The organism is Arthrobacter sp. ERGS1:01 (assembly GCF_001281315.1).
GTDB lineage: Bacteria > Actinomycetota > Actinomycetes > Actinomycetales > Micrococcaceae > Specibacter.
In genome coordinates, this window is the sequence record NZ_CP012477.1 from 57,672 (window position 1) to 113,635 (window position 55,964).

60 protein-coding genes (2 of these 60 cut by a window edge) are annotated in these 55,964 nt (G+C 67.3%); 44 read left to right on the top strand and 16 right to left on the bottom strand.

All coding sequences use genetic code 11. From position 1 onward, the window contains the following. The 4 genes from AL755_RS00190 to AL755_RS00205 all read right to left on the bottom strand — a co-directional run. Positions 1–633, bottom strand: the 5' portion of a protein-coding gene (locus AL755_RS00190; protein WP_054009193.1) for a carbohydrate ABC transporter permease. Its footprint begins 288 nt before the window's first position; only the first 633 of its 921 coding nucleotides appear in the window; the start codon lies at positions 631–633; its stop codon lies beyond the left edge, outside the window. Next, a complete protein-coding gene (locus AL755_RS00195) occupies positions 630–1,571 on the bottom strand; it encodes a carbohydrate ABC transporter permease (RefSeq protein WP_237762431.1) in 942 nt (313 codons plus the stop codon). The genes AL755_RS00190 and AL755_RS00195 overlap by 4 nt, the downstream gene beginning before the upstream one ends. A 111-nt stretch (positions 1,572–1,682) precedes the next feature. Next, a complete protein-coding gene (locus tag AL755_RS00200) occupies positions 1,683–2,978 on the bottom strand; it encodes an ABC transporter substrate-binding protein (RefSeq protein WP_054009194.1) in 1,296 nt (431 codons plus the stop codon). Positions 2,979–3,083: 105 nt separating this feature from the next. After that, entirely contained in the window at positions 3,084–4,139 is a 1,056-nt protein-coding gene (locus tag AL755_RS00205; protein WP_054009195.1) for a substrate-binding domain-containing protein, read from the bottom strand. Positions 4,140–4,305: 166 nt separating this feature from the next. Between AL755_RS00205 and AL755_RS00210 the strand changes: the two genes are divergently transcribed. The 4 genes from AL755_RS00210 (at position 4,306) to AL755_RS00225 (ending at position 7,888) form a co-directional block, all read left to right on the top strand. Continuing rightward, a complete protein-coding gene (locus tag AL755_RS00210; RefSeq protein ID WP_054009196.1) occupies positions 4,306–5,103 on the top strand; it encodes a (Fe-S)-binding protein in 798 nt (265 codons plus the stop codon). After that, entirely contained in the window at positions 5,100–6,635 is a 1,536-nt protein-coding gene (locus tag AL755_RS00215; protein WP_054009197.1) for a LutB/LldF family L-lactate oxidation iron-sulfur protein, read from the top strand. Before AL755_RS00210 ends, AL755_RS00215 begins: the two co-directional genes overlap by 4 nt. Beyond that, complete coding sequence (locus tag AL755_RS00220; RefSeq protein ID WP_054009198.1) at positions 6,632–7,267, top strand: LutC/YkgG family protein; 636 nt, start codon at positions 6,632–6,634, stop codon at positions 7,265–7,267. Before AL755_RS00215 ends, AL755_RS00220 begins: the two co-directional genes overlap by 4 nt. 111 nt (positions 7,268–7,378) lie before the next feature. Further along, a complete protein-coding gene (locus AL755_RS00225) occupies positions 7,379–7,888 on the top strand; it encodes a mycothiol transferase (protein WP_054009199.1) in 510 nt (169 codons plus the stop codon). A gap of 140 nt (positions 7,889–8,028) precedes the next feature. On the opposite strand, the gene AL755_RS00230 is transcribed toward AL755_RS00225, so the two are convergent. Beyond that, a complete protein-coding gene (locus AL755_RS00230; RefSeq protein WP_237762450.1) occupies positions 8,029–9,399 on the bottom strand; it encodes an MFS transporter in 1,371 nt (456 codons plus the stop codon). Between the two features lie 170 nt (positions 9,400–9,569). Between AL755_RS00230 and AL755_RS00235 the strand changes: the two genes are divergently transcribed. Next, entirely contained in the window at positions 9,570–10,025 is a 456-nt protein-coding gene (locus AL755_RS00235; RefSeq protein WP_160318817.1) for a MarR family winged helix-turn-helix transcriptional regulator, read from the top strand. Here the strand turns inward: AL755_RS00235 and AL755_RS00240 are convergent. Further along, positions 10,022–10,873 carry a phytanoyl-CoA dioxygenase family protein gene (locus tag AL755_RS00240; protein ID WP_054009201.1) on the bottom strand — a complete coding sequence of 284 codons (852 nt, stop codon included), beginning with the start codon at positions 10,871–10,873 and terminating at the stop codon, positions 10,022–10,024. The genes AL755_RS00235 and AL755_RS00240 overlap by 4 nt on opposite strands. A gap of 85 nt (positions 10,874–10,958) precedes the next feature. Here AL755_RS00240 and AL755_RS00245 point away from each other — a divergent pair, with 85 nt between their 5' ends. Further along, positions 10,959–11,777 carry a helix-turn-helix transcriptional regulator gene (locus AL755_RS00245; RefSeq protein ID WP_054009202.1) on the top strand — a complete coding sequence of 273 codons (819 nt, stop codon included), beginning with the start codon at positions 10,959–10,961 and terminating at the stop codon, positions 11,775–11,777. Positions 11,778–11,813: 36 nt separating this feature from the next. Here the strand turns inward: AL755_RS00245 and AL755_RS00250 are convergent, their stop codons facing one another. From AL755_RS00250 to AL755_RS00265, 4 genes are read right to left on the bottom strand one after another with little or no spacing between them, the layout of a single operon-like run. Next, on the bottom strand, positions 11,814–12,200 hold the full coding sequence (locus AL755_RS00250; protein WP_054009203.1) for a flagellar assembly protein FliW: 387 nt from the start codon (positions 12,198–12,200) through the stop codon (positions 11,814–11,816). After that, a complete protein-coding gene (locus AL755_RS00255; RefSeq protein ID WP_054009204.1) occupies positions 12,197–13,084 on the bottom strand; it encodes a flagellin N-terminal helical domain-containing protein in 888 nt (295 codons plus the stop codon). The genes AL755_RS00250 and AL755_RS00255 overlap by 4 nt, the downstream gene beginning before the upstream one ends. Before the next feature lies 1 nt (position 13,085). Beyond that, positions 13,086–14,504, bottom strand: coding sequence for a flagellar hook-associated protein FlgK (gene flgK / locus AL755_RS00260; protein ID WP_054009205.1), 1,419 nt, complete (start codon positions 14,502–14,504; stop codon positions 13,086–13,088). Positions 14,505–14,513: 9 nt separating this feature from the next. After that, a complete protein-coding gene (locus AL755_RS00265) occupies positions 14,514–14,996 on the bottom strand; it encodes a flagellar protein FlgN (RefSeq protein ID WP_054009206.1) in 483 nt (160 codons plus the stop codon). Positions 14,997–15,268: 272 nt separating this feature from the next. Here AL755_RS00265 and AL755_RS00270 point away from each other — a divergent pair, with 272 nt between their 5' ends. From AL755_RS00270 to AL755_RS00415, 30 genes are all read left to right on the top strand, one after another. Beyond that, positions 15,269–16,072, top strand: coding sequence for a sigma-70 family RNA polymerase sigma factor (locus AL755_RS00270; protein ID WP_237762432.1), 804 nt, complete (start codon positions 15,269–15,271; stop codon positions 16,070–16,072). Between the two features lie 119 nt (positions 16,073–16,191). Continuing rightward, complete coding sequence (locus tag AL755_RS00275; RefSeq protein WP_054009208.1) at positions 16,192–17,361, top strand: flagellin N-terminal helical domain-containing protein; 1,170 nt, start codon at positions 16,192–16,194, stop codon at positions 17,359–17,361. A 167-nt stretch (positions 17,362–17,528) separates the two neighbouring features. After that, on the top strand, positions 17,529–18,920 hold the full coding sequence (fliD, locus tag AL755_RS00280) for a flagellar filament capping protein FliD (RefSeq protein WP_054009209.1): 1,392 nt from the start codon (positions 17,529–17,531) through the stop codon (positions 18,918–18,920). Positions 18,921–18,922: 2 nt separating this feature from the next. Then, entirely contained in the window at positions 18,923–19,324 is a 402-nt protein-coding gene (gene fliS, locus AL755_RS00285) for a flagellar export chaperone FliS (protein ID WP_054009210.1), read from the top strand. After that, positions 19,321–19,695, top strand: coding sequence for a hypothetical protein (locus AL755_RS00290; protein WP_054009211.1), 375 nt, complete (start codon positions 19,321–19,323; stop codon positions 19,693–19,695). The genes fliS and AL755_RS00290 overlap by 4 nt, the downstream gene beginning before the upstream one ends. 132 nt (positions 19,696–19,827) lie before the next feature. Further along, positions 19,828–20,169: a flagellar basal body rod protein FlgB gene (locus AL755_RS00295; RefSeq protein WP_054009212.1), complete on the top strand. Its 342-nt coding sequence runs from the start codon at positions 19,828–19,830 to the stop codon at positions 20,167–20,169. A 1-nt stretch (position 20,170) separates the two neighbouring features. Next, positions 20,171–20,557, top strand: a complete 387-nt coding sequence (locus AL755_RS00300; protein ID WP_054009213.1) for a flagellar basal body rod protein FlgC — start codon at positions 20,171–20,173, stop codon at positions 20,555–20,557. 3 nt (positions 20,558–20,560) lie between these two features. Further along, positions 20,561–20,869: a flagellar hook-basal body complex protein FliE gene (locus tag AL755_RS00305; protein ID WP_054009214.1), complete on the top strand. Its 309-nt coding sequence runs from the start codon at positions 20,561–20,563 to the stop codon at positions 20,867–20,869. Continuing rightward, positions 20,869–22,464, top strand: coding sequence for a flagellar basal-body MS-ring/collar protein FliF (gene fliF, locus AL755_RS00310; protein ID WP_054009215.1), 1,596 nt, complete (start codon positions 20,869–20,871; stop codon positions 22,462–22,464). The genes AL755_RS00305 and fliF overlap by 1 nt, the downstream gene beginning before the upstream one ends. Positions 22,465–22,478: 14 nt before the next feature. Further along, complete coding sequence (fliG, locus tag AL755_RS00315; RefSeq protein WP_054009700.1) at positions 22,479–23,477, top strand: flagellar motor switch protein FliG; 999 nt, start codon at positions 22,479–22,481, stop codon at positions 23,475–23,477. Continuing rightward, on the top strand, positions 23,467–24,135 hold the full coding sequence (locus AL755_RS00320) for a FliH/SctL family protein (RefSeq protein WP_160318818.1): 669 nt from the start codon (positions 23,467–23,469) through the stop codon (positions 24,133–24,135). The genes fliG and AL755_RS00320 overlap by 11 nt, the downstream gene beginning before the upstream one ends. After that, a complete protein-coding gene (locus AL755_RS00325; RefSeq protein WP_082368769.1) occupies positions 24,132–25,499 on the top strand; it encodes a FliI/YscN family ATPase in 1,368 nt (455 codons plus the stop codon). The genes AL755_RS00320 and AL755_RS00325 overlap by 4 nt, the downstream gene beginning before the upstream one ends. Beyond that, positions 25,500–25,982 carry a flagellar FliJ family protein gene (locus tag AL755_RS00330; protein WP_192841602.1) on the top strand — a complete coding sequence of 161 codons (483 nt, stop codon included), beginning with the start codon at positions 25,500–25,502 and terminating at the stop codon, positions 25,980–25,982. After that, the gene (locus tag AL755_RS24230; RefSeq protein WP_054009217.1) at positions 25,979–27,499 is read left to right on the top strand and encodes a flagellar hook-length control protein FliK; all 1,521 of its coding nucleotides are present in this window, start codon (positions 25,979–25,981) and stop codon (positions 27,497–27,499) included. Before AL755_RS00330 ends, AL755_RS24230 begins: the two co-directional genes overlap by 4 nt. A gap of 14 nt (positions 27,500–27,513) precedes the next feature. Beyond that, a complete protein-coding gene (locus tag AL755_RS00340) occupies positions 27,514–28,011 on the top strand; it encodes a flagellar hook capping FlgD N-terminal domain-containing protein (RefSeq protein ID WP_054009218.1) in 498 nt (165 codons plus the stop codon). Between the two features lie 34 nt (positions 28,012–28,045). Beyond that, on the top strand, positions 28,046–29,218 hold the full coding sequence (locus AL755_RS00345) for a flagellar hook protein FlgE (RefSeq protein ID WP_054009219.1): 1,173 nt from the start codon (positions 28,046–28,048) through the stop codon (positions 29,216–29,218). 110 nt (positions 29,219–29,328) lie between these two features. After that, positions 29,329–29,613 (top strand): flagellar FlbD family protein, encoded by a 285-nt coding sequence (locus tag AL755_RS00350; protein ID WP_054009220.1) that lies wholly within the window; start codon positions 29,329–29,331, stop codon positions 29,611–29,613. Positions 29,614–29,616: 3 nt separating this feature from the next. Next, positions 29,617–30,414 carry a motility protein A gene (locus AL755_RS00355; protein WP_054009221.1) on the top strand — a complete coding sequence of 266 codons (798 nt, stop codon included), beginning with the start codon at positions 29,617–29,619 and terminating at the stop codon, positions 30,412–30,414. Continuing rightward, a complete protein-coding gene (locus tag AL755_RS00360) occupies positions 30,411–31,223 on the top strand; it encodes an OmpA/MotB family protein (protein ID WP_054009222.1) in 813 nt (270 codons plus the stop codon). Before AL755_RS00355 ends, AL755_RS00360 begins: the two co-directional genes overlap by 4 nt. 201 nt (positions 31,224–31,424) lie before the next feature. Further along, the gene (locus tag AL755_RS00365; protein WP_054009223.1) at positions 31,425–32,342 is read left to right on the top strand and encodes a patatin-like phospholipase family protein; all 918 of its coding nucleotides are present in this window, start codon (positions 31,425–31,427) and stop codon (positions 32,340–32,342) included. Positions 32,343–32,535: 193 nt separating this feature from the next. Beyond that, positions 32,536–33,444, top strand: coding sequence for a flagellar motor switch protein FliM (locus AL755_RS00370; protein ID WP_054009224.1), 909 nt, complete (start codon positions 32,536–32,538; stop codon positions 33,442–33,444). Beyond that, the gene (fliN, locus tag AL755_RS00375; protein ID WP_054009225.1) at positions 33,441–34,139 is read left to right on the top strand and encodes a flagellar motor switch protein FliN; all 699 of its coding nucleotides are present in this window, start codon (positions 33,441–33,443) and stop codon (positions 34,137–34,139) included. Before AL755_RS00370 ends, fliN begins: the two co-directional genes overlap by 4 nt. Next, positions 34,140–34,604 carry a FliO/MopB family protein gene (locus tag AL755_RS00380; RefSeq protein WP_054009226.1) on the top strand — a complete coding sequence of 155 codons (465 nt, stop codon included), beginning with the start codon at positions 34,140–34,142 and terminating at the stop codon, positions 34,602–34,604. It abuts the gene before it with no gap. Continuing rightward, entirely contained in the window at positions 34,601–35,464 is an 864-nt protein-coding gene (gene fliP / locus AL755_RS00385; RefSeq protein WP_054009227.1) for a flagellar type III secretion system pore protein FliP, read from the top strand. Before AL755_RS00380 ends, fliP begins: the two co-directional genes overlap by 4 nt. Further along, positions 35,461–35,733: a flagellar biosynthesis protein FliQ gene (gene fliQ, locus AL755_RS00390; protein WP_054009228.1), complete on the top strand. Its 273-nt coding sequence runs from the start codon at positions 35,461–35,463 to the stop codon at positions 35,731–35,733. The genes fliP and fliQ overlap by 4 nt, the downstream gene beginning before the upstream one ends. A gap of 9 nt (positions 35,734–35,742) precedes the next feature. After that, a complete protein-coding gene (locus AL755_RS00395; protein WP_054009229.1) occupies positions 35,743–36,510 on the top strand; it encodes a flagellar biosynthetic protein FliR in 768 nt (255 codons plus the stop codon). After that, positions 36,503–37,618, top strand: a complete 1,116-nt coding sequence (locus AL755_RS00400) for an EscU/YscU/HrcU family type III secretion system export apparatus switch protein (RefSeq protein ID WP_082368770.1) — start codon at positions 36,503–36,505, stop codon at positions 37,616–37,618. Before AL755_RS00395 ends, AL755_RS00400 begins: the two co-directional genes overlap by 8 nt. A gap of 76 nt (positions 37,619–37,694) precedes the next feature. Continuing rightward, positions 37,695–39,719 carry a flagellar biosynthesis protein FlhA gene (locus AL755_RS00405; RefSeq protein WP_054009230.1) on the top strand — a complete coding sequence of 675 codons (2,025 nt, stop codon included), beginning with the start codon at positions 37,695–37,697 and terminating at the stop codon, positions 39,717–39,719. Continuing rightward, positions 39,697–40,680, top strand: coding sequence for a hypothetical protein (locus AL755_RS00410; RefSeq protein WP_054009231.1), 984 nt, complete (start codon positions 39,697–39,699; stop codon positions 40,678–40,680). Before AL755_RS00405 ends, AL755_RS00410 begins: the two co-directional genes overlap by 23 nt. A gap of 35 nt (positions 40,681–40,715) precedes the next feature. Then, a complete protein-coding gene (locus tag AL755_RS00415) occupies positions 40,716–40,970 on the top strand; it encodes a carbon storage regulator (RefSeq protein ID WP_054009232.1) in 255 nt (84 codons plus the stop codon). Here AL755_RS00415 and AL755_RS00420 read toward each other — a convergent pair. The 4 genes from AL755_RS00420 to AL755_RS00435 all read right to left on the bottom strand — a co-directional run bounded on the left by AL755_RS00420 (position 40,963) and on the right by AL755_RS00435 (position 44,374). After that, on the bottom strand, positions 40,963–41,502 hold the full coding sequence (locus tag AL755_RS00420; RefSeq protein ID WP_054009703.1) for a DinB family protein: 540 nt from the start codon (positions 41,500–41,502) through the stop codon (positions 40,963–40,965). The two genes, AL755_RS00415 and AL755_RS00420, sit on opposite strands and share 8 nt — an antisense overlap. Before the next feature lie 34 nt (positions 41,503–41,536). Beyond that, entirely contained in the window at positions 41,537–43,084 is a 1,548-nt protein-coding gene (locus tag AL755_RS00425; protein WP_237762433.1) for a stealth conserved region 3 domain-containing protein, read from the bottom strand. A 95-nt stretch (positions 43,085–43,179) separates the two neighbouring features. After that, the gene (locus AL755_RS00430) at positions 43,180–43,587 is read right to left on the bottom strand and encodes a hypothetical protein (RefSeq protein ID WP_054009233.1); all 408 of its coding nucleotides are present in this window, start codon (positions 43,585–43,587) and stop codon (positions 43,180–43,182) included. Positions 43,588–43,705: 118 nt separating this feature from the next. Beyond that, positions 43,706–44,374, bottom strand: a complete 669-nt coding sequence (locus AL755_RS00435; protein ID WP_237762434.1) for a TetR/AcrR family transcriptional regulator — start codon at positions 44,372–44,374, stop codon at positions 43,706–43,708. 153 nt (positions 44,375–44,527) lie between these two features. On the opposite strand from AL755_RS00435, the gene AL755_RS00440 reads away from it, so the two are divergent. The 3 genes from AL755_RS00440 to AL755_RS00450 all read left to right on the top strand — a co-directional run bounded on the left by AL755_RS00440 (position 44,528) and on the right by AL755_RS00450 (position 48,466). Beyond that, entirely contained in the window at positions 44,528–45,895 is a 1,368-nt protein-coding gene (locus AL755_RS00440) for a flavin monoamine oxidase family protein (protein ID WP_054009234.1), read from the top strand. A 109-nt stretch (positions 45,896–46,004) separates the two neighbouring features. Further along, a complete protein-coding gene (locus AL755_RS00445) occupies positions 46,005–46,937 on the top strand; it encodes a universal stress protein (protein ID WP_082368771.1) in 933 nt (310 codons plus the stop codon). Then, positions 46,934–48,466, top strand: coding sequence for an APC family permease (locus AL755_RS00450; RefSeq protein ID WP_054009235.1), 1,533 nt, complete (start codon positions 46,934–46,936; stop codon positions 48,464–48,466). The genes AL755_RS00445 and AL755_RS00450 overlap by 4 nt, the downstream gene beginning before the upstream one ends. Positions 48,467–48,550: 84 nt before the next feature. On the opposite strand, the gene AL755_RS00455 is transcribed toward AL755_RS00450, so the two are convergent. Beyond that, on the bottom strand, positions 48,551–48,913 hold the full coding sequence (locus AL755_RS00455) for a DUF5997 family protein (RefSeq protein WP_445290300.1): 363 nt from the start codon (positions 48,911–48,913) through the stop codon (positions 48,551–48,553). Between the two features lie 71 nt (positions 48,914–48,984). On the opposite strand from AL755_RS00455, the gene AL755_RS00460 reads away from it, so the two are divergent. After that, positions 48,985–49,788 carry a substrate-binding domain-containing protein gene (locus AL755_RS00460; protein WP_054009237.1) on the top strand — a complete coding sequence of 268 codons (804 nt, stop codon included), beginning with the start codon at positions 48,985–48,987 and terminating at the stop codon, positions 49,786–49,788. A 168-nt stretch (positions 49,789–49,956) separates the two neighbouring features. On the opposite strand, the gene AL755_RS00465 is transcribed toward AL755_RS00460, so the two are convergent. Then, positions 49,957–50,430 carry a MarR family winged helix-turn-helix transcriptional regulator gene (locus AL755_RS00465; RefSeq protein WP_237762435.1) on the bottom strand — a complete coding sequence of 158 codons (474 nt, stop codon included), beginning with the start codon at positions 50,428–50,430 and terminating at the stop codon, positions 49,957–49,959. Between the two features lie 89 nt (positions 50,431–50,519). Between AL755_RS00465 and AL755_RS00470 the strand changes: the two genes are divergently transcribed. From AL755_RS00470 to AL755_RS00485, 4 genes are all read left to right on the top strand, one after another. After that, a complete protein-coding gene (locus AL755_RS00470) occupies positions 50,520–52,697 on the top strand; it encodes an MMPL family transporter (protein WP_054009239.1) in 2,178 nt (725 codons plus the stop codon). Between the two features lie 121 nt (positions 52,698–52,818). Further along, on the top strand, positions 52,819–53,829 hold the full coding sequence (locus AL755_RS00475; RefSeq protein WP_054009240.1) for a proline racemase family protein: 1,011 nt from the start codon (positions 52,819–52,821) through the stop codon (positions 53,827–53,829). 60 nt (positions 53,830–53,889) lie between these two features. Further along, positions 53,890–55,188: an alpha/beta fold hydrolase gene (locus tag AL755_RS00480; protein ID WP_054009241.1), complete on the top strand. Its 1,299-nt coding sequence runs from the start codon at positions 53,890–53,892 to the stop codon at positions 55,186–55,188. Next, positions 55,185–55,964, top strand: the 5' portion of a protein-coding gene (locus tag AL755_RS00485; protein ID WP_237762436.1) for an aminopeptidase P family protein. Its footprint extends 687 nt past the window's final position; the window shows 780 of its 1,467 coding nt (coding positions 1–780); the start codon lies at positions 55,185–55,187; its stop codon lies beyond the right edge, outside the window. The genes AL755_RS00480 and AL755_RS00485 overlap by 4 nt, the downstream gene beginning before the upstream one ends.

Genomic DNA, 55,964 nt, shown 5'->3' on the forward strand with positions numbered 1-55,964 from the left:
GAAGATCCGCAGCTCGCCGGCCCCGTCCAGCCGGGCCGCCTCGATCAACTCGGCGGGGACGTATCCGTGGCAGAAGACGCGGGCCAGGTAGACGCCGAAGGGGCTCGCGATGCTGGGCAGGAAGACTCCCCAGAAGGTGTTGACCAGGCCGATGTTTGCAGCCAGCAGGTACAGCGGCATGGTGGTCACGGCGGCCGGGATCAGGACGCCGACCAGGATGAAGCCGAACCAGCGTTCCTTGCCGGGGAAGTCGAACTTGTCGAACGCGTAACCGGCCAGGAAGGAGACAAACACCGAGCAGACCGAACCGAAGACGGCGTAGCCAACCGTGTTGAGCAACCAGCGCAGGTACGTGCCGTTTTCCCAGGTGAAGAGTTCTGTGAGGTTCGTGAGGAAATTGTTCTCCGCGAACGAGAATCCGGGGGTGCCGAAAAGATCGGTGGTGTCCTTCGTGGAGGCGACGATCAGCCAGGTCAGCGGCAGCAGGGTGTACAGGCAGAACAGGACCAGCATGATGTTGACGGCGGCCTTGGACGACCAGGCCGGCGCGGATTTCCGGATGCGGCGGTTTGCCGGTGCCGGGGCGCCGGGCGCTGGTGCCGTATTTCGGCGGGAGAGGGTTGTTGAACTCATGCCTGTGCCTTGTTTCCGATCTTTGTCACGGCCCAGGAGAGCAGGCCGATGAGGGAGGCGAATATGAGCGCCGTGGCCGCCGCATAGCCAAAGTCGTGCTTTTCGAAGGCCGTTTGGTAGATGAACATATTGGGCGTCCAGGTGCTGTTGATGGCGGTGGCCTTGCCCTGCAGGAGCAGCGGTTCGGCGAACAGCTGCATGGCGCCGACCACGGTGAACAGGACGGCGAGCCCCACCGCGCCGGAGATCATCCGGGCCTTGATCGCGAAGGCCGTGCGAATGGCGCCGGCTCCGTCCACGGTGGCCGCCTCAAGCACTTCGCGGGGGACCGCCTGGAGGGCCGCATAGAACAAGATCACGTTGTAGCCGGTGTGCAGCCAGATGGTGATGTTCGACAGCGAGAACAAGGCGGCAAGCTGGCCGCCCATGTTCCAGGTGGAGCCGGTCATTTCAAAGAGGTCCACCACCGGGCTGACGCCGGGTGTGTACAGGTACGTCCAAATGATGGCGGCAATCAGGCCGGGAACGATGGTCGGCATGTAGTAGACCACCCGGAACACCGACTTGGCGCGGGCCGCGGCCGAATCCAGCAGCAGCGCAATGACCAGGGCCAGGACGATCATGACCGGAATGTAGATGAGGCAATACACGGCGACGTTGCCAAAGCCGCTCAGGAATACCGGGTCCGCAAAGGCGCGGGCGTAGTTCTCCAGGCCAACGAAGGTCTTCTTGATGCCGCCAAAACCCAAACCGCTGGACTTTTCGGTGAAGAAGCTCAAATACGCCGAGTAGGCGATGGGTGCGATCGTAAACGCCAGGAACAGCACGAAGAACGGCGCAATAAAGGCCCAGGCGATGCGGCTTTGCCGGCGGCTGTGGACCCGTCCGGCGGGTTTGCGGGTCTTCGCAGGTGTTCTGGTCCCGGTGGCGACAACCATGGGGTTCCCTTCGTTGAGGAGCACGACGGCGGATGGCCAGCCGGTGCCCCGGGCCTGCCGCCGGGAAGCTGCGCGAAGCGCACACCCCACCCGGCGGCAGTGGAGGATTGGTTACTTGACGGAGATCCCGCGGTTTTTCAGATCGGCCACGGTGGCCTTCTGGGCGATCGGCAAGCCGTCCTGCAAGGTGGATGTGCCCGCCTTGACCTTGGCGGAATCGTCAACCAGCGACGTGAAAGTCGTGACGGTGGCCGGTCCCCACACCCAGCCTTCCGGGATGGCAGCCAGGCCCTTGGCCGCAACATCGTAAATGTCCTGGCCGCCAAAGAACGAGGTGTCGAAGGCTGCGATGGCGGCGGCGCGGGCAGTCTCGTTGACCGGGAACACCGTCGACTTGCCGGAGATCCGGGCCTTGATGCCCTCGGGGGTGGTGGTCATCCACTTGATGAACTTCAGGCCGGCGTCGGCCTTCTCGCTGGTGCTTGAGATGCCAAAGGAGGAGCCGCCGTACATGGCGGCCGCGGGCGCGTCCGTGGGTGCGGGCAGCTGGGCAACACGCCACTTGCCGCTCTGGTCCGCGAAGGTGGTGGTCAGGCTGGCCCCATACCAGGAGCCGCTGATGACAGACAGCAGCTGGCCGTCGGCCTGCTTTTGCTGAAGCACGGGTGCGTCCTCGGTCCACAGCAGCTTGGCGTCCACGAGGTCTTGCTGGACCTTCAGGGCTTCGACGGAGGCGGCGCTGTCGATGTCGACCTTCCAGGAATCGCCGTCGAGGGCGCCCCACTTGGCGCCGTTCTGCCAGGCCAGGGCCGCGTACAGGGCGGGGTCGCCCACGGGGCTGGAGGCCAGGCGGACCTTGGGATCGGCCGCGGCCACCTTCTTGGCGGCTGCCGCGTATTCGGCCCACGTCTTGGGCACTTCAATGCCGTATTTCTTGAAGAGGTCGGCGCGGTAGTACATCTGCAGGACCCCGGCATCCAACGGGACGCCCCAGGTGGCGCCGCCAAAGTTCACGAGCGAGGTGATCGAAGAGGGGAAGTTCTTTGAAACCAGGTCCCCGGCTTCCTTCGAAATGTCCTTCAAAACGCCTTGCGTGGCCATCTCGGAGACGCGCGGGTATTCCACGGTGATCACGTCGGGGGCGGTCTTGGCCTTGATCTGGTTGGTCAGCTGCGGGTAGTTGTCGCTGGCCGTGGGTACTTCCTTGAACGTGACGTGGACTTCGCTCTGCGCGGCGTTGTAGGCGTCAACGACGTTCTTGGAACCCTTCAGCCATGAGGAGAAGGTGATCTCGACTGGGCCCTTCGGGGCGCTGGAGACCGGGCCTCCGCCGCAGCCGGTCAGGACGGCGATGGCGAGCATGCCGGCGGCCCCGCCCAGGAATGTGGACCTGCTGATGGTGCGCATTGATGACTCCCTTGTCTGTGTGTCTGTAGTCACATCCTGCAAGGGGGTTTGATGGGCCGTCAAGTTAAACGAAAGTATTCCAAAGGATACGAAAGAAGTGAAAGATCAAACGAGTCTGATGGACGAATTCCGGGGGATCAATTGCGGCACCAGGGCAATGTGCTCAGCTGCCTTGGCGGCGGTGCCGGAGTCGTAGATCCGCTCAAGGAGCAGCTGGACCGAGCGGTGCCCCACGCTCGACCTGAAGGGTGAGACCGAGGTGAGGGGGATCGAGGCGAACTCGGCGATGACGTCGTCGTAGCCGACGATCGAGACGTCCTGCGGAACCCTGATCCCCGCGTCCTGGAGCCACGTCAATGCCCGCGTTGCCAGCTGGTCGTTGTGGATGAACAGGGCCGTGGCGCCGTCCGCAATGAGCCCGCGCAGCGCCTGCGCGGAATCGTCGGAGCCCTGCCGACCCTCGCTGATGACGCCCACCGACGTCAAGCCAAGGGCCGCAACTGTCTCCTCGTAACCGGTCTGGATCACGGTTGAATTGGGGCCCGTGATCAGGAGCGCGGCGATACTTGCGTGGCCCAAGTCGGCCAGGTGGCGAACCGCGACGGCGGCGCCGACCCGGTGCGAGGACGTGACCGAATCGAGCATGGCTGCCGGTCCCGTGGGGGACGCCGGCCGTTCCATGAGTACCGTCGGCACGGTGAGCGCGGCCAGCCACTGCTCCTGGGTCTCGGTGAGCTTGCCTGTCTCCTGGTTGGGGGTGGGGGCAATGACCAGCCCGTCGACGCCGTTGGCAACCAGCCGCTGCGCCTGCTGGAGCTCGGTGGCCTGGTTGTAGGCCGAAACGCCCAGGACAAGGCGGGCCCCGGCCTCGATGCATGCGCGTTTGGCGCCGGAGATGATGCCGTCGTAGTAGTAGTCGCTGTGCGGGACCACCAGGCCCACAGTGGCCTGGCTGCGGGGTGCGGCGGCGGCCGGTTCTAGCGGGCAGGCCAGGCCGTGCTTGCGCAAAATCCTGCCCTGTACGGCAAGTTCCTCGATGTCGCGCCGCAGCGTCACGGCGGAAACGTTGAGCGCGCCGGCCAGCTCACGCACCTTTTGCGGGCCGCCGGTGCGGACCAATTCGAGGATGGCCGCACGCCGCTCCGCCACGCTTCTGCTCATGTTCAAAGTTCCTTTGCCGCAGGGGGACCGCCGTTGCTGTCCATAAACATGATCATATGATCGTTTGCCGGATAATGTGGCTGTTTATGGCCCATTTTTACGAGCGGAAAGCGACTTAGGGTGTGGTCAGTCCACATCAAAAGTGATTTGCCCTACAGTGGGGTCTATGAAAATTGCGCTCTTTGCCACGTGCATCGTGGATGCCATGTATCCACGCACGGCACGCGCCACGGTGGCCATCCTGGAACGGTTGGGACACGAGGTGGTCTTCCCCTCCGGACAGGCCTGCTGCGGGCAGATGCACGTCAATTCCGGCTACTTCAAAGAGGCCCTGCCGGTGGTGGCAAACCACGTGAAGGCGTTCGACACCGAGGACTACGACGTCGCCGTGGCACCCTCCGGATCCTGCGTCGCCAGCGTCAAGCACCAGCATGAGATGGTGGCCCGGCGCTGCGGTGACGCCGCGCTGGAAGCCCGGGCCGCCGTCGTCGGCGCCAAAACCTACGAACTCTCCCAACTCCTGACCGACGTCCTGGGCGTTACGGATGCCGCGGAGCAGCTGGGATCGCACTTCCCGCACAAGGTCACCTACCACCCCAGCTGCCACGGCATGCGGCTGCTCAAACTGGGGGACCGGCAGCTGGACCTCCTCAAATCCGTGGGCGGCATCGAGATGGTGGAGCTGCCCGAGGCTGAGCAGTGCTGCGGCTTTGGCGGCACGTTCTCCATGAAGAACGCGGACGTTTCAAGCGCCATGATGGCTGACAAGGCCGCCAATATTTGCGGCACGGGCGCCGAACTGTGCGCGGGCGGCGACGCCAGCTGCCTCATGCACATTGGCGGCGGACTCTCCCGGCAGGGCAGCGGGGTGGGCACCATGCACTTTGCCGAGATCCTGGCCAGCACGCTCGAAAACCCGGCCACTGTCCCCGGTAACGTCCAACTGGCGGGGAGCAAACGATGAGCAACACGTTCCTGGGCATGCCCACACTGCCCGTTTTTGGCCACGGAAACCTGAACGCCACGGAGAAATTCCCGAAGGCCGCGCACCGCGAACTCGGCGATGCGCAGCTGCGCGCCAACCTGGGCCACGCCACGCACACCATCCGCGACAAACGCTTGAAGGTGGTGGCCGAACTTCCCGACTGGGAGGACATGCGTGACGCCGGCAGCGCCATCAAGAACGCCACGATGGCCCGGCTGCCCGCACTGTTGGAGCAGTTCGAGGCCAACTTCACGGCCCGCGGCGGGATCATCCACTGGGCCCGCGACGCGCAGGAAGCCAACGAGATCGTCACCGGACTGATCCGGGCGACCGGCGAAACCGAGGTGGTCAAGGTCAAGTCCATGGCCACCCAGGAGATCGGCCTGAACGAATACCTTGAGGAACAAGGGATCGCGGCCTTTGAAACGGACCTGGCCGAGCTCATCGTCCAGCTTGACCACGACAAGCCCAGCCACATCCTGGTCCCCGCGATCCACAAGAACCGCCGCCAGATCCGGGAGATCTTCCTGCGCGAGATGGCCGACGTGGACCCCGCCCTGACCGACGAACCCGCCCGGTTGGCCGAGGCCGCCCGCAAGCACCTGCGCAAGAAGTTCCTGACCGCCAAGGTGGCCGTCTCCGGCGCCAACTTTGGCCTGGCCGACACCGGCACGCTGACGGTGGTGGAATCCGAGGGCAACGGCCGCATGTGCCTGACCCTGCCGGAAACCCTCATCACGGTCATGGGCATTGAAAAACTGTTGCCGTCTTTTGCGGACCTGGAGGTGTTCATGCAACTTCTGCCGCGCTCGTCCACGGGCGAGCGGATGAACCCGTACACGTCCCTGTGGACCGGCGTGACCCCCGGCGACGGGCCGCAGAACGTGCACCTGGTGCTGCTGGACAACGGCCGCAGCGCCGCCCTCGCGGACGAGATGGGCCGCACCGCACTGAACTGCATCCGCTGCAGCGCCTGCATGAACGTCTGCCCCGTCTACGAGCGCACTGGCGGCCACGCCTACGGCTCCACCTACCCGGGCCCCATCGGCGCCATCCTGTCCCCGCTGCTGACGGGCATCAAGAGCGAGGAAAACAGTTCCCTGCCGTACGCCTCGTCGCTGTGCGGGGCCTGCTACGACGCCTGCCCCGTCAAGATCAACATCCCCGAAATCCTGGTGCACCTGCGCGGGGAGGACGTCGACTCCAAGCGCGCCAAGATCAAGGTGCCCTCGCAGATGGACCTCATGATGAAGGGGGCGCAGTGGGCATTCTCCGACGGCGCCCACCTGAACCTGTTGGAGAAGGGCCTGCCGCTGGGCAAGCTCGCCGCCGGCCGGGACAAGGTCATCAAGAAACTGCCCGGGATCGCCGCCGGCTGGACGCAATCCCGGGACATTCCGGCCCCGCCCACCCAGTCGTTCCGCCAATGGTGGGACAAGGAGCATGTGGCCCCGGCTGCCGTCGAGCGTTCACAAGACGGGTCACGAAACACTGAAGGAGAACAGGCATGAGCGCCCGCGACGACGTGCTGAACCGGATCAAGTCGGCCCTGCGCGACTCCCCGGCCGCCCCGGAGATTCCGCGCAACTACCGGCTCGTTTCGACCATGACGGCTGCACAACGCCTGGAACAGCTCGTGGACCGGCTGGTGGACTACAAGGCGAACGTGTTTGTGGTGCCGGCCGCCGAGGCGCCCGCCAAACTGGCCGAACTGCTGGACGGTGCGGCCTCGATTGTGGTGCCGCACGGACTGCCCGCCGAGTATCTGCAGCTGTTGAAGAACGACGCCGGGTCCCCTGCCGTCCAGGTCGACTCGCCCGAGCGGCGCCTCACCGTCGACGAACTCGACGCCGTGGACGCCGTGGTGACGGGCGCCGCCGTCGCCGTGGCCGAAACCGGCACGATCATGCTCGACGGCAGCCCGTCGCAGGGCCGGCGCGTGATCTCCTTGGTTCCCGACCGGCATGTGTGCCTGCTGCGCGCCGCGGACATCGTGGAGGTTCTGCCCGAGGCGATCGCACGGCTTGATCCGGCCAGCCCGCAGACCTGGATCAGCGGACCCAGCGCTACGAGCGACATCGAGCTGGAACGCGTTGAAGGCGTCCACGGCCCGCGCACCCTGGACGTGCTGATCCTGAGCTAGCCTCCGTCCGTTGAGGGGCCAGATAATCCCCAACCCCAGGTTGAGGATTATCTGGCCCCTCAACGGCCTGGCGGGGTTCCCAAGCGGAGGCTGCGGTGGAAGCATGGCGGCATGAAGTCTTCAGAGCTGTTGATCGACGCTTTTGGCCGGATCGAGCACATCGTGGGCGGTGTGCTCGACGGAATAGAGCCGGACAAACTCAATTGGCGCCCCGGCGGCACGGGCAACTCGATCGCCTGGCTGCTGTGGCACCTGTGCCGGGCCCAGGACGAGCAAATCGCCCAGGCGGCCGGCGTCGAATCCATCTGGACGGCCGGCGCCTACGCCGAAAAGTTCGGCTTTGCCCTGGACGCCGCCGACACCGGCTACGGCCACGACTCCGGGCAGGTGGACGCCGTGCACCTTGACTCGACCGGGGTGCTGGGCGATTACCACCGCGCCGTCATGGCCGCGAGCCTCGCCTATGTGGGCGGGCTGGTCGACGCGGACCTGGACAGGATCGTGGACCGCCGCTGGAACCCGCCCGTCACGCTGGGCGTGCGGCTCATCAGCATCCTGGATGACTGCGTCCAGCACGCCGGGCAGGCCGCGTACATCAAGGGCCTGCCGCTGCCGGCCTGACCGCGGGGGGCCGTTGTGGTGATCCGAGCCCGGCCGGCCGGCGTCGGATCACCACAACAGCCCCCGGAGCGCCGAATCCCGTCCGGATCGGCGTCTAGTGACCACGTCGGCCCCCGATTGTCTGCCCGGAAGGGGCAAGACTAGACGCGGGCAGCTTCCTGGGCGCCCGCCGTCGTGCCGGCCGGCGCGGCACCGGCTTGGGTTCCCCGGACCGGGATCAACGCGGCCAGCACGGCGGACAACACCGCCGCGGCGATGGCGATCGTGAACGTGACGCGGAAGGCGCCGATGGTGGGCAGTGCGACCGGTCCCAGCTGCATGGTCATCGAGGCCAGCACTACGCTCATGACGGCGGCCGAGGTGGACGTGCCGATGGCGCGCATCAGCGAGTTGAGTCCGTTGGCGGCCGCGGTTTCCGTGATCGGCACGGCGCCCATGATGAGCGCCGGCATGGCCGCAAAGGCCAGGCCGACGCCGGCGCTGATCACCATGGAGGAGACCACCAGCTGCCACACCTGGTTGTTGAGCAGCAGCGCCACCACATAGCCGGCCGCGATCACCAGGGCGCCGGAAATCAAGGTGACCTTGGGGCCCTTGCGGGCGGAAAGCCGTGCGGAGACGGGGGAGAGCGCCATCATGACCAGACCGCCGGGTGCCAGCGCCAGGCCGGCGTGGAGCATGGACTGGTTGAGGCCGTAGCCGGTGGCGGCGGGGGCCATGAGCAGCTGCGGGAAGATCAGCGACATCCCGTACATGGCGAAACCGATCATGATGGAGGCCAGGTTCGTGAACAGCACCCGCGGACGGGCTGAGACGCGCAGATCGACCAGCGGCGACTTCACCCGAAGCTCATACGCGCCCCATGCCAGCAGCGTGATCACGGACAGGGCAAACAAGCCGATGGTCAGCGGGCTGTCCCAACCCCAGGCCGAGCCCTTCGTGATGGGCAGCAGCAAGGCCACCAGGCCCACGGCCAAGCCCGCAGCACCGACGCCGTCGAACTTGGCGGGCGTGCGGACGGCGGATTCGGGCAGTGCCACCGACACCAGCACGGCGCACAGCACGCCCAGGGCCGCGGACGCCCAAAACAGCATGTGCCAGTTGAAGTTCTGGGCGATGAAAGCGGCCAGCGGCAGGCCCACGGCTCCGCCAACGCCCATCGTGGCGCTCATGGTCGCAACGGCCGTGCCAACCTGCTTGGGCGGGAGCAGGTCGCGCATGATGCTGATGCCCAGCGGGATGGCGCCCATGGCCAGGCCCTGCATGGCCCGGCCGACGACGACGATTCCCAGGCTCTCGCCGACGGCGCACAGCACGGAGCCGGCCACGAGTGCGGCCAGGCTCAGCAGCAGGATGCGGCGCTTGCCGAACATGTCGCCCAACCGTCCGCCGATGGGCGTGATGACGGCGCCGGCCAGGAGGGTTGCCGTGATGGCCCAGGAGGCGTCGGCGGCGGAGGCGTTGAGCAGCTTGGGCAGTTCCGGGATGAGCGGAATGATCAGCGTCTGCATGAGTGAGACCACGATCCCGCAGAACGCCAGGGTGGTGATCACCAGCTTCGCCGAGGGTGTGCGGGCGGGCGTGGCGGTGGGGGACACGATGCTCCTAAAGACTTGCCAGTGAAAGTTTATGTATGATGCAACTAATATGCATCATACATAAAGGCGGGGAAGCGAAGATCGTGCTACACAACAATTCGGTGGTCGGCCAGCTCGAATATGAGCTGATGCTGCTCTCCCGCTATCACTTGCGCCCGCACCACAGCAAGGAGATCGTGCTTGACCGCTCGGCCGTGGTGATGCTGAGCCGGCTGGAAAACGTGCCGCCCATGACGTTGAAGGAGCTCTCCGCGGCATTGCGCCTCGACGCCTCGACCGTGCACCGCCAGGTCGCGGCCCTGCTGCGCCACGAATACGTTTGCTATGCGCCGGGCGACGGCGGCGAGGTGGCGCGCCGCGTCACGCCCACCGCCGCCGGAAGAGCCGCCCTCCTGGATACCCGCGCAATCTTTGAAGAGGGGATCGGACGCGTCGTGGCGGACTGGCCCGCCACTCAACAAGGGCAGCTGCGCGATTTGCTGCGGGCCTTCAACGAGGACATTGAGCGGCTTGAGGGCAACGCCTGGCCCCGCCCCTAGAGGCCGTCGTCGAAGTTCCAGTGTTCCTGCCAGCGCCAGTCGATGGGCTCGCTCTGGCGTTGGTACCGGATGTCCGTGGACAGGCGCACCCTGTTGGCGGGGTCCACGTTGTCCGTTGAGGCATGGACGATGTGCGCCGAGTGCACCATGACGTCGCCCGCCTCGTAGTCGGTGACTAGCCAGCGTGTGTCGTGCTGCTCGGCCAAGCCGGGGAGATCGGCCGTAATGGAGGCTGCGGGCCGGGCCAGGGTGCCTTCGCGTTCCTGCGCCATGACCCAGTGGTGGCTGTTTTCCAGGTAGGCCAGGCCGCCGCGGTCCAGGGGGCAGTCGCCGAGCGGGATCCACATGGACAGCACGCGGTCGCTGCCCCCGCGCAGGTACACGAGGTCGTAGTGGGCCTGCGTGGCCGTGCCGATGCCGGCCTCGCCGGGCTTGGTGTGCCGGATGATCTTGCGCCGGTGCAGGTGGACGTCATCCTGCAGGAACCAGGCGAACCAGCCGGCGATGGCCGGATGCGCGCACAGTTGTTGGTACTCCGCACCGGGGACGATTTCACCAAACAGGGCCTCCCGCATCACCGCCCGGTCCACGGGCCCGGGGGAGCCGATGCCGTCACGCGGATCCGTGCCCGGGGCAGTGACGTTCGCGTCCTTGAGCCGGTCAAAGTAGTAGCCGCGGAAGTCGTTGACGGTGTCCGGGTTCAAGTGTCCCTTCAAATACAGGTAGCCGTCCCGGCGCAGGCGGTCCCACAGGGCGTCGCGGTCCTGGCGTTCGTGCTCCGGCACCGCTGCCAACGCCCCGAGCCGGCGTTCGGATTCGTCAAGCACATACCCGTTTGAGGTGATCATGGCACCAGTCTGCCGAAACCGTGGCGCAATTCCCATGGACTTCGCTATCCTGTACTTGGACTTTTCTATGCCGTGAGGAGCGTCGATGGAAGCCTGGGCCAAATACCGCGGGGCGGCGCATCCCCTGAGCAGCCTCGGCATGGCCTGCGTGGGCGCAGGCGAACAGGAGGGGCCGCTCCCACCCTTCTCCCGGCGGGTCCTGGACGTGCACGCACTGGTGCTGGTCTCCCGCGGAAACGGACGCCTCCACTATGGCGGCAAGCCCTACGCGGTGCGGGCGCCGGCCCTGATTTGGATTTTTCCCGGCATGGAGCACGGCTATGGTCCGGACGCGGGTGGGTGGCGTGAGCACTGGGTGCTGTTCACCGGGACGGGGGCCCGGGCCTTTGAGGAAATGGGCGCCTTCAGCCGTGACACGCCCCTGGTACAGGCTGCTGGGCGGCTCCCCCTGGAGCACTTTGCGCCGTTGCGTGCGGCCCTGGCGGAAGCCGGGCCGCACGGCGATCTTGCCGCCTCCGCGATCGTGCAACAGCTCCTGGTCGATGCGGGCCGGCACGGAAACCGGCCGCCGCAGGACGGTGCGGACGACGTCGTCGCCCGGCTGCGCGAAATTGCCTGCCTGCCGCTGAGCCTGAGCGGCCAGGCCGCGCGGCTGGGGCACACGGCGTCGTCCCTGCGCCAGCTTGTCCAGGGGGTGGCTGGGCAGGGGCCCAAGGAACTGGTCCTGGCGATCCGGCTGTCCCGGGCGCAAGACCTGCTGGCCGGCACCGACCACCCCGTGGAAAGGGTGGCGCGCATGGTGGGCTACGACGACGCCGCCTACTTCAGCCGGTTGTTTAGGGCGAAAGTGGGTCTGGCCCCGTCGAAATTCCGGCTGGCACACCGGCGCACGGGCCCCGCCTAGCTCGACCGCCGGTGGTCGAGCTGGTCGGGACCCGGCTTAGGCGGCGCGGGCCAGGGGGTGGCGCAGCGGCCAGTCGGTGCCCTCCAGAATGACCTGCGCGCAGGCGCCGGTGGCGGCATTGACCACGATCGGCGCCGCAAGGTTCACGGTGCTCTGCACGCCCGGGCTTACGACCACCAGAACCACCGCCGACTCGGCGTCGGCACCAATCCCGGCAAACACGCCGGAGGGAATCCGTGGCGTGTAGTGCGGAAGGTACAGCGCGGCGTCAAGGACATACAACCGTGCGGCCCCGTTGGCCGCCGTCAGCGAAAACAGTCCGGCCGTGGCGTCGACGCCGGCCAGCGCAAAGTCCACCTCGGGTTCCAGCCCGGGGGGAGCGGCCGTGAAGCGCAGCGCGCCGGATTCCAGTGCCGCGCTCATCGCAGGAAGTCCATCAGCGTGGATGAGAGGACCTTGGCCGTCACACTCAGGGAGGCCTGGTAGGCCAGTTCCTGGGTCTTCAGGTCAAGGATCGCGCTGCCCAGGTCGAGGTCCTCGACGCCGGCACGCTGGTTTTCCAGGTCGACGACGGCGGTGGTGTTGGTGTCCTTGGCACGCAGCAGTTCGGCGTGCCGAGCACCCACCACGGAGCGTTGGCCAATCACATTGTCCAAAGCCGCATTGACGGAATCGATCGAATCCCGCACAGGGGCGCCCGAACGCAGATCGGCGGAGATCTTGTCGATCAGCCCAAAGACGGAGTCCGCTCCCGTGCCAAAGATGGCCGCACCATCGGCATCCACCCGGATGGTTGCGTCGGGGCCGATCCGGCGCTGCACGGTGCTGCCCGGCGCGCCGGTAAACGTGGGCGGGGCGCCGTCCGCGAACGCGTTCTTTTCATCGGAGTTGCCGGCAAAAACGCTCCGGCCCAAATACTTGGTGTTGGCCTGGCCCAAAAGGTCCGTCCGGATGGAGTCCAGCTCGGCCGCAATGGCCTCCTTGGCCACGGCGGGCAGGCCGTCGCTGGAGGCCTGGAGGGTCAGGTATTGCACGCGCTGGAGCAACGTCACCGACGTGTCCAGTGCGCCGTTGGCCGTGGTCATCCAGTCGTTGCCGTTGTCGATGTTCCTCCCGTACTGTGCGGCCTGGGCCTGTGCGGCGCGCACTGCCAGCGAGTCGGCGGCCGCCGAGGGGTCGTCGGAAAGCCGGGGGTTCTTTTGCAGGTTGCCGGCATTGAGCTGGGCCTGCGCCAGCTTGGCGGAGTTGGACTGCATGCCGCGCTGGGCGGAGGCCGCGCTGGTTTGCATGGTGACTCGGGTCAGCATGTCAGCGGCCCACCCTTCCGGTTTGGTTGATGAGGACGTCAAGGGATTCGTCGATGGCCGTCATGACGCGGGCCGCAGCCTGGTAGGCATGTTGGAAGGAGAGCAGGTTGACGTTTTCCTCGTCAAGGTCCACCGTCGCGTTGGCCTGTTGGGCTGAGACCGCGTTGTTGAGCGTCAGGTCCGCCAGGACGGCCTGCCGGAGCCCGGTCTGGATGTCAACGCCCAGCCGCACCACGGTGTCGGACCACTGCGCATCGGGGGAGCCGCTGCCCTTGCCCAGTTGCGAAATGGCGTCTGCCACCGAGCCGTCCTTGCCGCCCGCACCAACCGCGCCGGCGGCAATGCCGGAGGCATCCTTGGGTGCGACGGCAAGGCCCAGTGCCGCCGGAACGCCCGCGGTGAAGGTGAAGAAGTCGTGGCCGGTGGTGCCGTCGGGGGTGGCTCCGCCCTGGTGGACGGTGTTGACGGTATCGGCCAGCTTTTGCGCCAGCGCGTTGTAGGAGGCGGCTGTTTGGGTGATCATGCCGCCCGTTCCGTCAAGGGCGGCTGGCTTGAGCACCGACAGCATGCCGGCGAGTTTTCCGCCGTCGAGGTCCACGCTTGAGCCGGGGCGGTGTGCCCATTCCAACTGGACGGTGCCGCCGTCGCCCATCCGTGCCGCACCGGTGACCTTCACGGCGTTGGCGGTGTCACCGGAGACCAGGGCGTTCCCGCCCAGGAGGACCTCATTGCCGCCACCGGGCAGATCGCGCACGGTGCCGCCGGCCAGCTGGGCAAGCCGGGCGCTGAGCGTATCCCGCTGGTCGATGAGCTCGTTGGCGGGCGTGCCCGCGGCGTTGGCGCTGCGGATTGCCTTGTTCAGGCCGGCCACCTGCGTGGCGGTGGTGTTGATGTCGGCAACCACGGTGTCCGCATTGGCCCGGGTTTGCGACCACTGCGTGTCCAGCTCCGAGTACCCTGACGCGATGCTCTTGACCAGGGATGCGGACTTTTCCAGCAGGACGGCCGACGGCGCGGCCTCACCGGCGTGGTTCGTGACGCCCTCCCAGGCCGTCCAGAAACCCTGCAACTGTGAGGAGATGCCGTTGGCCCCGGGCTCGTTGAGCGTGTTTTCAATGTTGGTCAGGGCATCGGCCCGCACGCTCGTATAACCGGCTGCCGAGAAGCTGGTGCGCACGCGGCCGTCCAGGAACGAATCTCCCAACCGGGTGATGCCCGTGACGCCCACGCCCTGGCCGGTTTTGACGCCAAGATCGTTCAGCGTGCTGCGGGCGGGGGCACCCAGCCCGGCAAACTCGGCACGCTGGCGCGTGTAGCCGGGCGTGTTGACGTTGGTCAGGTTCTGGCCAACGGTGTTCAAGCCGGTGCGGGCCGCATTGAGCCCCGACAGGGCCGTATTCAGCCCACTAAAAGTACTCACTTGTGTCCTCTAAACGCTTTCGTCCAGAAGCCGGGAGCCGGCATCCTGGCTGGTGTGCCCGTGATGGTCGTAGGTGCCGGCCTCGGGGGCCAGGTTTGCCGCGGAATCCTGGGTCGACCGCAACCCGGCCCGCAGGAAGTGCAGGTTGGTGTCGCGCAGGCTGCGCACCTGCTCCACCTGGGCCATCATGGCGCGGTGGTGGTCGGCCAGGATTTCCGCCCACGGCCCGGCGGGTGCGGCGTCGGCCAAATCCAGCAGGCCGGCGTCGTCGGCAAGGCCCCACGCGGTGGCGACGGCGGAGGCGACGGCGGTCCGCTCCAGGGAGGTGGCACGCAACCGTTCCATCACATGTCCCACTTCGCGGGTGGCGCTGTCGAGCCAACGGGTCTTTCCGGAGGTGAGCACCAGGTGCTCCTCCTCCAACTTAAAGACCAAAAGATCGAGCAATTCACGTTCACGCCACAGCAAGGTCGTCAATTCCTCTGGGCCCATGGATAAAGTCCTTTCATCGGGCCGAAGCAGGTTCTTGGATAACTATCGGCAGCTATTGATTCCCGGTTAGCGCCGGATTGCCGGCGGGGTGAAAACGCCACGCCCGTTGCGGGCCGGACGTGGGTCGAATGCGGGTGCGGTGATTTACAGTTAGGTGGTTACACGCGCGATCGACGTTCACCGGTTTCTGGGGGTGTACGGCGTCGAAGCACTTTTATGAATTGCCTTAGGGGGGCAAACAATTGAATCGCGTTGAGCGCGACGCTTTAGTCGTGCAAAATTTGCCACTGGTGGGGTACCTTGTGGCGGAGATCTGCATGCGCGCGGACCACCTTAGCCGGGAGGATCTGACGCAGGTGGGGGCCATTGCGCTCATCCAGTGTGCCGAGTCATTCGACGAGGCGCTGGGGGTGCCTTTTGGCGCCTACGCGCGCCGCCGCATCAAGGGCGCCTTCGCCGACGAGCTGCGCCGCGACGACTGGGCCACCCGGGGCGCACGCACCCGCATGGGCGAGCTGGCAGCCGTCAAGGAGACCCTGACGAGCGCGCTGGGCCGCATTCCGCGGGTCGAGGAGCTGGCCGTTGCCATGGGCGTTGACCGGGCCGCGGTGGAAGCCTCCCAGCTGGATGCCGCCCGCAGCGTCACACCCCTGACCGACGTGATCGCCGACCTGGTCGCGGCCACGTCCCTGAGCCCCGAAGAAGCGGTGGTGGCGGCCGAACACGAGGATTTCCTGGCGCAGGCCGTCGCGGCATTGCCCGCGAAGATGCGCTACATCGTTGAACAGGTCTACTACCACGACCGCACGGTCAAAGACCTTGCCGAGGAGCTTGGTTCGAGCCATTCGGCGGTGTCCCAGCAGCGCACCGAGGGCATGCGGCTGCTGCGTGACGGTTTGGAACGGCACTACCTGGCGACGTCGGACGCGGCCTCGCCGGCGCACGCCCGCATTGCGGCGGCGCGCCGCGAGGACTACCTGGCCGAGTTGGGCACCCGCACCCTGGGCGGGGCCACCCGGGCACGGCAGGGCCGGTCATTGGGCGCCCCGGGCGAGGCGCTGCCCGCGGTGGGATAGGCGGCAGCGGCAACTTCCGTGAAGTTGCTTACGGGGTTCGCCCGGTTGCCGACAGTGGGGGTTAGCTGCCCACGGACGGGCGGCTTCGGTAATACCCAAATCTCACGGAGGATTTACTCATGGGCATGCAAGTCAACACCAACCTCGCGGCAAACAACGCTTACCGCAACCTGAGCACCACCCAGAATGCGCTGGGCAAGTCGATGGAGAAGCTCTCCAGCGGCCTGCGCATCAACCGTGCGTCCGATGACGCAGCCGGCATGGCGATCTCCGAGGGCCTGAAGTCACAGGTCAACGGTTACACGGTTGCCGCCCGCAACGCCCAGGACGGCATTTCCGTCGTCCAGACCGCTGAAGGCGCGCTGACCCAGGTGCACTCCATGCTGCAGCGCATGCGCGACCTGGCAGTCCAGGGCGGCAACGACTCCAACAATGACGATTCCCGCAAGGCGATCAAGAAGGAAACGGATCAGCTGACGCAGGAGCTGACCCGCATGTCCGAGGCCACGAAGTTCAACGGCAAGTCGCTGCTGGACGGTTCGACGGCCAAAATGGATTTCCAGGTCGGTGCCGACGGCAACGCGAGCAACCAGATTTCCGTCAACCTTTCCATGGCGAACGTGAAGTCCATTGCCGCCGAGCTCAACGGTGGCGACTTGGCCGCTGCTGGCACGAAGTTCGATATTGCCGCCATCGGTGCGGTTGGAGGTGCGTCAACCTTCACATCAACCAAGGGTGGCGTTGCAACCACCATCACCACGGCTAACCTCGGTGCTCCCGGCGCGTTCACCAGTGTAGAAGGTTACGCTGATGCCCTGCGCAAGGACGCCGCGTTCTCGGCCAACTTCACGGTGACCGTGGAGAAGGACGCCAACGGCGCCGGAACGGGCATTTCTGTCAATGCCAAGGATGGTGGCACGCTTGGCACCACCTCGGCAGGAACGGGCATCAGTGCCGGAACTGCGGGAACTGCCCTGACGGGTACGGGGCTGGACTTCTCCACGGCTGCCAACGCCCAGGCTTCCCTGAACCTGATCGACACGCAGATCAAGACGGTTTCCGATGCCCGCGCAGACCTCGGTGCCGTGCAGAACCGTTTGGAGTCGGCCGTCAACAACCTGAACGTCGGCAAGGAAAACCTGACCGCTGCCACCTCGCGCATCACCGATGTCGACATGGCCTCGGAAATGGTCTCCTTCACGCGTTCCAACATCCTCTCCCAGGCAGGCACGGCCATGCTGGCCCAGGCCAACCAGTCCAACCAGGGTGTCCTGAAGCTCCTCGGCTAAATCGAGAAACTTCTTCGGGGCAACACGACCCGATCTGCGATGCCTGGCGGCCGTTTTCGCGGTCGCCAGGCATCGCGGGCTTGGGCATGGCCTTGCGGGAAACCGCCGGGCCGTGCCTTCGCCTGAGGTAACCGCACCACCACGGCACTGCGAAAAGGAACCGCCTCATGGGCATGGGAATCGACGGACTGACGTCCGGGCTGGACACCACGGCCATCATCAACGCGCTCATCGCGGCAGAGTCCCGGCCGCAGACGCTGATGAAGGGCAAGGTCACCTCGGACACCGCCCTCGTGACGGCCATGCAGGCCCTGAACACCAAGTTTGCGTCCCTGACCACACAGGCGGCTGCCCTGGCCAAGCCCGGCGGGCTGGACATGTACCAGGCAACGTCGTCGTCCGACGCCATCACCGCGAAACTTGGCTCCGGTGCCCAGTCCACGAGCCTTGATTTGAGCGTGAACAAACTGGCACAGGCCCACTCGGTGGTCAGTGCCCCCATGACGGAATGGCCCGCGACGCCCGCCGTCATGACGTTCGTCAAGACTGACGGCAGCAAAACCGAGGTCACCGCCGAAACCGGCTCCCTCGACGACATGGCCTACGCCATCAACCACTCCGCTGCCGGGATTTCCGCCGTCAAGATCGCCTCCGGCAAGGACGCCGTCACGGGCGCCACCCAGTACCGGCTCCAACTCACCGCCAAGGACACCGGCGAGGCCAACGCCTTTACCGCCCACCAGGGCAGCATTGCCGACGTCGACGCCGGCACCTCCACCAAACTGACGGACGCGGCGGGGTCGGCCGTGTTGCGCACCGGCCAGGACGCCAAGGTGACGCTGTGGGCCGGTACCGCCGCGGAACAGTCCATCACCTCCGCCTCCAACACCTTTGCCGCCATTGCCCCCGGCATCGACATCACCGTCAACAAACTTTCCGCGGACCCCGTCGCTGTCTCCGTCTCGCGGGATGCAGGAAAGGTCACGGCGGCTGCTAAGGACCTGGCCAGTGCCGTCAACGTCATTCTGGGCTCCATCTTCACCCAGTCCACGGTGACGGCCGGATCGGGGACGGACGGCTCCGCCAGCGCCAAGGGCGGGCTGTTTACCGGCGAAAGCACCATCTCCGACGCCAAGACAAAGCTGTTCAGCTCCGTCACCACGCCCGTGAACGGGCTTTCCCCGGCTAGCATCGGCATCAACACCACCAAAAACGGCGACCTGGCCTTTGATGCGGATGCCTTTGCCGCCGCCTATGCCAAGGATCCGGTTGCCACGGAGAAGATGCTCCAAACCATCGCCTCCCGTGTTGCAGACACGGCCAAGGCGATCTCCGACCCGTACGACGGCGCTCTCTCGCAACGGGTCAAGGGGCAGCAGTCGGTCATTGATGACCTCAATACCCAAATTGTCGACTGGGACACCCGCCTGACAAACCGGCGGGCCTCCCTGCAGGCCGTCTACACGAACCTTGAGGTCCAATTGAGCAAAATGCAGTCTCAACAATCCTGGCTGTCCGCGCAGATCAGCTCCTTCGACGCAGCGGCCAGCAAGAAGTGACCATGAACGCGAGCCGCGCCCTGAACGCGTACCAACGCGAAGCCATCCTTTCCGCGTCCCCGGCGCGATTGCTGACCATGCTGTACGACAGGCTCCTCCTTGACCTGGGCCGGGCCGAAGCGGCGCAGCTCGCCGAAGAGTGGCCGACGGCCCACGAAAACCTGTTGCACGCCCAGGACATCCTCGCCGAGCTGTCCGCTTCCCTGCAGCCCGAACTCTGGACCGGCGCCGACCAACTCCTGGGAATCTACAACTACGCCGGTGCCGCGCTGATGAATGCGAACATCCACCGCAACGTCGAGCTCACGCGCGAATGCGTCGCACTGCTCGAACCACTCCGGGCCACCTGGCATGAGGCGGCGGGACTGCCGGCCGCTGCGGCCGGAGTCGGGCAGGCTTCATGATCTGGCCGGCCGCGGTCCAGGATTACCTGCCCGATGCCCGGTACGCCCATGCCTATTACCTAGCAGTGGAGGAAACCATCGCGGAATCAGCAGCAGACGAGGCAGCCAACGAGCTGTGGATGTCGGTGATCGAGGACCTGGAGGCACAGCTGGCAGCGGCAGGGCCGGTCCCCACCGCCGGTTGGGTCCCGCCCGCCCTTCCGGGCCCCCTTCCCGAGGACCTGGTTGAGCGGGCCGTCCGGCTTGCACAGGCACAGGCCGAGGTGGTTGAGGCACTGCGGACGTCCCTCGAGGCCACCGCCGGTGAACTGGCCGCCCTGGCACCCGCCCGCGCAACGGCGTCGGCCGTCTACCTGGATGTCATGGGTTAGACGAGCGGCTAAAAATAATTGGCGAAACCGGCTTACCCCGTTCCCGCGGTAGCCGATAGTCACTGTTGAGCATGGATCGCTCGACCCTTTTGGCCATGGACAGGCCGCACCGTATCGTCAAGAGAGTTCGCAGTGCTTGATTCCGTGGTCACTGTGGCGCTGACCAGCGCCCTCAACGGCTTGTCCCTGCGCCAGCGCGCCATTGCCGACAACATCGCCAACGTCAACACCCCCGGCTACACGGCCCAGCGGGTGAAATTCGAGGACGCGCTGGCCGAATCGGTGAGCCGCCGCGACGGCAACGTCACCGCCACCACGGAACGCTCGCTGGAACCGACCCAGCTCAACGGCAATAACGTCAACCTTGACACCGAGACCCTCTCAAACATTGAAACCGTGCTGCGCTACCAATTTGCCGCGCAGGCCGTCAATGGCGAATTCACCGCCATGCGCACCGTGCTGAAGGGCCAGTAGCATGAGCGACGCGATCGGCATCGCCTCCACCGGCCTGACCCTGCACCGCAAGTGGCTCGACGCCGTCTCGGACAACCTTGCCAACGTCAACACCGCCACGGCCACCAGCGGTGACGCCTTCCGGGCCCGCTACGTGGTGGCCCAGGCCGGTGCCGGAGACAGCGGCGTCTACGTGGCCGGCGCCGCCTACGGCAAGGCCGAGGGCCGCATGGTGTACGAACCCGACCACCCGCTGGCCGACGCCAAAGGCTACGTGCGCTACCCGGACATGGACCTGGCCTCCCAGATGGGGCAGCTGATCATGGCCCAGCGCGGCTACGAGGCGAACGCCTCGGTGGTGGACCGCGCCAAGACCATGTACGAAGCCGGATTGCAGATTGGAAAGTAAGCCATGAGTGTTTCGGGTATCGAGGGCGTACAGGCCACCGCGGCGACCGGTTACCTGCCAACGGAGGACGCCGGAACCGCCGGAAGCGGCGGGGAGGCGTTTGGCACCTCACTGACCGGCGCCCTGACGAACCTGCAGGCGCTGCAGTCGGAGTCCGGCGTGTTGAGCGTCAAGGCCGCCACGGGCAACCTTGACGACATCCACCAGGCAACCATTGCCGCCACGCGGGCCCAGGTCACCCTGGAACTGGTCTCCACGCTGCGCAGCAAGGGCGTTGACGCGTTCAATGAAATCATGAGGATGCAGGCCTGATGCCCCCGTTTCTTACCACCATGGCCGGCCGCATGTCCGGTGTGGCCAGGGGCTTTTCGACGGCCCAGAAAACCCTTGTCGTCATTGGCCTTGCCGTGCTCGTTTTGGGTGGCGTGGCCTTGGTGAGCTGGCTGGGCAAACCCACCTATTCGCCGCTCTTTTCCGCGCTGGCCCCCGCCGACGCGAATGCGATCGTCACCCAGCTGAAGACGGACAACGTCCCGTACCAGCTGGCCAACGGCGGATCCACGATCATGGTGCCCGACGCCAACGTCTACGACGAACGGCTCAAGGCCGCCTCCGCCGGACTTCCCGCCGCCAAGACGGCCGGCTACTCGCTGCTGGACACCATGGGCGTCACGTCCTCGGAGTTCCAGCAAAGCGTCACGTACAAGCGGGCCATGGAGGGCGAACTAGCCCAGACCATCATGGCCATGGACGGTGTCAGCACCGCCTCGGTCAAGCTGGCCGTGCCCGAAAAGACCGTCTTCACCTCCACCAAGGAGGACCCCACGGCCTCGGTGTTCGTGGAAACCACGCCCGGAACCACGCTGACGGACGACCAAGTCAACGCAATTGTGCACCTGACCTCCTCCGCCGTGCCCGGCCTGAAACCGGCCAACGTATCCGTGGTGGACTCCGCCGGAGCCGTGCTCTCCAGCGCCGGCGCGGGTTCCGCGAGCGGCGACAAGGCGGCCCAGGCCTACGAACAACGCGTCAGCGCCAGCGTGCAGGCCATGCTCGACAAAGTGGTGGGCCCCGGCAATGCCACGGTTTCCCTGCAGGCCACCATGGACAACTCCACGACCGACAGGGTGAAGGAATCCTTTGCGTCGCCGTCGGGCGCCCCCGCGCTGAATGAATCGACCTCGAGCGAAAAGTCCACGGGCGGCACGGGCAGCGGCACCGGCGTCCTCGGCCCGGACAACATTGCCGTGCCCACCGGCGCGGCCGGCGCGGGCAACTCCTCCGAGGCCACCAAAACCACCAAGAACAACGCCGTGGACAAGACCACCGAGAACACCGTGATCCCCGCCGGCACGGTGCAGCGCCAGTCGCTGTCGGTCGCTGTCGATACGGCCGCAGCCGCCAAGGTCGACGCCGCAACCCTGCGGGACATGGTCTCCACCGCCGCCGGCATCAACGCCCGGCGCGGGGACACCGTCAGCATGAAGGTGGTGCCGTTCTCCACAGCCCAGGCCGACGCCGCCAAGGCCGCCATCGACGCGGCCAAGGCCGAGGCGGGGGCCGCGGCTACAGCGAAGACGTGGCGCAACATCATGTTTGGCGCCCTGGCCCTGCTGGTCCTTCTGGTGGGCGTGGTGCTGTACGCCCGCAAGAACCGCCGCCAGGTGCGCGAGCTCGTGGACCTGGGCGAACAAAACCCGCCCATGGTCACCAGCAGTCCCCTGCCGGTGGCCCCTGCTCCGGAAACCACCGCACTGCCGGCCATCCCCGCCCCCGTGGCCCTGCCCATGGCCGAAACCAGCGATTCGGACACCAAGCGCGCCTCCCTGGAGGCGTTGGCCGGAGCCGATCCGGAAAAGACCGCCGGCTTGCTCCGCTCCCTCATGGATGATCGGGCCGGCGTCTAGTGCCCGAGACAACCATGACGGGAACGCAAAAGGCCGCGGCCGTCCTCATGCAGTTCTCCCAAACCTCCGCGGCCGCCGTGATGTCGCACCTCAGCGATGCCGAGGCGGAGGCCATCGCCTCGGAAATCGTCAAGATGCGCCGCGTGCAGCCGGACGTTGCCGACGCCGTTATCGACGAATTCCACTCGATCGCCGTCAAGGGCCGGCACGGCGCCCAGGGCGGGCGGGACTTTGCCGCGGGCCTGTTGGAGGCCTCCTTCGGCAGTGCGCGGGCCGCCGGGGTCATGGACCGGCTGGCCTCCAGCATGGCCGGCAAGCCGTTTGAATTCCTCGATGAGGCGGAGGCCGGGCAACTGCTGTCCCTGCTGGAGGACGAGCTGCCCGCCACGATTGCCCTGGTGCTTGCCCACCTGCGCCCCGACCGGGCCTCCGCCGCCCTGGCCGGCCTGCCGGGGGAGCTGCGCACCGACGTCGCCCAGGCCATCGCCACGATGGGTGCGGCCACACCGGAAGCCGTGGGCATTGTTGCCGCAACACTCAAGCAGCGGGCCCTAGCCGTGGTGGCCCCCCGCGAGCAGATGGCGGTCATCGGCGGCGTCCAGCCCCTCGTCGACATCATCAACCGCTCCGACGTGGCCACCGAGCGGGCCCTCCTTGAGGACCTGGAATTGCGGGACCCCGAACTGGCCGAGGAGGTCCGTTCCCGCATGCTCACGTTCGCGGACCTGGTCAAGCTGGACAACCAGGACGTCCAGCTGGTGCTGCGCGGCATCGACGCCGGCACCCTGGCGCTGGCCATGAAGGGCGCCCCCGCCAACGTACTCGAGGCAATCCGGACCAATATCTCCGAGCGCAACCGCGAACTGCTCGAATTCGAGCTCGAGGCGCTCGGCCCGGTCCGCGCCTCCGAGGTGGAACAGGCACGCGCGGACATTGTCCGGATCATTCGCGAACTTGAGGCGGGTGCGGAAATCACCGTCCGCCGCGGGGACGAGGACGACATTGTCTACTAGCAGTGCCGGCGCGCGCCCGGCGGTCTTCCCCGTGGTCGCCACCTCGGCGCAGTCCCGCGTGCACGCCGACGCCAAGGCCAGCGGCTACACCCAGGGCCACGCCGCCGGGTACGCGGCCGGCCTGCAGCTGGCGGCCCTGGACGCCGCAGACGAACGCGCCCGGACGGCTGCCGAGCACGCCCGGGTGCTCGCCGCGCTCAACGCCCGCACGAATGCCGAACTTGCCGCCCTGCGCACGGCCGGCCAGGCGCTTGGCCTGCGTACCGCGCCCGTCCTGGCGGACGCCGAACAAACCTTGTTCGCCTGCGCCCTTGAGCTGGCGCAGGCTCTGCTGGGCAGCGAACTGCGCGACGGCGAGACCTCGGCCCGGGCGGCCCTGGCCCGCGCCCTTGACCACGACGGCGCCGACGTGCCGCTGCGGATCCGGATGAACCCCAGCGACATCGCCACGTTGACCGGGCTTGACGCCGGCACCGCCGCGGGCGTGGACCTGGCCCCGGACCCGGCCCTGAACCCCGGTGACGCCATCGCCGAGTTCCCGCATGGCTACCTGGATGCGACGATCGCCGCGGCCGTGGCCCGCGCCAGGACGGCGCTGTTGGGCGACGCCCTGCCCGGACACGCCCTGCCCGGCGCCATTCCGGCGGGCACGCCATGACGGCCACCGCGACGGCCCGCCGCCTGTCCGGAGAACTGTCCGGCCGGCTTTCCGGACACGGAGCCGAACGCCTGGCCTCGGCCCTGCGCGCCGCGGCACCCGACCGGGTCGGCGTGGTGACCGGCGTCGTCGGCCTGGCCGTCCATGCCTCCGGCCTGCGCTGCGCCGTGGGCGACATGGTCACGATCGGCAGTGACGCACCCGTGGAGGCCGAGGTGGTGGCCGTCAGCGCTGGGGGCGTGAAGATCATGCCGTTGGGCCCCATGACGGGCCTGGGCGAAGGCGACCCGGTCCGGGCCATGCCCGGCCCCGCCCTGGTGCCCACCGGCGACGGCCTGCTGGGCCGCGTGATCGACGGAATGGGCCGGCCCATCGACGGGAAGGGGCCGCTGACCGGGGTCACCGGCGTGCCGTTGGAAAACCGTGCCCCAAACTCCATGGAACGGGCCAGGATCGCCACCCCGCTGCAAACCGGCGTGCGCGTGCTGGACACGCTGACCACGGTTGGCCGCGGCCAACGCCTGGGCCTGTTTGCCGGTTCCGGCGTGGGCAAGTCCTCGCTGCTGTCCATGATTGCCCGCGGCACCGAGGCCGACGTCTCCGTCATCGCCCTCGTGGGCGAACGGGGACGCGAGGTGCGCGAGTTCCTCGAGGACGACCTTGGCCCCGAGGGCCTGGCCCGCTCCATCGTGGTGGTTGCCACGAGCGACGAACCGGCACTGCTGCGCCTCCGGGCGGCCTTCACCGCCACCCGGATCGCCGAATCCTTCCGTGAGCGGGGCGTGGACGCCATGCTCATGATGGACTCGCTGACCCGCGTGGCCATGGCGCAGCGCGAAATCGGGCTCTCCGTGGGCGAGCCGCCCGCAACCCGTGGCTACCCGCCGTCGACCTTTTCCGTGCTGGCCCGGCTGCTGGAACGTGCCGGGACGGACAAGATCGGCTCCGTCACGGGGCTCTACACCGTGCTGGTGGACGGCGACGACCACAACGAGCCCATCGCTGACGCAGTGCGATCTATCCTCGACGGCCACGTGGTGCTGGAGCGGAAACTTGCCGTGGCAGGGCACTTTCCCGCGATCGACGTGCTCGGCTCCATCTCCCGGGTGGCCTCCAAGGTCTGCAGCCGGGCGCAAAAGGCCGACGCCGCAACCCTGCGCAAGGTGTTGGCGGCCCGGGCCGCGGCCCAGGACCTGGTCGACGTCGGCGCCTACCACCCGGGCAGCAACCCCCTCGTGGATGCCGCCCTGGCCCATGCCGGGGACATCACCAACTTTCTTCACCAAAGCATGGACGAGCAAATTCCCGCACCACGGTCGTGGCAGGAACTCAACACCCTGGCCGCATTGATTTCAGGAGCATAGATGGGGCGTTCATTTCGACTGGCCGGGCTGTTGCGGTTCCGCCAGGCACAGGAAGAGCAGGCTGCCGCGGCCCTGGCCCGCGCCAATGCCCGGCGCCGGGACCAGGCAGCACGGGTCAGTAACGTCCGGGCCGCCCTGGACGGTGCCGCGGTCGACGCCGGTTCCTCCACCGCCCTGCGCGCCAGTGCGGCGGCCCGCGCCTCCTCCCGCAGCATGCTCGTTGAGCTGACAGCGCTGAGCGCCACAGCCGACGACGCCGCACAAGCCGCCGCGCAGGAGCTGGTGGCCGCCAAGAAGAAGGCTGTGTCCCTGGAAAAACTCGCCGAGCGGCACCGCCACGAACACCAGGGCGAGCTGCTCCGTGAGGACCAGCTGTTCCTTGACGAACTGGCCACCACCAGGGCTGGCACGGCCGTGACCGGAGAGCACTCGCGCGCAGCTTTTGTGGCCGGAAACGCCACCAAGGACCGGGGGCTCGGATGAAATTTCCCAGCATGCCCTCGACGCCCGCTGCCCAGAAGCCCGCCTCGCGTCCAGCCACGGCCCAGGGGACAGGCGCCGCGACCTCCGGCGCGCCGTTTGACGCCCCCGCCACCGGCGCCGCGGCAACGACCTTTGGCGCCCAGCTGCGCGACGCACTGAACCGCCGCCCGGACGGCCACGGAACTGAAACGCGCACCGGAACCGCCACTCCCGGACGCCCCACGGCGCCCGCCTCGCCGCGACCCTTGGGCGGGCCCGACGCCGGCTCAGCCACGGACTCCGCTACCGATTCCGCGGTGAACCCCGCGACGGACGGCGCCGCCGGCCTCGCCGTGGCACAGCCGAACCCGGCGGGGATCGTTGCCGATCCGGCGACGCTGCAATTTTGGGCCGCAACCGGCCAGACGGCCGGGCAACGACAGGACGGCACGGTCGCCGCCGGGACCGAAGCACCCGAGCCGGCGCCCCAGCGGGCCGTGCTGGATTCAGTGCAGTCGGCGACGTCCGTTGTTCCGGCCCCGGCGGTTGCCGCCGGCGTTGCCGAGCCGGCCGCCTTGGGCGTGGCCGCACAAGATTCCGCGGCGCCCGGCGCGCCCGACGCCGGGCAGCACACACCGAAGGCAGCGGGGCATCCGCACCCGGCCGCTGCCGATCCCGCAGAGGCAATGCCAGCGGCTCCGGCGCCGGGCATTGTGCAAAGTTTGACCACTTCGGACGCTTCCCAGCCACCGGCCTTGACCGGTGGCATGCCCCGAGTCACGGCGGATGACACGGCCGCGGCTGGCGTCGTCGTTTCGGAGGCCGCCGGCACCACGGCTCCGGCAGCAGCCGTCGCACCCGCGATTCCCGCAGCGGCCCGGGAATCCGGGGCATTGGCCCCGCCGGTCACGGGTGTCGAGGGCGCGACCCGGGCATCGGAGCAGCCTGCCCGGGGCGCCGGGGGAGGGCCCGGGGAAGCCGCCGCCGGCAAGCCAACTCCGGTGGACCCCGCGATTACAGCCACCCCGGCAACGCCGCCCGCTGCGGCTCCCGCCGTACAGCCGGCACCGGCGCCGCTTGCGGCAGGACCCGTCACGGCCGCGGCTCCGGTACCGGCACCGCCATTGGCAGAGCAACTGGCCCGGCCCCTGTTTTCGCTGGCCGGCGCCCCGCTGGGTGAACATGTCATGACCGTCAATGTGGTGCCCGAGGGCCTGGGACCGGTCACGGTGCGCGCCCATCTGGCAGCCGACGGCATCCGGATTGAGCTCCTCTCCGCCACCGACGCCGGGCGGGACAGCCTGCGCACCCTGCTGCCGGACCTCAAACGGGACCTTGCCGCCGGCGGGCTGGCGACTTCCCTGAGCCTTGGCGCCGGCAGCGGCGGGCAGGACCACGGGCCCGGTCAGCAGCGAAGCCCCGCAGGACAGGCCTTCCCCTGGGCGGCCGCCACGGGAAGCGAGGCAGTCCCCGCAGCGGAGCAGCGCAGGGCTCCGGCACCCGTCGGCGCCAACAGTTCACTGGACATCACGGTATAGAAAGGCACGCGAGAATGAGCAACGATTCAATCCCCCCGCTGACCGCGGGCAGCAACACCCTGGCACCGCCCACGGCGGTCACGGGGCTCAGTACCGTTCCCGGCGCGCGCAAGCCCAAGCAGGAGATGGACTCCGAGGTGTTCATGTCGCTCCTGGTGGCCCAGCTGCGCCACCAGGACCCGTCCTCACCCATGGACACCAACCAGATGATCAGCCAGACCACGCAGCTGGCCACCATGGAAAAGCTGACCAACATGGACGCCACATCCACCGAGAACTTCTCCCTGCAAATGCGCACCTCGGCCGCAGCGCTGATCGGCCAGCAGGTGTCCTGGCAGGACCCGGACGGCACCAAGCACAGCGGCACGGCAACCTCGGTGTCCTTCGCAGGATCGGTCCCGCAGGTCGCCGTCGGCGAGAAGCACATTGCCCTTGACTCCATCTCCGGCGTCACCGCCGCCATCCCCGACGCCGGGAAACCCGACGCGCAAGCCGCAACCTCCCAGAACTAGTCACCACCCAACAGGCACAGAAAGGCTTCACACCATGCTTCGTTCCCTGTACTCCGGGATTTCCGGGCTTCGATCCCACCAGACCATGCTTGACGTCACGGGCAACAACATTGCCAACGTCAACACGGCGGGGTTCAAGTCCTCCACCGTCCAATTCCAGGACACGCTCTCCCAGGTGACTCGTTCCGGCTCGGCAGCCCAGGCGGGCGCCGGCGGAACCAACCCGGCCCAGGTCGGCCTGGGTGTCCAGGTGGCGGGCATTTCGACGAACTTCGCCCAAGGTTCCGCCCAGGCCACGGGCCGGTCCTCGGACATGATGATTTCCGGCGACGGCTTCTTCGTCACCTCCAAGGGCGGCCAGCAGCTGTATGCCCGCGCCGGCTCCTTCGACTTCGACTCCGCCGGCCGGCTCGTCTCGCCCGACGGCGCCCTGCTGCAGGGCTGGAGCGCCGTCAACGGCCAGGTCAACGCCGGGGCCGGGCTGGGCAACATCGCCATCTCCAAGCAGATGGTCGCCCCGGCCGCCGCGACAACCACCACAACCCTGGGCGGAAACCTGCCCGACGACGCCGCCGTCGGCACCGCGCTGACCCGCGACGTGAAGGTCTTCGACGCAAGCGGCAAGGAAAGCAACATGTCCCTGACCTTCACCCGTACGGGCGCCGGCTGGGATGTGGCCGGTGCCGACGGCAAGGGCGGGGTCGGCGCCGGTGCGCTGACGTTCACCAACGGGGCCCTGGCCACCGGCGGTGCCATGACTGTGGGCGGCATCGCCGTTGACCTGACGGCCGTCACCGGTTACGCCGCACTGTCCACCGTGTCCGTGACGGGCAAGAACGGCAACGCGGCCGGCACCCTGGAATCCTTCAGCATGGGCGCCGACGGCACCCTGACCGGCACGTTCAGCAACGGCGAAAACGCCGTGATCGGCCGCGTGGCACTGGCCAACTTCACGAACTCCGGCGGCCTCGAAAAAGCCGGCTCCTCCAGCTACCGCGCCACGGCATCCTCGGGCGCGGCGACCATCGGCACGGCCGGCGAGAACGGCCTGGGATCCCTGGTGGGCGGCTATGTGGAAATGTCCAACGTCGACCTGTCCCAGGAGTTCACCAACCTGATTGTGGCCCAGCGCGGCTTCCAGTCGAACGCCCGCATCATCACCACCTCCGACGAGGTGCTGCAGGAACTGACGCAGCTCAAGCGCTAATAGCGATCGGATCCTTCACGCAACGGCTGCCCCGCACCTAACGAACCGGGCGGGGCAGCCGACAGTGACTGGTGTGGGCGGTGACGTCCCAGCGACCGAAGGATGATCCAATGATCGTTGTCACCCGCCTGGACGGCCGGAGATTTGCGTTAAACCCGGACCTGATTGAACGGATCTTTGAATCCCCCGACACAACCCTTGTCATGGCCGACGGGGCAAAGTACATCGTCACCGAGTCGATGGCTGCCATCATTGAAAAGATCGCGCGCTTCCGCGCCCACATCATCTCCCTGGCCCGGGACTACTCCGGGTACGAGGACGACGACGATGTGCCGCAGCGTCCGAAACTGAGCCTCATCGACGCCCCGGACCGTTCCCCCAAGGCAGGTAAGTAACCCATGGATCCAGCAACAATAGCGGGCCTGGTCATTGCCTTTGGCGCCTTGTTCGGCATGATCACCCTTGAGGGATCCTCGATTGCCAGCATCACCTTGCCCGCACCCATGCTCCTGGTCCTGGTGGGCACCGTGGCGGTCGGCATGGCGGGGTCAACGCTGAAGGACTTCGTGCACGCCGTGAAGGCGCTGCCCAAGGCGTTCACGGGCAAGCCGCCCAAGCCGGCCGAAAGCATCGAGGCCGTGGTGGCGCTGGCCGACAAGGCCCGCCGCGAGGGCCTGCTGTCGCTGGAGGCCTCCGCCATGGAAACCAAGGACCCCTTCCTGCGGAACGCGCTGCAAAACATTGCCGACGGCACCGACGGCGAGGACCTCCGGGACCTGCTCGACGACGCCGTCGAGGCCAAGATCAAAAGCGACCATACGGCGTCGAAGTTCTTCATGGCGCTGGGCGGCTACGCACCCACCGTGGGGATCATCGGCACCGTCGTGTCGCTGACCCACGTGCTGGAAAACCTCTCCAACCCGGACAAGCTGGGCCCCATGATCGCTGCCGCCTTCGTGGCTACCCTGTGGGGCCTGCTGTCCGCAAACTTCATCTGGCTGCCCATCGGCTCGCGCCTGGCCCGGCTGTCCGAACTGGAAGTTGACGCCATGACGCTGGTCATGGAGGGTGTGCTGGCCGTGCAGGCGGGTTCGCAGCCGTCCCTGCTGCGTGAGCGGCTCACGGCCATGGTTCCGGAATACCGGCAGCAGGCCGTGAAGGGTTCCGAGCGGGCCGAAAGCAAAAAAGCGGCATGAGCGGTTCGGGCAGGCGCGGGCGCAAGCGGAGGGGAAAGCCGGCCGACAGCCACCCCGACGAACGCTGGATGGCGTCCTATATGGACATGGTGACCGTGCTGATGTGCATGTTCATCGTCCTCTACGCGATGTCCACGGTTGACCAGGACAAGTTCGTGAAGCTGCGCGACTCCTTCGCCACCGGTTACGGACAGGTCCAGGTGGGCAAGGTCGATACCGCCAGCGGCATTGTGGTGCCGCCCAAGGACGTGGGCAAGAAGGGCGCGCTGTCCAAATCCCCGTATGACCTGGCCGTGGCCGAGGTCAACAAGCTCAGCGCACTTCAGGAAACCATGCGGAAGCGCCTGGACGAGAAGGGCCTGTCCGCCAACGTCGCCTTCCAGATTGACCAGCGCGGACTGAGCGTGAAGCTTGTGGGTTCGCAATCGTTCTTCCAGCCCGACAGCCCCGCACTGTCCGACCGTGCCACCGAGGTGCTGAACGTGATCGGCCCCGTACTGGTTGCCTCCGGCCTGGAAGTGTCGGTGGAGGGGCACGCGGCCAACGCCATCACCAACTACCCGTCGGTGTGGGAGCTGTCCGCCGAGCGCGCCGTCGGCGTGGTGCGCTACCTGGTGGAACACCGGAAAATGCCCGAGGGAAAGATCGGGGCCATCGGCTACGGCTCCTCCCGGTCCGTCAATGACAACTCCACCGAGGCGCTGCGCGAGCTCAACCGCAGGGTGGACATCGTGGTGCTCTCCAACCAGCCCGACCAAGTCAGGGCCCTGATCCCGGACGCGTTGAAGGCAAGGACGGCTTCTTCCTAGCGGTTTGCGGGGAGGCGCGGCCGGTGCTTGCGCGCCGAGCCGCGGGCGTGGTAATTTTCGATTGACCGTGATCAATCTGCAGGAGGTGATACCCAATGAACGCAGTATCAGCAATGGGTGCTCCCTGCAGTGCACGACTGCGCGACTGAGTTAGTCGCCCCCGGGAGCCCCCGAAAACGCAATTCGCGAAGGGCTACTCCCATGAACACAACACCTTTTTCAACCCCGCACGCATCCCCGACGACGGCGCCCAAGCGGGCCTTGGTCCTCGGCGGCGGCGGATCCACGGGCAATGCATGGCTGATCGGCGTCATCGCCGGCCTCTTCGAGGCCGGCCTGGACGTGACCGCCGCCGAGCTCACCATCGGAACCTCGGCGGGATCAACCGCCGCGGCCCAGATCGCCGGTACCAGCCCCACCGAGCTGTATGCCAGCATCCTTGACGCGACTCCCCAGCAACGGGCGGGCCAGCTCGGACCCGGTCCCGGCAGGCCGGTGGTCAACCACCTGGAGCGGATCAACAAGATCATCGCCGCTTCGCAGGATGTGGCGGACATGCGCCGGAGGCTGGGCGCGGCGGCACTCAAGATGGAGGCGGCCTCGGACGGCTCCTGGTCAAGCAATTGGCACGCCACCGTCGCGGCCCGGATTCCCGGCCAGACCTGGCCGGAACGGGACGTGCTGATCACGGCGGTTGACGCCAATACCGGCGAACCGGCCGTGTTCGACCGCCACGGCGGCGTCGACCTGGTGGACGCCATCGCCGCCAGCTGTTCCAGCGGCATGCCCTACCGGATCGGGGACAACCGCTACCTCGACGGCGGTTACCGGAGCAATGCCGAGAACGCCGATCTGGCCGCCGGCTACGAGCGGGTGCTGGTGCTCTCACCCTTCGGCGGCAGGTCACTGCATCCGGCGGCGTGGGGCACACATTTGGCAACACAGCTCGAGGAACTACGCAAGGGCGGCAGCCGGGTCGAGACGATCTACCCGGACAATGCCTCCGAGAACCTGTTCGGCCCCCGCGGGATGGACCTGTCGCTGCGACCGCCCGCCGCCAGGGCCGGATACGAACAGGGCATGGCCCGCGCCGGCCAGCTCGCCGAGTTCTGGGGCTGACGGCACCTTCGGCTGAACTGAACTGAACTGAACTGGGCTGAACTGAGCCGAACCGAGTTGAGCCGTCCGGGACCGGGTGCTTGCCAATAGGCAAATGCCTGGTCCCGGCTGCCGGGGAGCCGGGACCGGCGTCCGTAAAAACAAAAACAATTTCTTTCTAACGGATCCGCCCAGCCTGCCGATAGTGACGGATATGCCCGCACTCTCGCAACAATCACCGCTGCCCTCTGCCCGGGCCCACAAGGTGGTTGAGGCGTACGATTTCCGGCGCCCCACAACCCTCGCCCGCGAGCACAGCCGGGTCCTGGAGCTGGCGTTTGAAACGTTCGCCCGGCAGTGGGGGACACAGCTGGGTGCCAAGATCCGGGCAGGATCCACGGTGGTGACCGAACAGGTCACCATGGCAACCTACGACGAATACGCCGCCTCCCTGCCCTCCTCAACCGCCATGGTGCTGTGCACGTTGGCCGGCCAGGAAGCCCGCGGCGTCATCCAGTTCCCGTCCGAGGCGGCCCTGTTCTGGGTCACCCGCATGCTGGGCGGCGCCTCGAACGCCCCCATCCCGGACCGCAAGTTCACCCAAATCGAGCACGCCCTCGTCAAGCGCCTGGTGGATGACACGCTGGAGGACCTGCGCTACTCCTTCGGGTCCCTGCTGGACGAGGTTCCCACGGTGGACGGCATCCACTTCAACTCCCAATTTGCCCAGGCCGCGGCCACGAACACCCTCATGATCGTTGCCGTGTTCACGATCCGCGTCGGTGAACGCAACTGGCGCGCCACGGTGGCCCTGCCCGCCGAGGTGCTGGTGCAGCAACTGGGCAACAGCAACCCCGTCAGCGATCCCGCGGCGGCCCCGGCCCAGCTGCGCGCCCAGATCGGCCACGTCCCCGTGGACGTGGCACTCGCGCTGACCCCCGTGCCCGTCACCCCCGAAACCATCCTGAACCTGGTGGTCGGGGACGTCCTGCCGCTTCCGCACCCCGTGGCCAGGCCGTTCGACCTGACCCTGGGCGGCAAGCCGATCGCCCGCGCCATCGGCGTCACGCACGGGTCCCGCCGGGCCGGGCAAATTGTCACAACCGAGGAGACACACCCATGACCACACCCCAGGCCTCAGCGGCGGCTTCCGCACTCGCGGCCCTCCTGCCGTCCCCGTCGCCGCTGGAAACCACGCAACAGCCGTCCGGTTCCGCGCCGTCGGGCACCGTCGGGGTGGGCGTGGACTTTGTTGGCGCCGTCTCCGCCGAACTGGCCCTGGTGCTGTCCGCCCGCGCCGAGGCCGGCGTCCGCGCCGCCGGCGGCACCGGAACGGTGGCCCTGGCCGACGTCCTGCGCCCCGCCTTTGAGGCCGCCACGGCCGAATTTGGTTCCGGCGTGCTCGGCGAGGTCTCCGAGCGCGACGCCGCCGCCCTGTTCGCGGACCCCGAGGCCGCGATCTTCACTTTCACCGACGCCGGCAACGGCGCCGCGGGCCAGGAGCCTTTCGCGTCGCTTGCCCTGCGAATCCGGCAGCCGGCCGGCAGCGGCCACACCGAGCTGACCGCACACAAGCTGGGCCGCATCCACGACGTGGAAATGGCGCTTTCCGTGGTGATCGGGCGGACCCGCATGAGCGTTGCCAACGTGCTGGGCCTTGAGCCGGGCAACGTGGTGGACCTTGACCGGTCCGCCGGCTCGCCAGCCGACGTGCTGCTCAACGGCCGCCTCATCGCCCATGGCGAGGTAGTGGTGGTGGACCAGGACTATGCCGTACGCATCACGAAGATCCTGGACACCGCAGAGACGGTTGGCTAGATGGACACATTCCTCCTGGTGCTGCGGGTGGGACTGTCCCTCACGGTTGTGGCCGTCCTTTTGTGGATGGCGCAAAAGCGGTTCGCCAAGGCCGGGCACCACGGCGAAAAGTCGGCGGTCGACGTGATCGGCCGGCGCAACCTGGGACAGAAGGCTTCCGTGGTGGTGGTTGAATCCGCCGGCCAGCGGTTCCTGCTCGGGGTCACCGAGCACTCCGTCAACGTCCTGCACACCTCCGACGCGCCGGAAGCGGCGGTCTGGGACGGGGAGCCGGCCGAGGGCACAGACCCCGAGTTTGCGCTGGTCCTGCAACAGGCCGGCGAACCCGGCCTGCGCCGCGAGGCCGCGGCCCGGCGGCCGCGGCACGCCCCCTCCCCGGATTCCGGACCCCTGCACGGGACCATCTTTGCCCCGAGCACGTGGGCGCAGGCCGGTGCGGCGGTTCGCAAGGGCCTGAATCTGTGACAACCGCATTCCGGCACCCGCGCAGCTGGGCGCAGGCCGCCGTCGTCGTGCTCCTGGTCCTGGCCGCCCTCTACGCCCTGAGCATGCTCACGGCGGCGCCGTCGCACGCCCTCGCGCCCTTTGCCCCGGGCGACCCGACACCGCCCACCGACCCGACCGCGCCCGTGGACCCCGAAAACCCCGGCACGGGCGGCGTGAACATCAACATCAACGGGCTCGGCGGTACCCCCAGCTCATCCATCGTCACGCTGCTGGCCGTGACGCTGCTGTCCGTGGCGCCGGCGCTGCTGCTGATGATGACGTCCTTCACGAAGATCTTCGTGGTGCTCGCCATGACCCGCAACGCGATCGGCCTGCCCACCGTGCCGCCCAACCAGGTGCTGGCCGGGCTGGCCCTGTTCCTGTCCCTGTTCATCATGTCGCCCACCCTGGTGGACATCAACAACACGGCCGTGCAGCCGTTCCTCAACGGCACGATCGACGTCAACAAGGCCTTCGACCTGGCCGGCGGTCCGCTGCGGCACTTCATGCTCCCGCTCACCCGGGAGGAGGACATCGCCCTGATGACCCGGGCCGCGAACCGGGACAACCCGGCCTCACCGGCCGCCGTGCCCATGCTCACGCTGATCCCGGCGTTCATGATTTCCGAGCTGCGCAGCGCCTTCATCATCGGCTTCGTCATCTTCATCCCGTTTTTGATCATCGACCTGGTGGTCTCCTCGGCGCTGATGTCCATGGGCATGATGATGCTCCCGCCGGTCATGATCTCGCTGCCGTTCAAGATCCTGCTGTTCATCCTGGTGGACGGTTGGGGACTGATCATCACCTCGCTGATCCAAAGTTATGCGGGCAGTCCATGAACACCGCCGAAGTCCTGAACATTGCCGTCCAGGCCCTGTGGGTGGCGGCAAAACTGTGCGCGCCCATCCTGCTCACGGCCCTCGTGGTGGGCTTTGCCGTGTCCCTGCTCCAATCCATCACCCAAATCCAGGAAGCCACGCTGTCCTTCGTGCCCAAGGCGGTGGGCGTTGTCCTGGCCCTGGTGATCGCCGGGCACTGGATGATCACCGAGATTGTCACGTTCACCCACGATCTTTTCGCCAAAATCCCGTCCCTGCTGGCCGGCTAGGCACGGTCCATGAACATCCCCGTGGACATGGCCTGGCTGGAGGCGGCACTGCTGGCGGTGGTGCGGACCACCGCCTTCATCGTCATTGCCCCGCCGTTTTCCTACAACGCCTTCCCGCTGCGCATCAAGGGCATGCTGGCGCTGGGCCTTGGCCTGGCCATGACGAGCCGGGTTGCGGTGGGGCACCAGGAAAGCGGCACGGGCGAATTCGTGGTCTCGGTATTGATGGAGATCATCACGGGCGCGGCCCTGGGCTTCCTGGTCTACCTGGTGTTTGCCACGGTGCAGTCCGCCGGTTCACTGATTGACCTCTTCGGCGGTTTTTCCATGGCGCAGGCGTTCGATCCCCAGGCCATGGTCAACGGCGCCCAATTCACCCGGCTGTTCCAAATGACGGCGCTGGCGCTCCTTTTCGCCTCCGACGGCTACCAGCTGATCATTGGCGGCCTGGCCAGGTCGTTCGACGCCGTGCCGCTGGGCGGGGCGCTCGACCTCACCCACCCGGTCCAGACCATGGCGGGCTCGGTCATGGAAATGTTCATTGCCTCAGTACAAATTGCCGGGCCCCTGCTGGTGGTGTTGTTCCTGGCCGACGCCGGCCTGGGTCTGCTGACCCGGGTGGCCCCGGCGCTGAACGCCTTTGCGCTCGGGTTTCCGTTGAAGATCATGCTCACCCTGTCCCTGGGCGGGCTGGTCGTGATCGGCCTGGGCCCCAGGGTGGCCGCCCTGGTGACCACGGCCATGACCCGGTTGACGGAGGTGATCAGCGGTGGCTGAGGAACCCAGCGAAGAAAGAACCGAGCAAGCCACCGACAAACGCATGCGGGAGGTGCGGGAAAAGGGTCAGCTGACCCGTTCCCAGGATCTGACCGCCTGGGTGGGCGTGGGTGCCGCGGCACTTATGATCCCCGGCGTCATCTCCGCCAGCGCCAATGCACTTTCGGACCAGATGTTCACGGTCACGGCCATGGTGCACCATCCCGACGCGAACACCGCGCTGAAGGCCATGGAATCGGCTTTTGGGTCCCTGGCGGGGATCCTCGGCATGCTGTTCGCCGCCGTCGTGGTGGCCGTGCTGGCCGCCGCCGCGCTCCAGGGCGGCATCCGCTTCAAGAAGTTCAAGCCCAAGTTCGAACAGTTCGACCTGCTCAAGGGCCTGAAGAACGTGGTGGGCAAGCAGGCGCTGTGGAACGGGGCCAAGGCGCTGCTGAAGACCGCCGTGGTGGGACTTGTCCTGTTCGTGGTCATCCAGGGGCTGACCGTCACGTTGCTGGGCGCCGGCGTGCTGCCCGTCTCGCAAATGCTGGCCACGGCCGGGCAGGGCCTGGTGCAGTTGATCCAGTACGCGGTGGGCGCGGGGCTGCTGCTTGCCGTCGCCGACGTGTTCGTGGTGTCCCGGCGCAACCGGAAGCGGACCCGGATGACCAAAAAGGAAGTCAAGGATGAGAACAAGAGCACCGACGGCGACCCCCTGATCAAGTCCGCCCGCCGGCAACGCCAGCTGTCCATGGCCCGCAACCGCATGATGAGCGCGGTGGCGACGGCCGACGTCGTCCTCGTCAACCCGACCCACGTGGCGGTGGCGCTGCGCTACGAACCCGGGAAGTCGGCGCCGCGTGTGGTGGCCAAGGGGGCGGACCGGATCGCCGCCCGCATCAGGGCCGAGGCCGAGGCGAAAAAGGTGCCCATGGTGCGGGACATTCCGCTGGCGCGGGCCCTGCACGGCTCCTGCGAGCTGGGCGCGGAAATTCCCGTGGACCTGTACAACCAGGTGGCGGCCGTGCTCGCGTTCGTCATGGCCCTGAAGAAACGCGGTGGCGGGGCCGGGACCCACCAGATCCTGCCGGCCGGTTCGCCCATCCCGGCCGGGCTTGCCGCGGCCTGAGGCCGCACCACCCGCTTTCCCCCAACTTTTCCGTCAACCAGACTAAGGACCCGCCGTGAACCGCAATGTGTCAGCAATGGCCATCCCCATGGGCGTCGTGGGCATTGTGCTGCTCCTTGTGGTGCCCATCCCCACGCTTTTGCTGGACGTCCTGATCATCATCAACATCGTGTTTGCGCTGCTGGTGCTCATGAACACGATGTTCGTGAAGAAGCCGCTGGACTTCTCCGTGTTCCCGTCCCTGCTGCTGGTGGCCACACTGTTCCGGCTGGGCCTGAACGTGGCCTCCACCCGGCTGGTGCTGGGCCAGGCGCACGCCGGCCAGGTGATCCAGGCCTTTGGCGAGGTCACCGTGGGCGGAAACCTGATCATTGGTGCGGTGATCTTCCTGATCCTGGTGGTCATCCAGTTCGTGGTGGTCACCAAGGGTGCCGAGCGCGTGGCCGAGGTGGGCGCCCGCTTCACCCTTGACGCCATGCCCGGCAAGCAGATGGCGATCGACGCCGACCTCAACGCCGGCCTGATTACCGACGTCGCGGCCCGGGAACGCCGCGCCGAGGTCTCCGCCGAGGCCGACTTCTACGGTGCCATGGACGGTGCGTCCAAGTTCGTCAAGGGCGACGCGATCGTTGGCATCATCATTATCATCATCAACCTGGTGGGCGGCATCGCGATCGGCATGGGCCAGCGCGGCATGGACATCGCCGACGCGCTGAACACCTACTCGCTGCTCTCCATGGGCGACGGACTGGTCTCGCAGATCCCGGCACTGCTGATGGCCGTGGCCACGGGCATGATCGTGACCCGTTCCAACGCCTCCTCCGACATGGGTACGACGGCGGCCGTGCAGCTGACGCAGTCCCGCCCGGCCCTGATGGTGGCCGGGATCGCGGCGATCATCATGGCCGTCATCCCCGGCATGCCGGTGTTCTTGTTCCTGGCGGTCGGTGCGATCCTGCTCGTGATTGGCCAACGGGTGAAGGCGGCCGAAACGAAGGCGGCGACGGCGGCCGCGCTGGCGGCCCTGCCGTCGGCGCCCCGGACCGAAACCACCGAGGACATCCTGGAACAGATGCGCGTCCAGCCGTTGGAAATCCAGTTGGCCACCGACCTCGTGGACCTGGTGTCCGGCTCCGCCGACGACCTGCTGGCCCGCATCCGCGCCCTCCGGCACAAGGTGGCCATGGAAATGGGCATCGTGGTGCCCCCGGTCCGCACCCGCGACCACGTTGAACTGCCGCCGTCCACCTACGTCATCCGGATTGCCGGCGTGGAAGCCGGCCGCGGAACCGCACCGGCCGGCCGCGTGCTGGCCCTCGGCGACAACCTGGCCTGCCTGCCGGGCACCCCCACCGTGGAACCCGTGTTCGGGCTGGCCGGCAAATGGGTGCCGGCGGAGATGCGGCACAGTGCCGAGATGGCCGGAGCCACCGTGGTGGACAGGGTCTCGGTGCTCGTGACGCATTTGTCGTCGGTGGTCAGCGCCAACGCGGCCCGGCTGCTCAGCAGGGAGGACGTGCGCGTCCTGACCGAGGGGGTCAAGGAGGTGTCGCCGTCCATTGTGGAGGACCTGATCCCCGGGCTGTTGTCGCTGGGCGAAGTGCAAAGCGTGCTCCAGGGGCTGCTGGTGGAGCAGGTGCCCATCAACGACCTGCCCCGCATCTACGAGGCACTGTCGCTGCAGGCCAAAAAAGGCTCCGACACGGAAGGACTCGTGGAGGCGGCCCGGACCGGCCTGGGCCCCGTCATTGCCGACAAATACCTGGAGGGCGGCACCCTGGCCGTGCTCATGATTGACCCAACCCTGGAACAGGGCATGCTGGAGGGCTTGCGGCCCTCGGACCTCGGCACCCAAATCGTCATGGACGCCAACCGGCTCGAGGCCGTGCTGACCAGTGTTGGCGACAACGCGGCCGCGGCCGAGGCATCAGGCCGGACCGTGGTGCTGGTGTGTGCCCCGGCCCTGCGTCCGGCCATCCGGCGCCTGGTGGCCGGGCGCGTCAACGGACTGCCCGTGCTCTCCTACACCGAGGCCACGGCCGGCAACCCGACCATCGAAACGTTAGGAGTGGTGCGCGGTGCCCAGTCGATTTCAGCTTAAGGGGCCCAGCCTTGCCGCACTCAAGTGGCAGCTGGTCCATGAATACGGCCAGCGGGCCCGGATTGTCCGTGCTGAACGCATCCAGGTGGGCGGGCTGTTCGGCCTGGGCGCCGAGACCAGCTACGAGGTGACCGTGGAGGTGGACGGGCCGCCCCTGACGGCCAAGGCGGCGCCCCGGCCCGCCCCGGACGCGGGGACGCGGCCCGCTGCAACCTCGCGGCGCGGGCTGTCCGCGCTGCTGGCGGAGGCCGACAAGGCCGACAGCCACGGCACGGCCGTCGCCGTGCCCACAGTGCCCGCGGAATCCGCCGGGAAGCCGGTGGAGCAGGCCGTACGGAAGCCCGATTTTGACGCCATCATGGCGCGGCTGGCCGTTGCCGGCGATGAGGAATGCGGATCAGCGGTGGCCGGCGATGCGGAAGGCGGCCCGGCGCACACCCGGCCCGCACCGCCCGAGCCCGACGGCGGCGTCGTGCGTCCGTCCACCCGTGCCGGCGACCTGGTGGTGCTGGTGGGCCTGCGCGAGCAACCGCTGGGCGTGGCAACGTCGATGCTGCGCGAACTCAACCACGCGGGCGGGGCCATGCTGCGCACCGCCGGCGGGCACCGGGCGGAGGGCGTGGAACACGTGCTCATCGACAGTCCCGGCGTCAAGAAGGCCCAGGCGCTGGCCGCCGTCGCCAACAAACCGCTTTTGGTAGCATTCAGCATTGGGGCCAGGACGTCGTCGAAACCGGCCGCTTTATCGGCACTGCGCCCGGACCAGCTCTGGCTGGTGGTGGACGCGGCCCACAAACCCGAGGACACCGCGGCGTGGGTGCGCCAAATATGCTGGTTCTCCACACCCGACGCGTTGGCCGTGGTGGGATCCGAGGACACCTCGACCCCGGAAACGGTCAACGAGCTCGATATTCCCGTGGGCTGGCTGGACGGCCAACAGGCCGAACGCCCCACGCTTTAGCACCACCCCATCAGCACATCCACGGAAGGAAAGCCATGCTGGTACTGACTCGGAAGATCGGTGAGAAGATCCTCATCGGCAACGACATTGTCCTGACCATCCTCGACGGCGGCCGCGGGGAGGGCATCCGGATCGGCATTGACGCCCCCCGGAACGTCTCGATCCACCGCAGCGAGGTGGTGGACGCGGTGTCCGCCAGCAACCAGGAGGCCCTGCAGGCGAGCGGGGACGGTGCGGCCGATCCGGAGCAGCTCATCCTGGCCGCCCTGGGCCTGGAACCGCCTAGCTGAAGTCCATCCCGGCGTCGGCGCCCATGGCGTAGGTGGTGTTCGCGCCGTCGATGGCTTCCCGGATGATGTCCGCATGGCCGCTGTGCTGGGAGATTTCGCGGAGCAGGTGCAGCAGGATCCGGCGGGCCGTCCAGAATTCGCGGTCGGGCTGCCACGGGGCCAGCGGCAGCGGGATCAGCGCGTCGAGGTCAATCCGTGCCAGGGCGGCATCGGTGATTTTCGCGTTTGCGTGAAAGGCCGCCACCAGGGTCTCGATGGTCTCCCCGTCGTGGACGGTGTGCCCGTCCGTTCCGGCGGCCATGTCGAAGACGGCGTTTTCGTCGGGTGCCAGGATGGTGGACACCCAGTGCCGTTCGGTGTCCGTCACGTGCTTGACCAGGCTCGCCAGGGTCAGGGTGCTGGCCGTGCTGCGGGTGTTGGCCTGCTCATCGGTCAAGTTGCGCATGGGAATCATGAACGTATGCCGCTGATCCGTGAGGATGGCGGAAATATCCGCCATCTCCGCGGAAAGGCTTGCGGGGGAATCGGTCATTGCCTGCTCCTTGGAATCCATGCCGCCCACGGAATCATTTTTCCCAGGGCGCCTTGATGGGAAAATACTTCTGCAGGAAGTCGCTTACGCGCTCCCGCCGCTCATCGGCGTCGACCTCGGGGAAGCTGCCATCGTTCAGGCATAGGAAATCGGCATTGCGCCTGGCCAGGATCCGCTTCAATGAGGCCAGCCCCTTCCTGCTGGTGGTGTCGACGTAGACGCCCAGGCCGTCCGCGTGCATGACGGCCCGGCCCGTGAGTAGAGCGTAGTAATGGTAGAGCGAATTTGTCACGGAAATGTTCCCGGCGGCGCGGAAGCGGCTGGCCGCGGTGGCGGCAAATTCGGCCGGGAACGCCTGTTCCAGCTCGGCCATGACGGATTTGCGGAACGGTGCGGCGGAATGTTCCAAATGGCGCGTGGTGAAGCGGCCAAATTTGTCCCACAGGAGCCGACGGTTCACCCGGGCCGAGTTCTCGAAGCCGCTGCGCTCCACGGAACTTTCGCCCAGGCCGATCCTGTTGGGCGAGAGCATGAACCGGGTGATGCCGCCGGGGGTGAAGAACATCTCGGGGCCCACCGGCCGGCCAAAGAACATGTCGTCATTGGAATACAGGTAGTGCTCGGCCAGGCCCGCAATATGGTGCAGCTGGGACTCCACGGCCATCGAATTGTGGGTGGGCAGCACGGACGGATCGGCGAAATGCTCAACGCTGCGCACAATCTGCACCCGCGGGTGTTCCGCCAACCATGCGGGTGCCGGGGAGTCGGTGGCGATAAAGATGGTGCGGATCCATGGCGCAAACATGTATATGGAGCGCAGGGCATATTTCAGTTCGTCGATTTGCCGGTATCGCGATTCATGCCCGTCACCCTCGCCCAGGACGGCGTCGGCCTCCTGTTCGTGGCGGGCCGCCTGGTATTCCGCGGAACTGCCGTCCACCCAGCTGAAGACCATGTCCACCGTGAAACGCACGTCAAAGGCGTGGTCGGCAAACATGTTCTCGATGGTCGGCCAGGACATTCCGTACCGGCTCACGGTGCCGCGCACAGCGTCCGCGGCGCTGATCCGCCGGCGGGTCAGCGAGTTCTCCAGCGGCAGCTTGATATGCCCCTTCCGGAACGTCCACAATTCAAGCTGGACGCCGGCCGACGCCCCGAAATACAGTCCGCCCGCAGGCTCCAGCCGGGGCCGGAACAGCCGGATGATCCGGGTTTTCGCGGGCAGGGCGGGCTCGCCGTCGGCCAGCAGCACCGTCCGCCGGGCCGTGTCGATGCTGCGCGCGTACAGCGGTTCATCGGCAAAGGAGCGGGCCAGCGCATTCTTCAGCGCGTGCCGGTAGGCACGGTCGACGGCGAGCACGGGCCGTTCGTTGTTGCCGCGCACCAACAGGTACGGGATCGCGAAGTTATCGAGGGCTGTGCGGATCGCCAGCAGGTCCGCCACCATGGCCTGGTCCGGGGTGAGCGTGCTGTTGAGGAGTGCCAGCCGGCCCTTGTGGACGACGACGTCGGGCCGGGTCGCCAGCCTGAGCCAGGCCGGGCTGTGGGCAGGCGTGGCAGGTGGGATGGGGTGTTTGGGCAACGGCGGCTCTCCTAGGGGTTAGCTGCATAATAGTCCCCGGATGCGCCGAAGGGACCCTGGGAAAGGGTCCCTTCGGTGACGTAGCGGCCCGTGCGTTACTTGCGCCGCCGGAAGATCAGCGCGACGGCGATCCCGGCCAGCCAAAAATCCTTTGCCATGGCGGTGCCGGCATGGGTGGGGCGGATGCCGTCCGGCTCCGTCATGCCGGGGGCCTTGAGATAGGTGGCCAGCAGACCGCCGGAAAACGTGGCCAGCATGAGCCCGGCCAGCCGGGTGGGCACCAGCGGCAGCAGGAGGGCGGTGCCGATGCCGATCTCAGAGGCACTGAGGTATTTGCCAAATTGCGCCGGCGTCAGCGTCGCGACCTGGGGGATCGCCCGGGCGGCCGCCGTCTGCAAGCCGGCAGCCTGTTCCTCGGCCAGGCTGAGTTTGCCGATGCCGGAGTTGAGGATGAACGCCCCGGAGACGAGGCGAAGTGCTGCGGTGCCGATGCTGAAACCCATGGCGTGCTCCTTTGGTGATGGTGAAAACTTTCCTGGCTTCAGCCTAGGGATCACCGTCCGTGCTGGCTAGTGGCTTTCCGCGGGGGCGGTGCGGGGCGCTCCGATGCCGGGCCGTCGGCTAAAGCGACGCGGCGAGCCCTGACACCAGGGCGCCCAGGCCCAGCGCGAAGGCGGCGTCGGCGTCGCTGGTCCCGCCGCGGTGGGCGGCGCGGGCGGCGACGGCTGCGCTGAAGGACGGTGCCTGCGCCGACAGCTCGCCGGTGGCAAAGATGTCGGCCGGGGCGTTGACGTCGTAGGCGGAGCCGTAGATGAAGGATTCCAGGGCCACGATGGCATCCACGATCCGCTCGCTGGGCCAGCCGGCCCTCAGGAAGCCGGCCGTGACGGCGTCGTACATCTTGATGGTTTGCGGAGCGTTCGTCACGGGCAGCAGCGCGATGACCGGAATGAGCGGCAGGTGGGCGGAAAACGCGTCGCGATAGGAGTGTGCCCAGAGCCGCACGGCCTCCTCCCAGGGCTTGTCCGTGAAGGCGGAGACGTCCACGCGCCCCATCAGCGCATCCTCCACCAGGACCAGCACGTCCTGCTTGGAACTAACGTGGTTGTACAGGGCCGACGGCGCTACGTTCAGCTCTTTTGCCACGCCGGACATGGTCAGCGCCTTGTAGCCGTCCTTGGCCACGAGCCGCAGCGCGGCCTTGGTGATTTGGGCGGAACTGATCAGGGCGCGCGGGGGCCGGCCGGCCCGTCGTCGTGCGGGTGCCGCGATCGCTGCGCTCTGGTTCACTTCACTCTTTCCGTGCTGCCTGCGCCCCAGGGGGCGAATCTTTTCCCGCCACCGCCTTTACCCGGCGGGGTGAGGTACGTTACAGTCTATTCTAAATGAACGTCATTCATTTTATGAGCCCGGACACGAACGGGTTTCCATGGAGAGGAAATAATGCAGAATCTTGAGCGCGACGTCGTCATCATCGGTGCCGGCCCGTCCGGCATGACGGCAGCACACGAACTCACCAAGGCCGGCCTGACCGTGGCCGTCGTCGAGGCGCGTGACCGCGTGGGCGGCCGCACCTGGTCCAACACGATCGACGGCGCCTGGCTGGAAATCGGCGGCCAGTGGGTCTCCCCGGACCAGACGGCGCTGATCGGCCTGCTGGACGAACTCGGCCTGGACACCTACCCCCGCTACCGCGACGGCGACAGCGTCTACATTGCCCCGGACGGCACGCGCACCCGCTACACGGGTGAGATGTTCCCGGTCACCGCCGAAACCGAGGCCGAGATGAACAAGCTCATCGACACCCTCGACCTCCTGGCCGCCGCAATGGATCCGGAAAGACCGTGGGACCACCCGGCCGCCCGCGAACTGGACACCATCTCCTTCCACCACTGGCTGCGCAGCCAGTCCCCGAATGAGGAGGCCTGCAACAACATCGGCCTGTTCATCGCCGGCGGCATGCTCACCAAGCCCGCGCACGCCTTCTCCGCACTCCAGGCCGTCTTCATGGCCTCCTCCGCCGGCTCCTTCTCCAACCTGGTGGACGACAACTTCATCCTCGACAAGCGCGTGGTGGGCGGCATGCAGGGCGTTTCCCTGGCCCTGGCCGCGAAGCTCGGCGAGAACGTCATCCTCAACTCCCCGGCCCGCACCGTGCGGTGGGAAGAGATCGACGGCGACTACCGCGTCACCGTGACCAGCGACAACGCGACCGTCACCGCCAAGCGCGTGGTCATGGCCGTCCCGCCGAACCTGTACAGCCGCGTCTCCTTCGACCCGCCGCTGCCCCGCCGCCAGCACCAGATGCACCAGCACCAGTCGCTGGGCCTGGTCATCAAGGTCCACGCCGTGTACGAGACCCCGTTCTGGCGTGCCGACGGCCTCTCCGGCACCGGCTTCTCCGCCTCCTCGCTGGTCCAGGAGGTCTACGACAACACCAACCACGAGGACCCCCGCGGCACCCTGGTCGCGTTCATCTCCGACGAAAAGGCCGACTACGCCTTTTCGCTCTCGCCCGAGCAGCGCCAGAAGGAAGTCACGACGGCGCTCGCCGACTTCCTGGGCGACGCCGCGGCCGAGCCCGTGGTCTACTACGAGTCCGACTGGGGCTCCGAGGAATGGACCCGCGGCGCCTACGCCGCCAGCTACGACCTGGGCGGCCTGCACCGCTACGGACCCGACCAGCTCACCCCCGTCGGCCCCATCCACTGGTCCTGCTCCGACCTGGCCGCCGAGGGCTACCAGCACGTCGACGGCGCGGTCCGCATGGGCCAGTTCACCGCTGCGAAGCTGATCGCCGACCTCAAGTAGCAATTCCCGCCCGGCTGTGTCGCAGAAACTGCACTAAATCGACGATTTTCATGCAGTTTCCGCGACACAGCCGGGGCCTGAATCATCACTCGTCCACAGGAGGACACTTTTGCGTTATGTAGTCGGATACACGGCCAATGCCCGGGGCGGCGACGCCGTTAACTTGGCCGTGGCGCTGGCCCGCAGGCAGGGTGCCTCCCTGGACCTGGTGATGGTGCTTCCCGAGGATTCGCCCTACAACGGCGTCTACCCGCCCGAGGCCGGCTTTGAGAGCATCCTCGCCAAGCAGGTTTCCGAGTGGCTCGACGAAGGCCTGGGCTTGATCCCGTCGGATGTGGCCGCCCGGGCACACATTCGCCGCGGGGAATCCGAGGCGGAGGCGCTCATCGCGGCCGCCGTCGAACTTGGTGCGGTACTGCTGGTGATCGGGGCCAGCAGCATCGGCCTGTTCAAGCGGTTCTCGATCGGTTCCGTGGCCAGCGCCCTGCTGCACGCGTCAACCGTGCCGGTGGTCCTGGCCCCGTCCGGCTACAGCCGCACCGAACCCATCACCCGGCTGACGTGCGCCCTGGGGACCCGGGCCGGCGCCGAGGACGTGCTGCGCACGGGGATTGCGATGGCCAAGCGCCGGTCCCTGCCGCTGCGCCTGGTCTCGCTCGTGGCCCTGGGTGCCGGCGAATCCGACGCCGGCATCGAGGAGGCCACCGCCCACCTGCGCGGCGTGGCCGAGGCCAGCCGGGGCGTGGACGTGAGCGCCCTCGACAAGCTCGACATCGACGTCGTGGTCGGCCACGGGCGCACCATCGAGGACGCCGTGGACCGCCTGGACTGGCAGGACGGGGAGCTGTTGCTCATTGGCTCCAGCCGCCTGGCCCACAACAATTCGATCTTCCTCGGCGCCACGGCCAACCGGATCCTGCGTGCCCTGCCGGTGCCCATGATCGTGGTGCCGCGCAACTACGAGCCGCTGCCGGAAGAACTTTTCCACACAACCCAGGTCCCCGTCATCGACGACGCGGGACCCGCAAAGGGGACAAAATGACCAGCCACGACACAGTGCGAAACGCCGCCGGCGACCACGGCCTGAGCGAAAAGGGCCTGAAAGCCGGCTCGGTGGGCCTGATCGGCGCCGTCGTCATCGGCGTCTCCTGCATCGCCCCCGCCTACACGCTCACCGCCGCCCTGGGCCCCACGGTGTCCTCGGTGGGCGTGCACCTGCCGGCCATCTTCCTGGTGGGGTTCATCCCCATGCTGCTCGTGGCCCTGGGGTACCGCGAACTGAACAATGCCATGCCCGACGCCGGCACCTCGTTCACGTGGGCCTCGCGCGCCTTTGGCCCGTGGCTGGGCTGGATGGGCGGTTGGGGCCTGATTGCGGCCACGATCATCGTGCTCTCCAACCTGGCCGCCGTGGCGGTCGACTTCTTCTATTTGATGCTGGCGCAGATCTTTCAGAATCCATCGCTGGGGGACTTGTCCGCGAACCTGCCGCTGAACATCGCCACCACGCTCGTGTTCATTGCCATCGCGTGCTGGATTTCCTACCGCGGCATGGAAACCACCAAGACGTTCCAGTACGTGCTGGTCGCGTTCCAGCTGCTGGTGCTGGGTTGGTTCGCCATCGCCGCGTTCGCCCATGTGGCCAACGGCACGGCCTTCGACGCCACGGCCATTTCGCCCGACTGGTTCAACCCCTTCGCCGTGGGATCGTTCTCGCAATTTGCCGCCGGGGTGTCCCTGTCCATCTTCATTTTCTGGGGTTGGGACGTGACCTTGACCATGAACGAGGAAACGAAGAACCCGGAAAAGACCCCGGGCCGGGCGGCCACCGTCACGGTGGTGGTCATCGTGTTGATCTACATGACGGTCTCACTGGCCACCCTCGCCTTTGCCGGCGTTGGCACCACGGGCCTGGGAGCAGGAAATCCTGATAACCAGGCCAGCATTTTCGCCGTCCTGGCCGGACCCGTCATGGGGCCGTTCGCGATCCTGATGTCCCTGGCCATCCTGAGCTCGTCCGCCGCGTCGTTGCAGTCCACGTTCGTCTCACCGGCCCGGACCCTGCTGTCCATGGGCCACTACAAGGCGCTGCCGAAGAGCTTCAGCAAGATCAGCCCCACGTACAAGTCGCCCGGCTATGCGACGGTTGCCGCGGCCGTTGCGGCGGCGGCTTTTTACGTGATCACCCGGATCCTGTCCCACAACGCACTTTCGGACACCATCACGGCGCTGGGCATGATGATCTGCTTCTACTACGGCATCACGGCCCTGGCCTGTGTCTGGTACTTCCGCGCCGAGGCATTCCACGGCGTGCGGAACTTCCTGTTCAAGTTCCTTGCACCCTTGGTGGGCGGGGTGATCCTGCTGGTCATGTTCTTCAAGACCGCCTACGACTCCATGGATCCGGGCTACGGCACGGGCTCCAACATTGGCGGCCTGGGCCTCGTGTTCATCCTGGGCTGCGGCGTGATCCTGCTCGGCGCCGTCCTCATGTTCGTCATGTACAAGCGGCACCCGGAATTCTTCCGCGGCCAGGTGCTCAGCCGGACCAGCCAGGCCTACAACCCGTAACGGTCACGAAAAAGGACGGCGCTTGCGCAATAAGACGGCGGTAGACCACCGTCTTATTGCGCAAGCGCCGTCCTTTTTGGCGTGCTAGCTCTTCGGGCGGCGGGCCGCCTCGCGCTCCTTGGCCAGCTTCGCCTCGGCACGGGCCTTCGCGTGCACGGCACGTTCCTCGACCAGCCACGCCGGGGGAGCCTGCAGCAGCGCGGTGATCTCCGCCGTCGTCAGCGCCTCGGTGATGTCGGAGCGGTTCAGGCCGCCAATGGAGATGTTCAGCTTCTGGGCAACCACGGGGCGCGGGTGCGGGCCGTTTCGGCGAAGATCGGCCAACCACTCCGGCGGGTTCTCCTGCAAGGCCTTGAAATCCCCCCGGCTGATGGCGTTATCTTGGAATTCCGCAGGGGCGGCGGGCAGGTGAATGCCCAGCTTCTTGGCCGCGGTGGCGGACTTCATGGCTTGGGGGGACGGTTCAATGGTCATATCTCAAGGGTACCCGCGGCGGCGCAGTGCGTTAGGGTAAACAAGTGTCTGAACCCCGTGAACTTACAGTGACCTTTGTCCCGGGCGTGACTCCCGGGAAGTGGATCCACCGCTGGGAGGACCGCATGCCGGATGTGGCGTTGCACGCCAACCCGGTCGCCGAACCCCAGCAGCTCGACGACGTGCGCGCCGGCCGGGCGCACATGGCGTTCGTGCGCCTGCCCGTGGACAAGACCGGGCTGAACGTCATTCCCCTCTACACCGAACTGTCCGTGGTGGTGGCCCCCAAGGACCACCCCATCGCGGCATTCGAGGAAATTGCCGTCGAGGAACTCGCCGACGAATACCTCCTGGCCGACCCGGACGACTTCCCCGCCTGGCGGGACATCTCCAGCGAAATCCAGGCCGGCACCCGCAAGCCGCTGCCGCCCATGGCATCCGTGGAGGAGGCCCTGGACCTCGTCGAGGCAGGCCTGGGCATCCTGATCCTGCCCATGTCGGTGGCCCGCCACTTCAACCGCAAGGCCCTGCGCGCCCGGGTTGTCACCGGCGTGCAGGACTCCGGAATCGGCCTGGCCTGGCTCGAGGACGGCGCGGACCGCCCCGAAGGCTTTGACGCCGTCATCGAGGAATTCATCGGCGTAGTCCGCGGTCGCAGCGCCAACAGCTCCCGGCAACCTTCCGTGCAGGCCAAGCAGGACGCCGCCCCCAAGAAGGGCGCCAAGGCCCCCGCCAAGGGTTCGACGCCGGCCCGCGGCGGCGCCAAGGGCAAGGGCGGTGGCGCCAACCTCCGCGGCGGTGGACGCCCCGGCGGCAAGGCACGCGCCCAAAAGCGCGGCCGCCGCTAGTCCCCGCGGCCTCCCCAACCTCGTTCCTCGGTCGGGGCCCCTCGGCCGCGGGGGCCCAAAATCCGCGCTGACCATTCGCTTCGCTCGCGGCGGGCCCCTCGAGGTTGGGGGTCCGCCCACGGCATTTTTCGGTGCCGAGGTTCGGCCGGCCTGCGCCCGTTTGGCTGACTAGTCCTGCGGGGCGGAGAGGCCGTTTTTCGCTTCCACGGTTGCGTCCGTCATCTCGGTCAGGAAGCGCTGGACCACGGCAAGTTCCTCCGGCGAGTAGTTCGCCAGCGCCGTGGCCATGCGCGCGGCCAGCGGGGCAAACAGCTCACGGCCCACGGTCCGGGCGTGCTCGGTCATGGCCAGCTCCACCTGGCGGCGGTCGGTCTCGCTGCGTTTCCGGTTGACGTGGCCGGACCGCTCCAGGCGGTCCACCAGGGCCGTCGTGGCGGGCGAGCTCAGGTGCAGGGCATCGCCGAGCTTTCCCGGCGTCATGGCGTTTTCCGCGAGTCCGGGGCGGATGAGGTAGCCCAGTGCGTTCAGGTCGGTGCGGTGCAGCCCGTGCAAAGCCGCCACGCGCTCCACGTAGCGGTCCGACTCGAGGGAGAATTCCCGCATGGACGCCAAAAGGGGCCCAAAGGGATTGGATGCGTTCATGCCTTCCATTTTCCGCCATGTTGGCCCGGAAAGTCCCATCTTGGAATCTCCGCTATCAAATCTCTCCATGATGGAAGTAATCTGGAGGCATGGAGCCAACAAAATGGATGCAGAAGCGCTGGTTGAGAATCGTCCTTCCCCTGGTGCTGGTGGTGGCGTGGCTGGCCGTCGCAGGCCTGGGCGGGCCAACGTTTGGCAAGATTTCCGATGTCTCCACCAATGACCAGGCGGCCTTCCTGCCCGCCAGTGCCGAGTCCACCGTGGTGGCCGATTGGCAACAAAAATTCGTGGACAGCACCACCATTCCCGCCGTCGTGGTGGTGAGCTCCCCGACCCCCCTGACGCAGGCGCAACTGGGCGAGCTTGCCGCGCTGCCGGGCAAGCTGGGCGCCGTCGTGGGTGTGCAAAAGCCGGCGCCGCCGCAGACCTCCTCCATCGCCGGCCCCATTCCCTCCGCCGACAAACTGGCGGTGGAGTTCCTGGTCCCGGTGGCCGACGCCGGCAACGTCAAGGCAGTGGTGGGAGACCTGCGCGAGGTGCTTGCCGCCAATGCGCCGGCCGGCATGAGCTCCTACGTGACCGGCCCGGCCGGCCTGACGGCCGATCTGGTCAGCGCCTTCTCCGGGATCGACGGGATCCTGCTGCTCGTGGCGTTGCTGGCCGTCTTTGTGATCCTGCTGGTCGTCTACAGGTCGGTGGTGCTTCCCATCCTGGTGCTGCTGACGTCCGTGGTGGCCTTGTGCGGGGCCATCCTGGTGGTTTACTACCTCGCAAAAGGGGATGTGATCAAGCTCAACGGCCAGAGCCAGGGCATTCTTTCCATCCTTGTCATTGGCGCCGCCACGGATTATTCACTGCTGCTCGTGGCCCGCTTCCGGGAGGCCCTGCACCAGACCCAGTCAACCTGGACGGCGCTGATCCGCGCGTACAAGGCCGCCTGGGAGCCGATCGTCGCCTCGGGGTCCACGGTGATCCTGGCCCTGTTGTGCCTGCTGTTCTCCGACCTGAATTCCAACCGCAGCCTGGGACCGATCGCGGCCATCGGCATCTTCTTCTCGCTCCTGGCCGCGCTGACGTTCCTGCCCGCCGTGCTGGCGGCCTTTGGCCGAGCCGCCTTTTGGCCTTTCCGCCCCAGGGTGGAGCACGCGCATAAACACTCGGCCCCCGAGGCGGCACCCGGCCGGAATGCCACGGCCAGGGACGACGTCGCCCATGGCTTGGCGGGGATCGGCGGGCTTTGGCGCAGGGTTGGCCTGTTGGTTTCGCGGCGACCGCGGGCCACCTGGGTGGTGACCCTGGTGCTGCTGCTTGCGGCGGGCAGCGGTCTGCTGCAACTGCAGGCCAACGGAGTCTCGCAAACGCAGGTCATCCTGGGCCCCAGCAACGCGGTGGACGGCCAGAAGGTGCTGGCCCGCCACTTTGCCGGCGGCAGCGGCAGCCCCGTGGTGATCATCGCCGACGCCGGCAAACAGGCCCAGGTGGCCGACGCCGTCGGCCGGGTCCCGGGCATTGCCTCCGTGAGCACCTATGCGGGCAGCGGGCGACCCGACGCGACTGCCGCGCCCGTGGTCAAGGAGGGGCGGGTCATGATCGACGCGACGCTCGCGGACCAGGCGGATTCGGCGGCGGCCGAGACCGTGGTCAAAACGCTGCGCGCGCAGTTGCCCGCCGTGGACGCAGGGGTGTTGGTGGGTGGGGTGAGCGCCATCGCGCTGGACACCAACGTCACCGCGCAACGGGACCTGGTCACGATCGTGCCCCTGGTGCTGGTGGTGATCCTGCTGGTCCTCATGCTGCTGCTGCGCTCCATTGTGGCGCCGCTGGTGCTCATTGGTTCGGTGGTGCTCTCCTATGCCGCGGCCATGGGTGTTTCGGCGCTCGTGTTCAACCACGTTTTCGGCTTCCCCGGCGCCGATGCCACCGTGCCCTTGTTTGGTTTCGTGTTCCTCGTGGCACTGGGGGTGGATTACAACATCTTCCTCATGACCCGGGTGCGTGAGGAGTCGCAGCTCATGGGCACCCGGGCCGGCGTGCTGCGCGGGCTGGGCAAGACGGGCAGCGTGATCACTTCCGCCGGGGTGGTGCTTGCGGCGACCTTTGCCGCACTGGGCGTGATTCCGCTGCTGTTCCTGGCCCAGATCGCATTCATCGTCGCGTTTGGCGTGCTGCTGGACACCGTGGTGGTGCGCTCGCTGCTGGTGCCGGCGCTCAGTTACGACATCGGCCGCAGGATGTGGTGGCCGTCCAAGTTGGGCCGCGGGAAGTAGCGGCCCACTCCGGGCAATCTGCTTGACGCACAGGTAGTGTCATGTGATATTTTACTGGGGAGGAGTGAGTGCCCTCGAGGCGTGGGAATCATCCCAATGGATCACTGGCAAAAGGATGGGCATGGACGCCACGGGCTGGAAAGTCACCACGATTGACTACCACACGGCGGGCGAGCCCTTCCGGATCGTGCCCCAACCGCCCTGCGAGATTCCGGGCCGGACCGTGCTGGATCGCCGGCAAAACGCCATGACGGGCCCGGCGGACACGCTCCGGCAACTGCTGGTCAACGAACCCCGCGGCCACTCCGACATGTACGGCGCCTTCATTGTCCCGCCCAACGACTCCGGTGCGCACTTTGGCGTCCTGTTTTGGCACAAGGACGGCTTCTCCACCGCATGCGGCCACGGCACGATCGCCCTGGGTGCCTGGGCCGTGCGCAGCGGCCTGGTCCCGGCGCCCGACGACGGCGACACCGACGTCGTGATCGACGTCCCGTCGGGGCGCGTCACGGCCACCGTGACCACCGCGGGCGGGGACATCGACGCCGTCACCATCCACAACGTGCCCTCCTTCGTCGCGGCCCGGGGCATTGACATTGAAACGCCCGGCTATGGCCGTTTGACCGTGGATGTCTTGTGGGGTGGCGCCCTGTACGCGTCCCTGCCCGCCGCGGCGGCCGGCCTGGGCGTGACGCCGTCGCACCTCAATCAGCTCATCGAGGCGGGCCGGCAGGTCAAGGCCGCGCTCGCGGACCACCCGGCGGCCCGGCATCCCGGCGAGCCGCGGCTGGACGGGATTTACGGCACCATTTTCCATGACGGCGCGGACGCCCAAACGGGCGCGCTGGCACAACGCAACGTCACGATCTTCGCCGACGGCCAGGTTGACAGGTCGCCGTGCGGCTCCGGGACGGCGGCCCGCGTCGCAGCACTGGATGCCTCGGGTGAATTGGCCGACGGGGACGTCCTTGACCACTTTTCCATCATCGGCTCGCACTTCACGGCCTCCGTGACCGGCCGCGAGACCGGCGGCGTGGTGGTGGGCGTGCGCGGAAACGCGTTCCCCGTGGGCGAATCCACATTCACGCTGGACCCGCGCGACGACCTCGGACTCGGCTTTGTGCTCCGCTGAAAACCCCGTGAAAACCGCATGCCGGAGCACCCACACAACAGGACTTGGGAAGATGGACCAATGAACGAAACCACGTACATCATGCCGGGCATGCACGTCACCGACTTTTACGTCACGGTGCCGCTCGACTGGTTCGATGCAAGCAACCCGGAAACCATCACGGTCTTCGCCCGCGAGCTCGTGGACCCCGTGCGGCGCGGCGAGGGCCTGCCCGTCATGGTGTTCCTGCAGGGCGGGCCCGGTGGCAAGGGTCCGCGCCCGCTCGGCGCCACCGGTTGGATCGGGCAGGCCCTGAAAACCCATCGCGTGGTGCTGCTGGACCAGCGCGGCACGGGCCGCAGCACCCGGGTGGACGCGGCCACCATGGCCGGCTTCCCCGATGCATCCGCAGGCGCCGACTACCTCTCCCGCTTCCGGGCGGACTCGATCGTTGCCGACGCCGAACATATCCGCAAAACCCGGTTTGGCGGGCGCCGCTGGTCAACCGTGGGGCAAAGCTACGGCGGCTTCCTGACCCTGACCTACCTCTCCGTGGCGCCCGAGGCGCTCACCGCCTGCTACGTCACTGGCGGGCTGGCCGGGATCCGGCCCGACGCCTCCGAGGTCTACCGGCGCACCTTCCCCCGCACGGCCGGCAAGAACCGTGAGTTCTACGCCCGCTACCCGCACGCCGTCGACCATGTCGCGGCGTTGGCCGACCACCTGGCCGGCAATGACGTCCGCCTGCCCGACGGCGACCGGCTCACGGTGCGCCGGCTGCAAACCCTGGGCATCGACTTTGGCATGAAGCCCGGATTCGAGCGCGTGCACTGGCTGCTCGAGGAGGCCTTCACGCCCGAAGGCGCCGGCCTCAGCGACGGCTTCCTGGCGCAGGTGATGGCCCGCACCTCCTACGCCGAGAACCCCTTGTTCGCCGTCATGCAGGAGAGCATCTACTCGCACGGCGCCAACGGTCCCACGAATTGGGCGGCCCAGCGGGAGCTGGCCGCGCACCCGGAATTTGCCGATTCCGCCCGCCCTCTGATGTTCACGGGTGAGATGATGTTCCCATGGATGTTTGAGGAGATTCGCCTCCTGCGCCCGTTCTCCGGCGCCGTCAACGAGTTGGCCCGCCGTGGCACCAACAGCGAGTTGTACGACGTCGAACGCCTCGCCTCCAACGACGTCCCGGTGGCGGCGGCCGTGTACTTTGACGACATGTACGTCGACTCCGGACTGCAGCTGGAGACGGCCGCGGCCGTGGGCAACGTCCATGCCTGGGTCACCAACGAATTTGAACACGACGGCATTGGCGACGACAAGGTCTTTGCCTACTTACGCTCTACGATTGCCCAGCTGGGCGGAGGAATACCAGAATGACAGCCAATGACGCAGTGACCACCCGTTCCATGCCCGCCCCGGCCGTTCCGGACTCCCGCATGCCCCGCCTTGCCAACGTTCCCGCGTTCACCGAATTCATGGGCCAGGGCTGGGGCACCCCGGACCGCACCCCGCCCGTGGTGGCCGGTGCCGCCGCGGCCGCCGGACACCACCGTGCCCGCCTGTCCGAGCAGTTCCCGGGCCAGGCCCTGGTGGTTGGTGCCGGAACCGCCCCGGTGCGCAGCAATGACACCTACTACGACTTCCGCCCGGATTCGGACTTTTACTGGCTCAGCGGCGCCGCCATCGAGGCCGCCGTGCTGGTCATGACGCCGTCCGGCTCCTCCCACGACGCCACGCTTTACATCCCCGCGCCGTTCTACGCGGGCGACCCCCAGTTCTTCACCAACGCCGCGCACGGGGAAATGTGGGTCGGCTCCGCCCCCGACTTCTCCGACTGGGCCGAAGCCCTGTCCCTGCCCGTCAAGCCCCTCAGTGAGCTCGACGCCGGCATCATCGCGGCCATGCGGGCCGGCTCCGGAACGCTCGCGGCCGGGCTGGTGCCCGCCGACGTCCGCAGCCGCCACGGGATCGCCGACGGCGGCGAGCTGGGACGCGTGCTGTCCACCCTGCGCATGGTCAAGGACGACTGGGAAATCGCCCAGCTGAAGGAGGCCGTGGACCACACGGTGGACGGCTTTGCCGCCGTGGTGCGCGAGGTCCCCAACGCCATCAAGGCCGGCGGTGAGCGCTGGTTGCAGGGCACCTTTGACCGC

Bases quoted from the DNA above. Each gene is read 5' to 3' on its own strand.
- AL755_RS00195 (WP_237762431.1), bottom strand. From the start codon at position 1,571: ATGGTTGTCGCCACCGGGACCAGAACACCTGCGAAGACCCGCAAACCC.
- AL755_RS00200 (WP_054009194.1), bottom strand. From the start codon at position 2,978: ATGCGCACCATCAGCAGGTCCACATTCCTGGGCGGGGCCGCCGGCATG.
- AL755_RS00205 (WP_054009195.1), bottom strand. From the start codon at position 4,139: ATGAGCAGAAGCGTGGCGGAGCGGCGTGCGGCCATCCTCGAATTGGTC.
- AL755_RS00210 (WP_054009196.1), top strand. From the start codon at position 4,306: ATGAAAATTGCGCTCTTTGCCACGTGCATCGTGGATGCCATGTATCCA.
- AL755_RS00215 (WP_054009197.1), top strand. From the start codon at position 5,100: ATGAGCAACACGTTCCTGGGCATGCCCACACTGCCCGTTTTTGGCCAC.
- AL755_RS00220 (WP_054009198.1), top strand. From the start codon at position 6,632: ATGAGCGCCCGCGACGACGTGCTGAACCGGATCAAGTCGGCCCTGCGC.
- AL755_RS00225 (WP_054009199.1), top strand. From the start codon at position 7,379: ATGAAGTCTTCAGAGCTGTTGATCGACGCTTTTGGCCGGATCGAGCAC.
- AL755_RS00230 (WP_237762450.1), bottom strand. From the start codon at position 9,399: ATGCAGACGCTGATCATTCCGCTCATCCCGGAACTGCCCAAGCTGCTC.
- AL755_RS00240 (WP_054009201.1), bottom strand. From the start codon at position 10,873: ATGATCACCTCAAACGGGTATGTGCTTGACGAATCCGAACGCCGGCTC.
- AL755_RS00245 (WP_054009202.1), top strand. From the start codon at position 10,959: ATGGAAGCCTGGGCCAAATACCGCGGGGCGGCGCATCCCCTGAGCAGC.
- AL755_RS00250 (WP_054009203.1), bottom strand. From the start codon at position 12,200: ATGAGCGCGGCACTGGAATCCGGCGCGCTGCGCTTCACGGCCGCTCCC.
- AL755_RS00255 (WP_054009204.1), bottom strand. From the start codon at position 13,084: ATGCTGACCCGAGTCACCATGCAAACCAGCGCGGCCTCCGCCCAGCGC.
- AL755_RS00265 (WP_054009206.1), bottom strand. From the start codon at position 14,996: ATGGGCCCAGAGGAATTGACGACCTTGCTGTGGCGTGAACGTGAATTG.
- AL755_RS00275 (WP_054009208.1), top strand. From the start codon at position 16,192: ATGGGCATGCAAGTCAACACCAACCTCGCGGCAAACAACGCTTACCGC.
- fliD (WP_054009209.1), top strand. From the start codon at position 17,529: ATGGGCATGGGAATCGACGGACTGACGTCCGGGCTGGACACCACGGCC.
- fliS (WP_054009210.1), top strand. From the start codon at position 18,923: ATGAACGCGAGCCGCGCCCTGAACGCGTACCAACGCGAAGCCATCCTT.
- AL755_RS00290 (WP_054009211.1), top strand. From the start codon at position 19,321: ATGATCTGGCCGGCCGCGGTCCAGGATTACCTGCCCGATGCCCGGTAC.
- AL755_RS00300 (WP_054009213.1), top strand. From the start codon at position 20,171: ATGAGCGACGCGATCGGCATCGCCTCCACCGGCCTGACCCTGCACCGC.
- AL755_RS00305 (WP_054009214.1), top strand. From the start codon at position 20,561: ATGAGTGTTTCGGGTATCGAGGGCGTACAGGCCACCGCGGCGACCGGT.
- fliF (WP_054009215.1), top strand. From the start codon at position 20,869: ATGCCCCCGTTTCTTACCACCATGGCCGGCCGCATGTCCGGTGTGGCC.
- fliG (WP_054009700.1), top strand. From the start codon at position 22,479: ATGACGGGAACGCAAAAGGCCGCGGCCGTCCTCATGCAGTTCTCCCAA.
- AL755_RS00325 (WP_082368769.1), top strand. From the start codon at position 24,132: ATGACGGCCACCGCGACGGCCCGCCGCCTGTCCGGAGAACTGTCCGGC.
- AL755_RS00330 (WP_192841602.1), top strand. From the start codon at position 25,500: ATGGGGCGTTCATTTCGACTGGCCGGGCTGTTGCGGTTCCGCCAGGCA.
- AL755_RS24230 (WP_054009217.1), top strand. From the start codon at position 25,979: ATGAAATTTCCCAGCATGCCCTCGACGCCCGCTGCCCAGAAGCCCGCC.
- AL755_RS00340 (WP_054009218.1), top strand. From the start codon at position 27,514: ATGAGCAACGATTCAATCCCCCCGCTGACCGCGGGCAGCAACACCCTG.
- AL755_RS00345 (WP_054009219.1), top strand. From the start codon at position 28,046: ATGCTTCGTTCCCTGTACTCCGGGATTTCCGGGCTTCGATCCCACCAG.
- AL755_RS00350 (WP_054009220.1), top strand. From the start codon at position 29,329: ATGATCGTTGTCACCCGCCTGGACGGCCGGAGATTTGCGTTAAACCCG.
- AL755_RS00355 (WP_054009221.1), top strand. From the start codon at position 29,617: ATGGATCCAGCAACAATAGCGGGCCTGGTCATTGCCTTTGGCGCCTTG.
- AL755_RS00360 (WP_054009222.1), top strand. From the start codon at position 30,411: ATGAGCGGTTCGGGCAGGCGCGGGCGCAAGCGGAGGGGAAAGCCGGCC.
- AL755_RS00365 (WP_054009223.1), top strand. From the start codon at position 31,425: ATGAACACAACACCTTTTTCAACCCCGCACGCATCCCCGACGACGGCG.
- AL755_RS00370 (WP_054009224.1), top strand. From the start codon at position 32,536: ATGCCCGCACTCTCGCAACAATCACCGCTGCCCTCTGCCCGGGCCCAC.
- fliN (WP_054009225.1), top strand. From the start codon at position 33,441: ATGACCACACCCCAGGCCTCAGCGGCGGCTTCCGCACTCGCGGCCCTC.
- AL755_RS00380 (WP_054009226.1), top strand. From the start codon at position 34,140: ATGGACACATTCCTCCTGGTGCTGCGGGTGGGACTGTCCCTCACGGTT.
- fliQ (WP_054009228.1), top strand. From the start codon at position 35,461: ATGAACACCGCCGAAGTCCTGAACATTGCCGTCCAGGCCCTGTGGGTG.
- AL755_RS00395 (WP_054009229.1), top strand. From the start codon at position 35,743: ATGAACATCCCCGTGGACATGGCCTGGCTGGAGGCGGCACTGCTGGCG.
- AL755_RS00405 (WP_054009230.1), top strand. From the start codon at position 37,695: ATGGCCATCCCCATGGGCGTCGTGGGCATTGTGCTGCTCCTTGTGGTG.
- AL755_RS00415 (WP_054009232.1), top strand. From the start codon at position 40,716: ATGCTGGTACTGACTCGGAAGATCGGTGAGAAGATCCTCATCGGCAAC.
- AL755_RS00420 (WP_054009703.1), bottom strand. From the start codon at position 41,502: ATGACCGATTCCCCCGCAAGCCTTTCCGCGGAGATGGCGGATATTTCC.
- AL755_RS00430 (WP_054009233.1), bottom strand. From the start codon at position 43,587: ATGGGTTTCAGCATCGGCACCGCAGCACTTCGCCTCGTCTCCGGGGCG.
- AL755_RS00440 (WP_054009234.1), top strand. From the start codon at position 44,528: ATGCAGAATCTTGAGCGCGACGTCGTCATCATCGGTGCCGGCCCGTCC.
- AL755_RS00450 (WP_054009235.1), top strand. From the start codon at position 46,934: ATGACCAGCCACGACACAGTGCGAAACGCCGCCGGCGACCACGGCCTG.
- AL755_RS00455 (WP_445290300.1), bottom strand. From the start codon at position 48,913: ATGAAGTCCGCCACCGCGGCCAAGAAGCTGGGCATTCACCTGCCCGCC.
- AL755_RS00465 (WP_237762435.1), bottom strand. From the start codon at position 50,430: ATGAACGCATCCAATCCCTTTGGGCCCCTTTTGGCGTCCATGCGGGAA.
- AL755_RS00470 (WP_054009239.1), top strand. From the start codon at position 50,520: ATGGAGCCAACAAAATGGATGCAGAAGCGCTGGTTGAGAATCGTCCTT.
- AL755_RS00475 (WP_054009240.1), top strand. From the start codon at position 52,819: ATGGACGCCACGGGCTGGAAAGTCACCACGATTGACTACCACACGGCG.
- AL755_RS00480 (WP_054009241.1), top strand. From the start codon at position 53,890: ATGAACGAAACCACGTACATCATGCCGGGCATGCACGTCACCGACTTT.